This window comes from Pseudomonas sp. AF32 (assembly GCF_022342325.2).
GTDB classification, from domain to species: Bacteria; Pseudomonadota; Gammaproteobacteria; order Pseudomonadales; family Pseudomonadaceae; genus Aquipseudomonas; species Aquipseudomonas uvaldensis.
Genome location: NZ_RQJK02000026.1, coordinates 1 through 50,520, shown reverse-complemented (window position 1 = coordinate 50,520; position 50,520 = coordinate 1). Strand labels below are relative to the sequence as shown.

Sequence of the window (50,520 nt, the reverse complement as noted above, 5' to 3'; positions counted from 1 at the left end):
CTCAAGCCCTCACGGAAGAACTCGACAGCCCAAGAGTTCAGGTCATTGCCAGCGTGGTCGATGTCCTTGCTCATTTCCTTGAGCTGATCCGGCACGTCATCGCCGATCTGCAAAGGCTCAGCGAAAACCCGGGAGGTCATGTTTCCGACCGTCTCCGAGTACGCCGGCAGCAGCGTGGAGAGGCGTAGGCGCTCCTTGTACGATTCGTCAGCCTCGGCAGGATACTGGGGCAAAAGGCTCTTGCCTGCCGCTCTCATCGCCATCGTCCCACCCATGAGCGGAGTAATCACGTCCCAGTACTTGCGCATAGCGTCAACGGCCGGCAGCGTGTCACTTGGGTTATTGCTCATGGTTACATTCTCAGGGGCTGGGTGACTGTCATGTCGGTGTTGATCGGGTAGCGTTTGGCGATGAAGTAGCCGGCGGCGTCGTTCATGTGGTCGTGGCCCTTCTTCGGGTCCTTGTCGGGATCGCCATGCTTGTCATAGGTCTGCCGCTCAAGGCACAGGGTGAGCTGTGGGCACTGGTCAATGTTGACCTTCAGCCTGCGCTCGCCATACGCATTCATGAGCATGGCGTTGACCGAGTTGACGCGGTCTTTGACGCTAGGGTTCTGGCTGTCCACGATCACCGTGAATCCTGCTTTCCGCAGCAGGGATAGGTCCGACTCGCTGGCGTTCTTGCTGCTTGTGTTCTGGCCGCTGGCATCTGGATAGACCGCAATGCCGTGCCCAGGAAATCTGGCCTTGATCTTTTCGATCATCTCCGGCGTATCGCGCACCGAGTGGAACTCATCCAGGGCCAAGGGCAGACCCTCTCGCACCACATAGACCACCGCGGCCATCTTCATGACGTTGAAGTCCATGCCGATGTGCAAGGCTTCGCCTGGCTTGATGCGCTCGCTGGTACGGGACTCGGAGCGGCTGAAGGTGTAATACACGACCCCGGCATAGTTTTCGAAACTCGCCTCGTATTCCTGGCGGAACGTGCGGGGGTCCATCTTGCGCCTGGCCGCCTCCAGCTCATCGGCGGGAACGTTGCCCCCCTGGAGCGAGGTGTAGAGCCAGCTCTTGTGGTCAGGCTCGCCGCCTGGTTGGCCGTCGCGGTAAGTGTCGAAGCAGTGATTGAAGCCCTTTGGGGTTCCGATGCGGAGCGCGTGACCACCCTTGCACTTGCCAACACCTGGAACGACGTACTCACACGTTGACAGCATCGGTCGCAGGACTTCCTCCCACGCAGCCCACTTGCAGTCCGCCCATTCGTCCACCAGGACAAAGAACAGGCCGGAGCCGCGGAGGTCGTCGTAGTTCTCCAGGCCGACGCAGCGGATCAGGTGGCCGCTCTTGAGCGTTATCAGCATGTCCGATTCGTTAGGCTTGCATTCCCGCCACTCTCGGGGGATTGCCTGCTTCAGCCGGCGCCAGAACACTCGACGAGCCTGCTTTTGCGTCGGAGCGGCGTACCAAATCTCATCCTCGACGCTCACGCCCCACTCAGCAGCCAGCCGGGCAGCTCGGCGCATCTCAGCCTTGCCGAGGAACGTCTTGCCGAATCGGCGACCACACACCGCATCACGAAAGCGCGCATTGCGCTGATAACCCCAGACATAGATATTCGCCTGTTTCGGCGTCAGCTTTACTGGAGCTTCATAGGTACGGGGTAGCGGGGACATTCTCGTCTGGCTCCAGGGTGTACTCAGCAACCGCGTGCTGCTGGTCCGCCTGGGAGCCCAGGGGCTTATCGGGTTCGATCTTGCGGCTGACGTACATGTCGCCGCATTCCTTGGCCGCCTGCTCCAGGATCTGCATCGCGAGGCCGATGTTCTTCATCGTCTCGGCCCGCTCGACAAACCGGTTCATGGCGCGGAGTCGATACGCACGGTTGGCAATCGGGATCTCGGCCGTCTCTTCGCGGAACCGCTTTCGGGTGTCGTGGAATAAGGTTTGCCACTTGGCTGCCAGGCCTTTGCCTGACGTTTTGGTTGGGTCGTGTGTCTCCACCTGCTGGCGGGTAACCACAATCCCATATTCCTTTTGGACTGCTTCAACAACCTGCGAAGGCGTGTCAAAGCACGCCAGGGCCTGAACGATAAAGGCCTTCACGTCGTTTTGAAGGGCTGCCATAGATTTTCATCCGTCCAGAGCCTGTCCAGAATCAGGCCGACTTGAGCAGACAGGTTCCGCAGGCCCTCGCAATGTTCAATTTCCCCACCTCAGGCGGCTGTCGCTGCCGAATCAACGGCCGGCAGGTGAGTCCAATTACGGCCATGCACTACGTCTTGGATTGCCGCATGGCTAACCCCGTAGCGGCGCGCAAAAGACGCGCACTGGCCGTATGTTCCGGTGTATTCCGAACGTATGGCTAGCACGTCATCTTCAGTTAGAACGGCCTTGCTGTTTAGCGCCCCCTCCCGTGAAAGGAGCCCGGTACGGAAAGCGTGTCGCATGTTTCCGCTGCGCGTGACGTATTCAAGATTATCAAGCCGCGGGTTCTGCTTGTTTCCGTCGATATGATTGACCTCGCGCCCCTCTGGACATGGCCCAATAAAGACATGGGCGACAAGGCGATGGACATACCAGTTCGTGACATCGCCGTCACAAGCGAGCGCAACGGCTGGATACGCCCCGCCACCCGGAATGCGGGGCTTGAGGATTGCCCCAACGCGGCCTCGACCGCGCTTCGGTTTGACTATGCGTTTGACCTCGCCGTAGTTGCTAACCGCATAATCAGGATGGCTCTGAATAACCTTCCATTGCTCGATCATTACGCAGACCTCATAAGACATGTGCCGCATGCACTGGCGATAGATGCGTGACTTACCGATGGGGGCTTCTTGGCGGCTTCGACCATGCGAGCCACATCGCCGTCGGGATGCCCTACGCCGTATCGCTCAACAATCGAGACGAACTCACTGACGTCATGGCCGCGCAGGTAGAGCTTGGGCAGGCCTTCCTGAGTGAACTTGGGCGCCCCGTACTGATCTGTCGCTTGGGCGATGTGACAGAGCTCATGTTCGACCAGTCGTAAAAAATCCACATCGCTGCACTGGGCGCAGTAGTCGGCAGCCAGAGTGATGATGAAGCTCGGCACATCGCCGAACCAATCGCGCATCTGTTGCTCCATCCGAGCCTTCTGCCAACCACCGGCGCGGAACGCCACCTGCTCGGCTTGGCCCAGGACTGTGCGACCCTGCTTCTGGAATGCTGACGATGCCCACATGACCCGCACGTCAGCGTCGATCAGGTGAGCATGATCTTCGTTGTGGATGCTGCCGGTGTCGGCAAGGATCTCAGCCTGGAGCCATTCCCATACCTCTGGCGCGGGAGCAAGGCGGATACCGAAACTGGACAATTCGGATAGCTCCGCGAGTGCTGTCGGCGGGTACGGGCGATTCATCGAAATTCCTACGATTACTGGGTGATGGACTATGTTTTGATCTCACCTAACGGAGGCCAAATCATGCGCATTACTGAAGATGACATCGTCCAAGCTGCAAAAGAATGGGCTGTCCACTCTCACAAGGATCCTTTCGAAGCTGAATCAACCGCCTTGGAAGCGATTTCAGCACTTCAAGCAACTCTGAATAGCGACGACTACGAGCAAGCACTGAAGAGCCTTTACGAGCAGTACCAGCAGTCGTGAGGAATACTACTGAACCACCATGATGTGTGTTTGAGCGTGAGCGTGTCCGTGCAGCTCAGCAACGATCAGGCCTTGGGGAAGTCCAGCGGCCTTGGCGGCATCTACTGCCTTGGCTATCGCGTTATCCAGCTCGGTCAGAGCCTTGTTAATGTCCTGACTCATTGGGAGGGCGTGCCGAAGGCGGGTGACGTTGCTCACGGCGCTACCTCGTAGCAAAAGCTCTCTTCACTGCTTAGATCGCTCATCACGATCACCGCTTGGTGGCTGTCGTAGTATCCCTCAAAGACGCTTGTTCTGGTGTAGGGCGAGGACGTCTTGCCTTGAAAGACTTCTGAATGCACCAGCTCCTCGCCTGCATAGAAGGCGATCACTGCGCGGCCTTGCAAGTTATTGATCGTGACCTTCATTTTTCACCCCAGTGTCGCGACACAATTTGCTAGTTCGCGAAACGTGTCGCGACTTACGATTTCCGCCGCTCGACGCCACCCGGCGCCTTGTCACAGCCCATGCAGTGCTCGCAGTTCAGGTGCCGGCAGATCCAGGCCTTGACCCGTTGCCAGTAAGTGACCATGAACAGGTGGCGGATGCCGGCCAGGGCCAGGGCAATGTGAAGGGTGAGCGCTGCGACGGTTGGGCCGAAGAGGAAGCTGTTATGCCCAGTCGTAACCACATAGGCACTGATGGCGACCGTCGAATAGATCAGCTTCCCGAGGATGCCGTCCCTCACCTTCCCGCTCACCACGCACCAGAACGCCCACAAGGCGATCATGCCGCAGGCGATGGAGTTGATCAGTTCAAGATTCATGGTGGATTGCCTCCCCCGAACCGCTGGCGGATGAACGCCCAGAGGTCAGCGGCTTTGATGGCCCGGGTGATGGCGGCGATAAGCGATCCGCCGAAGGTCCCCAGGAGGAACCCTACACCGGCAACACTGCGCGGCTCGACCACCCCGAAATAGGAACTGATCAGGCCCGTCAGGTAATGGGCGCAGACAGCGCCCGAGAAAATAAAGATGGCCCAGGCCTTTCGGTCTACCAGGTCATCGCGGTGCCAGAAGCTGGCGGCGATTGCGCCGAGCAGTCCGGCAAAAGCCCAGTCGAGCTTATCGAACAGGCGCTGTAGAAACTCCATGCCTTCGACTCCGACTGTGCATGATGGAAGAAAAAGGCCGGTGTGATCGGCCAAACGCTGGGGAGCAGCGGCGAATAGATCAGCCCCAGCAGCACTCCCAGCTCAGAGCGATGGGCGTGGTGGGGCCGAAAACGAAAGGGCTCAATCATGTCGAGGCCCTGAATAGGGTCTATACATCCGGAAAAGCTGCCACTGGGGAGCGGCTTTCCTCGGAGGTACAAAAAGCCCGGCGCATATGTCCGGGCTTTTCTGTTGCTTCCAGGCGTATTTAGCCGCGCGAAAGGCCGGCACCAACGCCAACGCCTTCAGGTGCCGGATCGGCCGAGGCCATCACGAAGTGATTGCTGGATGCGCGCAGGTTTGATGCCAGGGATTCGTCAGTGGAGTCACCACCCGTTCGCCACACGGCGAGGGTCAGCTCCATGCGTTGGAGTGCAACGCCTTGAGGCTCAGCCATCACGTACGCGACGCGGTAAGCACTGGTCAGGGGTTCGGCGAGTGCCGACATGGAGAAAAAGGACAGGCAGGCGGCAAGCGCCAGGCCCAGACAAGCAGAGAGTCGCTTAACCATTCGGCATTCCTTCTGGTGGGTTTCTTTGGGCAATAAAAAACCCGGCGCAGTGGCCGGGCTTGGTGTTTCTAGAGTAAGTTGCCGGAGGCAAAACTCTAACAGTGGCGAAATCATGCCATGAGCCGCACGGGAACGCAATAGGCCCTCAAGCGGCCTCGCGCATTTCGTAGATCACCGCTGCAATCGGGCTTAATGCGCGCCGGTCCAGATCCTCGCAGCACTCAAAGATCAACTGCAGCATGCCGCCCCAATCCCTCTCCCAGTTGCACGACTCCAGGCGCACTTCGTAGACCTGCCACATCCAGGCCCGGAATTTCTCCGCGTTAGCGAGCGGGTCCTCGTTGGCCGACTGACCGCCTTGGTGCATGTAGCGGTACCGGCGAAGCACCCCCTTCACCACATACTCCAGCTTCTCGCGCTTGGCCGCCGTCATCCGTGGAGACCGGCTTTGCACCAGTAGAAACACCACCTCCTCCGCCGCCTCCCGAATATCGTCGCTCTGGGCGGCGGCGTACATGTAATCCCCGAACACGCGGATCTGTGGGTGAAGCCGGGCGATTGCTGACTGAATGTGACCCGCCAGAGCCCCATGAACGGCATGGTTGGCCGTCGGACCGCGCTCTGTCTTCTGCACTACCACGCCGAGCACTTCGGTATCCGATGCTTGGCCGGGGGCCGGATTGTAATTGCAGTCATGCCACGCCTGGCGCGCTGAGTTGATTTTCATGCTGCGTGCCCCTTCTTCAGTTCGCGGGTCTTGGCCCGGTATTCGGCCTTGATGGCTTTGATTTCTTCCACGGTGTACTTGCGGGGCTCATGAGGCCCTTCCAACCAGGCCACCTTGTCGGCGCCGATGCGCAGCACCAGCCGGATTCGGTACTCAACAGCGTTCCCGGACAGGTTGCGGTTGCACTTCACGCACTGGCGGTGAATGTTCAGCGGCTCGAAGCGCAGCTCCGGGCAGGCGCCGACGGATCGGTAGTGGCCGGCATCCCAGCGACTTCCGGTCATCAGGTCGTTGTCGTTCGGCATCGAGTCGCAACTGATGCAAGGCAGGCGTGCGTCACGCAGGCGGACGTACTCGTTCACCGCAGACTGGGCTTCGCGCAAATGGTCCGCCCTGCTCTTCAGCTTCTCCTTGCGAGCCTTGATCTCCCGGCGCTCGACTTGGGCCAGGGACTTGCGGGCGGTTTCCTTTCCCTTTTCCGACTGGGCGTGAGCGATGGCGCATGCGATCTCCCCGCACACCGCTTGCGATTCTCGGGCGGGCGCGTACATCACGCGGCATTCCGGGCAGCGCTTTCGGCGTGGGCCGCCGGACTTGAGTGGGGTTTTGCGCTGTAGTGGGGTGCGCTTCATGCGGCACCTCTCGCGAAACGACGAAGTCCGTTGTTCCGTATCTGCTCGTTGAGCTCGTTGACCCGCATGGCCAGCCGCTGCTGTTCGGCGTAGGCTGACTTCAGGTTGCGATTCATCTTCTCGACATCGCCAACCCGGCTAAGCAGCTTCACCAGCAAGAATTGCTCGCGGTCGCGATCAGCCTCATGACGCCAGATTTTCGTTTGCTCGCGCATGTCGAGGCCGTTGCCTTCCCGATAGGAGACGGCCAGTCCGGCAATCGCCTTGACGTGTCCTCGCTGATTTACCTCCAGCAACCCCCATCCTTCCGGCAACTCGTCGGCACGTATGAGCCCAGCAGGTGCCATGAAATACCGCCAGTTGCCCAGCCCCCCAGTGGCGCGGTGGGCTTTCTTGCGATCAGCGAGGAAGTCCGCTCGGCTGGTTTTGCACTCGACAACCGTAGAGCCGTCATCGAAGCCCGCGGCGCGGAAGCCGATCGCGTCGGGGATTTCACCAGTCCAACCAGAACGGCACTCGCTTATCGCCACATGGCAGCCGGGACCACCTGCGCTGTTGGCGCGCTGTAGCCATTTCACGGCGACCAGGCATAGGTCGTTATGCGTCATCGGAAATAGACTCACGCAGCCACCTCGCTCAGCAGGTCACTGAAAACCACGCCCTGGCCGGTGAAGTACGCAACCATGCGGTCGGTGTACTGGATGCCCTGGGCGCGATTGAACAGGCTGGTGACCGGGAAGCCGTCCGGGCCGAACAACTTGTGCTCGCCCATCAAGGCCAGCTTCTCCTCGTATGGCAGATGGCGCATCACCCGGTACCAGGCTGCCTGAAACCCCGAATCCTCGTTCAGCAGGATCTGCACGCCGAAGTGAAGCTTGCAGTACCGGCGGGCGTCGGCCGGGTCGCCGATCTGGGTCATTTCGGAAATCCGCTTGTACATTGCAAACCAAAGAGCGTTCTGGTCCAAAGTCCTGTCCTTGCCCGGGCGCAGGGAGACAACCACGAACTTCTTGTCGCGGTACATCGCGCTGAGCTTGGTGATGGCCTCGGAGAGCTTGGCCTGGCAGTTGACGGAGATTTTGTCAGCCATTGGGCACCTCCACGTCCCGACACTCTTCGCAATAGGCAAGCCGCCCGGCGTTAGTCAGGTAGTAACCAGACACGGTGACAATGCCCATACGCTCACTTCCGAACTGCAAATAACCAAACTCTTCCATCTTGGCAGCCAACTTGGATTTGGTCTGATACGGAAGGCGCCCTTCGATCTCAGCGGCGAACACCTTTTCCAGCATGGTGAAAACGCTTTTTGCCATACCGGTCATGGCTGCTCTCCCTTGCCCATGGCGTCGTCGTAGTCGATGCCCAGCGATGCAGCTCGGCGCCGTGCGCTGTTGCCGTTCCCCGGTGTGAAATCCGGTATGTCGTCGAACTCGGGGTACTCAGGGCGAGCCGGCGGATACCCGGGAGCCTTCATCGCCTGATCAATGGCGGCACGCAGGTTCTCGCTGTAGTTCTCGCCAATCACACGCTCGCAGGGCTCAGACAGCCAGCGTCCGACGATTTCGATACCGACACTACTGTCTCCTGCATCGCCATTCGGTTGGCTTGATTGTCGGATATCCCAGAATTCCGCCTCGATAGCGTCCAGGCGCGCCTTGTCCTTGCGCAGCGCCTCGTTCTCGGCCTTGAGCTGGTCATGCTCCACCATGAGGTCAGCAGTTACGACCGCGCCTCGGGATGCGAGCGCACGCAACTGCTCGGCCCGATCGCGAACTTCCGAAACTGACATCCCTTCGCGCCAGCCGATTCGCTCCTTGACTCGTCGAATCTTTCGACTGATGTTTGGTGGCGTGCAGTCGTGCACTTTCGCAAGCTCCATCTGCGAAGTGCCGGTCACGAAGGCCACGAGAAGATCGACATCCCCCTGGTGAATCGCAGGGTAGTCACAGAGATTTAATTTCACACTGGCAGCCAGCCGTTCGTTCTCGGCCAGCAGCTCCAACGCCACTTCCTCCAGCGTCTGCTTGCCCAGGAACTCCTCCAGCGCCTGGGAGTTGTCCAGCCAGTCAGGAGACGATGCGCTCCAGGCAGCCACCTCGGCCCACAGCAGCTTCTGGAGTTTTTGCTTGTCGATGGTCATGTCCGTTGCTCCCTGTTCTTCTTGCCAAACTTCGCCATCAACTGCGCACGGGCAGCCGCCCCGCTGCATGGGATGGCCTGGACTTCCAGCAATCGCGCCTGTTGTTGGCTGGCGTATTCCTCAGCCCGCTCAAGCTCGGTCTTCTGGCTGTCGTGGCTGATGCCGATGGCGATCTTCCCGTCCAGCGGTTTCCCTTCCTGGGCGCGGCGCAGGATCACCTCGTAGTTGCGCTCGAACCGGGCGCGCAGAGATTTGTCCTCCTGCTTTGCAGCCCGCAGATCGAACACGCCAGTCGCTTCAGCGGCCAGCTTCACCGCTTCGTGGCTGTAAACGCCCATCAGTGCCTCAACCCACGCGTCAGCAGCGACCGGCATCCCAAAGTCCTCTGGGCTCGGCGTGCACATGGCGATGAACTCACCGACGCTGGGCGCGAATGGTTTCTTGAGCCGGCGGCACTTCTGGATACCGAACTCGATCTGCTCAAGAGTGCGGATACCCTGGGCCGCGAATTCCTTGATCCACTCCTCCTTGGCAGAAGCCAGGGCCTCGGTAGAAGGCCATGCTTGGCGCCAGGCGGGGAAGATGCCGCGCAGCCGGCGGAACAGTCCATTCACCACTTCCGTGGTGTCTGGTGTCACATGGAGCTGCTGGCGCGCTTCCACGGGCGGGAGGTTTCCCATGCCTGCCATGAGCTGATTGACAGGCTTCATGGGCTCACCATGAGATTCTGCGCCCAGGTCTTGTCGTCGAAGTCGGGCTCGTTCGACTGGCGGCGCGGAGCGAATGGGTGGATGTTGCTCGCGACGTCAGGAATTTCGTCCTCCCAGCGTTTACCGTTCAGCCAGGTCGACGGGTGCGGGATGTACTGGCCCTTGTCCTTCAGCCAGTCCGGGGTCAGCACCTGCTTTGCCAGAGCCGCCACCATCAGGTCGAACAGCTCCTGGGTCACCTTCAGCTTGCTCCAGGCCTTCTCCGCTTTGTCCTTCCCGACCTTGCGCGGATAGAGCTTCCAGAACTTCGGGAAAAGGTCCTCGACCACCACCGGAGCTGGCGACGGAGGAAGGGAATCAGGAATCAGGAATCCGGAATCAAGAGAGAGGGAATCAGCAGGGAAAGAACTGTACTCGCCTGGTGCTTGCACCGTGCTTGCACCAGTCTTTACCGGGCACCGCTCTAAATCAGGCATTGCAGGGATGGTGCTCTTGGCTTCTTTGACGTGAGGGTTCTGGTGTTTCGACCAGTTCACGATCTGGATAGCCTTGAATGATCCAATGGTGTACCGAACAATGAACCCCAAATGATCCAGGTCGGCTAGCATCTTTTCGATGTCGACATTGTCCGCCGGGAACAGGGCCATTTTCAGACGGCGCGGACGGTCTTCCAGGCGCCCTTCCCTGTCGGCCTCGGTCCAAAGTCCAATGAATAGCAATCGGGTGGCGAAATCCACCTCGGCCAAGTGTTCGTTCGAAAAGAACCCCGGCTTTATGTTTCTGGAGCGGGCCATCATGGACGTCCTTTGCCGACAAGCTCGGCAAGCTCAGGAAAGCGATCGACATACCAATGAGGCTGCGTCTCGCGTGGGGATTGGGGGCTGGTGAGGTTCTTGCCGTACTGGAGGCCCTTTTCAGTCACCGACCAGAACGGAACCATTTCGCCCTTGGAGTTCTTGCGCTGGAGCTGCTTGAGGAAGCCATGGGCAGCCAGGGCAGTGTTGAAGGACACAGGCGCGCAACGGATGCCGCAATCCTTCAGTAAGGCCGTGGCAGACTTCGTAGGCATTGAGGAGCCGCCAGCGGCGTCAGGCGCAGCGTCGATCGCGTAGCCGGGCAGGAACTTGGCGTCGAGGCCGTTGTTGGCGGCGATCTTGGCGAGCATCATCATCTTGCTCGATGGTGCCGGCTTGAGCAGACGGTCAAAGCACTCAAGAATCGCAAGCTCGCCGACTACCTTCGCGTTGTTGGTTGGCTGAACAGAAAAGCTGCCTGTCTTGCGAATGCTCGGCAGGACCTGGCCCACGACCCACTCTTCGAATCTCTCGGCGGCAGGAAGCTTCGACTTCATCACCAGACGGTAAAGGTCGCGCTCCGGGATAATGGTCATGAAACCACCACCCTGTTTCGGGGTAGTGGTTGCGGCCTTGCAGTGGCGGGCCACAGCGTTCTCAGGTTTGGAGTAGCCAAGCGCGTCGGCGACGTCGCGGGCGATAAACCAGGGATCGCCGAGCTTGTCGGTGATTACACGGATCGCGGAGCCGTCGAAATCGAACGGAATCACAGAGGAACCGCGCGACACGTTTTCAGATCCGGCAAAACGTGTCGCGACATTGGCCGAGGTATTGATCGTTTTGGTTGATTGGTGCATGATTTGCTCCACAAGTGTTTCAAGAGAGCCGGGCCGCAATCCCGGCTTTTTTTCGTCTCGAATTTGGCAGAGGCCCTCTGGGTTACCCCGAAGAGTCCCTGCCTGAGGCCCTCATTGGGGGCACCAGTTGAAGGACCTGGGCCTTCTTCCTCCCCACTTCGGAAAGCGCGCCACAGGCAATGGCGGTCTCCGTCATTTCGTTGATGGCACGGCTGAAGTTCCAGCCGTTCACGCGCATCAGTTCCTCCACCCGCTTTCGCGTCTGCGGAGGCAGCCTTTCAAGCTCTACGGTCATTTGGCCCTCCAAAGGGGCTTCAGCCCGCGATATCTTCTTGTTTGTCCTGCATCAGTTCCTCGATCACGCCGTTGGCTACGGCCCATTCGATGATTTCGTACAGGTAGGTCGCGTGCTGCATGCGGGTCTTCGTGGCGGCTTTACGCAGAATCCGATCAAGCACTGGTTCGAATCGAACCTTCACCGGGATGGCGCGCTTTTGATTGGGGTCCATGTACATGCTTCGATGCTCCTGGCTGTTGAGGTGGTTTAAGCGGCTGAAAGGGATTGGTTCGGTGCAGCACTGATCTGCGCCCAGGGAAACGACGGACAAAGGTCGGCCTTCTTGATCTGGCCTTCGGTCAAGGCCTCGATTTGCAGGGCACGCTTCGCCGGGACTGCCCGCTCCCCGGAACACCACTGGTTCACGGTCGGCGCAGTTACCCGCAGCAGGCGCGCCATCTCCGCCTGGCTGCCCAGCAAGCGGGATGCTTCTTTGGCTGCTTCTGCTGATTTCATGAGTTCTCTCCTGGAGATTTTGGATGAATATAAGGCATTACCTTATCACATACAAGCCATTGCCTAATCGGCATGCCGATAGGCCTAATTAGGCAATGCTTACCGGACCAGAATTAGGCGCCGCCATCGAGGCCGCGCGGATCGCTAAAGGCGTATCGAAGAAACAGCTCGCAGACGACTTCTCGGTGAAGCCTCCGTCGGTACAGGGCTGGGTAAAATTCGGCCGCATCGACAAATCGAAGCTGATGGGGGTTATCGCCTACTTCGCCGATGTCGTTGGCCCTGAGCACTGGGGCTTGCGGCCAGGCTTCTCCTACGAAAACATCCCCGATGATCTGAGTGCCCGTGGCGACCAAGCCCCTGCCCTTTCTGCGGCCGAGCTGGTTCGCGGCATGCTGTCAACGCAAGGGAAAGGGCTTTCCGAAGAGTCTCGTCGTCGGCTGCTGGCTGCCGCCGAGGCTGACGATGGCGGCGGCGTAATCGAACTGGACTACTACCGCCCAGGTGCGGTCGGTGATGAGGTGTGGATCGCCCACTATGACGTCCGGGCCGCCATGGGCGGAGGGCAGATCCCGCACGACTATCCTGAAATGCTCCAGGACATCCGGGTCAGCCCTCAGCATCTACGCGAGATGGGCGTGGAGTTCAAAGAGCATTTCCACCTCAAGATGGTGACGGGCTGGGGCCAGTCGATGGCGCCGACCATCAAGCACCGTGACCCACTACTGGTGGACGTCAGCATCAGGGAGTTCGTTGGGGATGGGATTTACATGTTCACCTGGGACGGCCACCTGTACATCAAGCGGCTCCAGTGGATAGGGGACGACCAGCTCTCCATGATCTCGGACAACGCTCTGCATCCGGCGCGGACGATCCGCGCAGATGAAACCTATATCCAGGCCCGGGTGCTGCTGGTGTGGAATGCGAATCTCGTATGAGTGATCACGCATGAATAAAAAGGTCAGTGCATGGCGCGGCGCAATTGCCATTACCGTGCTTTCTGTGATGCTCGTCCTTTCGCTTGGGCTGCTCGCTCAGGCTTTCCCAAAAGCGATTCGTTTATGGGTCGTATGGTTGTTTTTTCCGGGGTTCTTCGTGGTGATCTCGCTTAGCCTTCGCATTGCGGAAGGGAAGTTAACGAACTTAAGCGATTTCCGATCTTCCCTTCGTGAAGGAGGTGGGATGTTCGCGGCCTGGGGCGGCGTGATACTTGCGATGGCGGCGGTCACCGGAATCCTCAGCATCTTGTTTTTCCAGTAGCGCAAAAGCTCTCAGATCCAAGAGCCCGCCTAAGAGCGGGCTTTTTCTGCCATTCAAAAAGGTGCTGGCTCCTCCGCTACTTCATCAACCCAAACAGGCTGCTCTTCCTCGGTTCTAGCCTCCCACCTCAGCGTCACCGACCCATCGTCGTTAAACGTCATGTCAATGCCGTCAGTTTCGGATAGCAAGTCCATCACTTCATCCCACTCCCGATCTCCGTCCGTGTCCAGGCGGTGAATCGTCACCCAGCGCTGAATCTGCGCCACGGGGTGGTTGATCATATTCGACACCCTCAAGCCGAGCCTCTCTAGGCCGGTCATTTCCCGCTGGGATGCTTCTTTTTTGTCCGCCTGTTTCGCCATTCCACACCTCCTAGATTGCTGTATATCCATACAGGTTTAGCAAAGCCTATCGCAGCGGAGCGGAAAAGTAACCCCTGCTCGTAGGGCAATTCTTCATGGAGAAAAAACATCAAAAAAATTAGGCATTACCTATTTACATAAATTAGGCATTGGCTTATTGTTCATCCATCGAGACGCCACAGCGACTCGCCAGGGCCTCAACAGACCCGCCGCTCTTTAACAACCCGCGCCATAAACGATTACCCGGCTCACGCTGGGAGGTCAGCCCCGGCCACACCTGTGGGGCGAGAGGAAGTCAGGTGAACAAAATCGCGCTGCCACTACTGGCGACCGGCGATCCGATAGCCCCGAAAGGCTACCAACGCGCAGAACTGCGACGGCGGACGAGGTGTTGACCGAACTGGCGAATGACCCGGTAGGAGGCGCGAGTAACGCCCACAGATTTACTGATGCCGCTTCTATCGAGGCGGCATTGGAAATCAACGGATGAGGCAAAGAGATGCTGACTCTTGAACGAGCGAATGAGCTTCTTCAATACGACTCAATTACCGGAATTCTCACTTGGCGCAAATCGGTGAATAGCCGATCGATACCAGGCGCTGCGGCTGGCAGTCAGTCAAATCGCGGATACCACCGAATCAAAATTGATGGCGAGCGCTACCAGGCCCACCGCGTTGCGTGGCTTCTCTATTACGGAGTTTGGCCGGCAGCACAGATCGACCACATCGACAACAACCGCAGCAATAACGCAATCGCCAACCTTCGTGATTGCAGCGGTTCACAGAATCAGCATAACCAGCCAGTCCGCCGTGCTAATCGCTCCGGAATCAAAGGGGTGAGTTGGTGCAGCACTAAAGAAAAATGGCACGTACAGGCGAGGACTTCCGGAGCGATTCATCAGGGCGGCTACTTTTCGAGCCTTGAAGACGCAGGGCGTGCTGCAACTGAATTGCGAAACCGGCTACACGGAGAGTTCGCCAGACACGTTTAGGCCTTGGCGACAGGGCCAGACGGGAAATCAACCGCCCTGGAGGGCAAGACGATGCCAGCCCCAAACAGCCCCAACGGCTGCTTCCAGCGCCACGGCTATACGGTTGAGCGAACGCCGCGCAAGAGCGGCGCCGGCCACCACCGAGCGATCTATGACCAGAACGATCAGCAAGTGCTGAACCGTGCCGGATACGACGCGGAGCTGCAGTTCTGCATTGAGCGAGGGTTGATGCTGAAAGAGGATCAGGTTCCGCTGCAAACCGAGTAGCTGTCATTCGCAGCGCTTGAAACGGAATGCATGGACCTACTCCGCGACAGCCTGTCGTTAACTGCCCGATCCTCTCTATGAGAGCGCATCGGGGTGTGATCTGTCTGCACCTCAAAACATATGCCCTCAGAATTGGCGGCAGGTGATTTAGCAGGTTTTAACCGGTAATCCGGACAGGCTACCCCGGACGGCAGATCACACCCCGATGCGGATGAGGGCGCACGCTGATGCGCAAACGAAATGCCCAAGCGGTGGAGTAACGCGGGCCAACTTAATAACAGCGACTCGGTCCACCAACCCGGAGATCAGCACCGGGCATCTGCATCACCATCGCAACAAACGGCAGGGGCCCGAATCCTTACCCTACCTGCCGGGGATAAATTGGATTCTGCCCGCACATGCGGAATTCCCCAGGCAGCGCAAACGCTCTAAGCTGACCTGATGTAATCAGAGGGATCAACGATGACAAGCAAAGAGTTGCAGAAGATGGCGCCCGAGCTGCTTGCGGCGCTTGAAAGCCTGTATGAGAAATACGCTGGCTTTATGGAGTCCGAATATAGTTTTCCGGACGACCCATGGACGCCGGAGCGCGATAACGATACACCGGCTCTGGAAGCTAAGCGCCTGATAGACCTCGCCCGGCAGTAACCGGCGACGATTCACAAGAGCCCGCAACACAGCGGGCTTTTTCATGCCTGAAAATCCCCGACCAATCCCGCATGCACATGACACCGCGCCCAACGGCAACCAGCGGAATGATCGTGTGCAGCCGGAATTTGTTGGATCAACCAATGAGGAAACCAGCATGTGCAATTGCGCAACCGAAGTTGAAGCAGCCGCAAAAGAAAAGATCCGCGCGAAGCTGCCAGAAGGCTCCCGCGACTTCTCTGTCGAGCTGCAAGGGTTCGCCTGGCTCATGGGCGGCACCGTCAGCATGAAAAACAAGCTGAACCTGCACATCGAGTACGAGGTGCCCAAGAAGAAAGGCAACGGGTTCCAGCGCAAGAAACAGGACGTGTCGATGCTCGGCAGTTACTGCATGTTCTGCGGCGAGAAGTACGACAAGGACGAGCCGAACGCAGAGTCCAGCGCTGACGCCGCCTAACCCCAAACACTGGAGGTCGCCATGCATAGCTGTACTGAAACTCAAGCGGTGTGCCGAGGGTGCGGCCTCAAGTTGCGCGGATCGCCTTTTTGGAAAGGCGGCCTCGCCTATCACCCTGAGCCGAAAGGTGAAGTCCACCAGTGCTACTACGGCGGCTGGGTGTGCTCGCTCCGCTGTGACATCCGCGCCTGCGTCGAGCTGGAAGGGACCATGCCCGGTTGCGGTGGGGTGAACAGTTACGAGCGGCTGTCCATTTACGCAAAAGAGAGCATCGAACGCCATTGGCCGGAGGCAGCATGAACGCAGCACTGAAGATTTGTCAGGCCATGTACGACGCGCAGTTGCCTCCGATGGTGAGCGAGAGCTCACGGGAGGTTGCTCGGGCTGAGTGGTTATACAACGCGGTCGAGCAGCTTGTCCGGCACCGCATGGACGTGAAGGTCCAGCGCCGCTGGCATCAAGCGAGGGTTGTCACCGTCGCCGACCTGGCCCTGGCCGTGGACGAGCACGCGAACAACCGGCTGGCAGACTGCGAGGTCAACTCACCGGCCTTGGGCTGGCTGCTGGTCACCAGCGACGACAAGCCCGACCAGAATGCCGTGGCTGAGCTACTCGGCCCCAGCGACCACCCCTTCGGCAAGCTCGGCGAAATCGCCCAGGCCCTACTTGAGCCCTTGGCCGATGACGCCCTGATCGCCCAGGCAGAGGACAACGAGCTGTGAAACATCCAATCGCAACATCCCGCCTGGATCTGGAAATCGCAAAGATGGCCCGGTCCTGTACGCCAATCCCTGACCGCACCTTCGTCATGGGCATGATCGAAATGGCCGAGTTCGTCGAGCTCATCCCGCGCCATCAGGCCAATGCCTACCGCGACAAGCTGGACTTGAAATTCTGCGAGCGCAACGACCACCTCAAGAGTGTTTCGGCATGACCACTCCCATCGTGAAATCCCTGATCGACGAGCAAATCGAAGAACTGCCCGCCGACCGTATGATCCTGGCCTTCACCCACGAAAAGTGGCTGGGTGCCCTCTCGCTGGCTCATGACGCCGGCATTCCTAACGTCCATGCCTGGTGTGGCCGGGCTTGCCTGTGCGGTGAATGGACTGTCGCTTACGAGGTGAAGGCATGAATATCGATTGGAGCAAGGCGCCGGAATGGGTGATTGCACACGCGCTTTATGCGTTCGGCGGCGAAATACGTGAGGTATGGGTTGGCGAAGAGCAGTATCAGCGATTGGACCAGTCGAAGCCATTCCCGTATGGCGGCGGCGCATCGAGTTCGTTCCACAATCCTCGCCGGTACCAGTTTCGATATGAAACCTTGCGCCCGTCACCCTGGACCGGCGAAGGCCTGCCGCCTGTTGGGACTGTGTGTGAGTTCGCTGCATATTCAGTCGGCGGACCGCATTGGAAAAAGTGCAAGGTCATCGCCCACGATGAGGGATTTGCTGTCATCAATTACCACGGAAGTTACAGCGGGTATCGAGCAGGAGATCGCCTACGTCCCATCCGCACGCCCGAGGAGGTCGCAGCGGAAGAGCGGGAGGCGGCAATCTGCGCAATGATGGAAGTTTGCAGCGAGCTGCCTTGTCGTCAAAGCTGCGCTGACCTCTATGACGCCGGCTACCGCAAGCAGGTGACGCCATGAAGGTCACGTACTGGATTCTCGGCACCGCGATTCTCCTGGCAATGCTCGAGCACATGACCCAGCAAGAACAGCGCGGTTCGTGCGAGCCGCCTCAATTGTCCCGGGTGTTGAAATGAGCACTTCACGTCAACGCCTGCGCAGGGTCTACACCTGGCGCGGCTCAGCCATCGTTCTCCTCCTCTGCACGGCCTGGATGCTCGCAAGCGCCTACGCCGGTCACATCACCCAATAAACCAACCTTTCAAGTGCTGCGCACGTCGCGGCAAGGATTCGCTCGTGTCCGCAAATACCGAACTGGCCGTAGTGCCGCCCGCAGAAACTGCCCTTGCCGTCTACAGCGCGCCGAATGGCTTGGAGCCGTGGCTTCAACAGATCCGTACCGAGATCGACGGCTTTATACCCGACATCACGACCCGCAAAGGCCGGGATGCAATCGCCTCGATGGCGTACAAGGTAGCCCGTTCCAAGACTGCCCTGGACGACGTCGGCAAGAAGCTCGTCGCCGAGCTGAAAGAGGTGCCGAAGAAAATCGACGCCGAGCGCAAGCGCGTGCGGGACACCCTGGAAGCTTGGCAGGAAGAGGTTCGCCGGCCGCTGAATGAGTGGGAGGCAGCCGAGGACGCCCGGGTCGCCAAGCATAACGAACGCCTGGACTGGCTGAGGTGGCCCGCCAGAAAGCAGCGGCGGACGAAATTATCCGCCAGCAGCAAGCCCGCGAGGCCGACAAGGCACACAAGACCAAGATCAACCGCGCCGCCCTGGAAGCATTCATCGCCGGCGGCATGACCGAGGAATGCGCCAAGCAGGCAATCACCCTGATCGCCCAGCGCAAGATCCCAGCCATTTCAATTCAGTACTGAGGTCGCCATGTCTACCGAAATCATCATGCCGGAACAGCGCCGGCAAGCCGTCGTGCCGATCTCGACGGACAACAGCATCATGGCCGTTATCAGCCGAGCCGCTGCCGACCCAACCTGCGACATTGAGAAGATGGAGCGCCTTCTGGCTATGCATGAACGCATGCAGGCCAAGACCGCTGAGGCCGCCTTCAACGCGGGCATGGCCCAGATGCAGTGCGAAATCCCAACTGTGTTTGAAGCCGCGGTGAACCTGCACACCGGCAACGCCTACGCCACGCTGGACGACATCACCCGCATCATCAAGCCGATCATGCAGCGGCACGGCTTCGCGATCACCTTCAAGGTCGAGAACCTCGACAAGGCAATCAGCGTCACCGGGATCCTGATGCATCGTGACGGGCACCGCGAGCAAACCACGATGACGTTGCCGGCGGACATCGGCAAAGGGCGCAACGAGGTCCAGGCGGTTGGTTCTTCGACTACCTACGGAAAACGCTACGTCATGTGCGCGCTGCTGAACATCACGACCAGCGAAACTCGCGACGATGATGCGCAAACGGCAGACGGTTCGGACACCGACGACATGCGTGCACAGGTCGTCGCGGACATCCTTGAGCGGGTCGAACAAGCGACCTCGCCAGACGAATTGAAGGATGTCTGGCAGGCGGCTCTGAAAGTGTTGCAGGCCAGCGGTGACAGAACCGGCTACGACACAGTGAAGATCGCCGTCACCAAGCATAAAGAGACTCTGGAGGCAAAACCATGATCATCATTAATTGCGCCCAGGGTAGCGAAGCCTGGCTCAAGGAGCGCGCCGGCTGCATCACCGCCAGCATGTTCAGCACCGCCCGTTCTAAGGTGAATGGGCTCACCGCTCAGCAGCGTACCTATGTCGATGCAATCCTGGCGGGCCACAGCGAATCCCGCGCCAGGGACTTGGCTGGCTACAAGACTGGGCCAAAGGCCGAAGTTGTTCAGCGCGCCCTGGATGGTGAGATGGTCGGAGAGCCATCCAACGCAGCATTGAGCTATGCCTTCGAACTGGCAGTCGAGCGGATCGGCGGCGCACCACTGGATGGCGGTTTCGAAACGTGGCAGATGCGCCGCGGGCATGAGCTGGAACCGGACGCTCGAATGGAGCATGAGCTGCAGACGGGCCTGATTGTGACCCAGGTCGGCCTGGTCAAAACCGACGACGGCGTTTTCGGTGCCAGCGCAGACGGTTTTATCGGCGAAGACGGCGGCAGCGAGTACAAGTGCTTCCTCGCTCCGGACAAGCTCCGCGCCTTCCACATCGACAACGATGCCAGCGACGTAATCGACCAGGTGCAAGGCTGCATGTGGATCACTGGCCGCAAGTGGTGGCACATCGGGATGTACTGCCCCCTCCTCAAGCCTGTCGGCCGCCAGCTCTGGCTACGGGAATTCAAGCGCGACGACGACTACATCGAAAAGCTCGAGGAAGACCTGTGGCAGTTCAAGCTGCTGGTTGACGAGTACGAGCAGAAGTTGAGGAGCAAAGCCGCATGATCAGCAACCACCTCAGCCTGGTCGAGGCGCATCGACCACACGCGGACGCCATTGCCGAACAGGTAGCCCAGTTCCTGGCAGCCGGCGGGCGGATCGCCAAACTGAAAAGCCCACCGCGCAACCCCATACCGCCGCCCCGCTCCACTCGGATAGACCCTGAAACGGTCCTCAAGCGCAAACCGCGCAAGCTGACCCTGGCCGAGCGCCGGGCACTTCGTAAGATGGCGGAGGCGTTATGAGCAAGCGCAAGCCTCACAACATCAAGGCCAGGATCGAACGCTCCTGCCGCGCCATCCTCAGCACCAACCACGTCTGCGTGGTCAACATCGACCCCAGCGGCCGGCAGTGGATGTTCAACTGGAAGACCTGCAGGGTGATTCGCAGTCGGCAGGTGTGCGATGCGATCTTCGATGTCGCCCACAACTGGACGATCTACATCAGCGGCATGTGCGTCAGGCAGGACGGCAGCGAATACCTGAAGTCGCTGGAGATCGCACCCAACGGGATGTATCTCGCCAGCCAGCTCACCGAGGCGATCGAGCAGTACTACACGCAGGTGCGCGATAGCTGCAACCCGCAACACCTGGTGGCGCACGGCTGGATTGCCATTCCAAGCTCGGTATCGCTGGACGAGGCCCAGGCCGCGAAAGTGTTTGCCGCCGCCGGCGCCTGGAATCAGGTGAAAGCAGCGTGAGACGTTTTCGCACCCAGCAACGCAAACGACAGACCTGGCTGGACTTGCCGGCCAGCGGAATTGAAGGAGCAGGCCATGGCCGAGGAACAACAGCCGACGGCAGAAGCACTCAAGCAGCGCCGAAAGCGCGAGAAGGCAGCGGCGAAGGCGGCCGCCCTGGGCATCGAGAAGTTCACGGTTGAAGTGGCCGGTGTGTTCAAGCCGGACCTGAAGCAGGTCATGGCCGCCCACGGCTTCAACAACCAGCAGGAGGTGCATCAGAACCTGCTTCGAAACCTGATCGCCGCCGACTTCGAAACGCAGGCCAGGATGCTCAACTGTGTCACGACACCATTTGTAGTTACCGAAAAGGTGTCACGACTGATCAAGGCGGCGGGTATGAAGTCGCTCGCCGTCGATCCGCCAGAGCCGGACGACGAAATCGAAATTCCGCAATAACACCTACCCCACGCTGCGCATCCGGTCCACGGAGGGCGGCGCCATCCTGAGGAATATCCATGAAGCCTGAAATGATTACCCTGAAGCACGGCGACGCCACGATTAAGATGCCGGCGTCCTCCCTTGCCAAGTTGGCACTCGCCAGCACGTTTGCTGTGGTGTTCCCACAAGCAGCGAACGTTGAGCCTGTCGCACCATCGGCGGTCCCTGCCCTGGGCGAATATTGGCCGGGCCAGGGCGGTATCAACGGCGGCTTCGTTGCTGCGCGTGACGGCGTTCCAGCGCACTACCTAATCTTCGCCAAGGACGACGTCGGCGAGCACGCCTGGGGCCGCTACCGCGAAGAGTCGGGAGCCACCAGCAAGTGGGACGGCAAAACCAACACTGACGCCCTGATCGCGGCGGGAGGTCATCCAGCCGCCGAAGCGTGCCGGGCATACACGGCTGACGGCCACTCCGACTTCGACCTGCCAGCGGCAGCCCAGCTCTATCAGGCCTGGGCGCACGATCTGATCACCGAGGGCTACTACTGGTCATCTTCGCAGCGCTCCGCCCACAACGCATTCCTCATGGACTTCGATGCTGGCTTTCAGGACAACTACGCCAAGAGCTACGAGCTCCGCGTCCGCCCCGTCCGCAGATTCTTTATTTAATCCTTCATTCATCCGTTCTTGATCCGGCACCGAGGCGCAGCAGCGCCTTTTTTTGTTGCCTTCGAAAAGAGGAAAGACCATGTCCGCAGTAGCTCAAGCAGTGCCAGCAGTAACCATCCCGGAAATCGGCCAACCCTTCAATGGCGGTTTCTTCTCCGGCATCACCCGTGACCCGGCCACCGGAAAACGCTACCTGAACATCACCGCCGGTGCCGCGCATGAGCTGGTCGGGGCCTGGGGCAAGTACCGCGATAAGATCGAGGGCGCCGACAGCTTCACCGACAGCCGAGCCAACACCGAGGCCATGGCCGCCGCTGGCAGCGAACTGGCGCAGAAGATCCTGGCCCTGGACATCGGCGGCTTCACCGACTGGGCGATCCCGGCTCGTGACGTGCAGGAGCTTCAGTATCGCCACTTCAAGCCGACCACCGAATCGAACTGGGCCGGCCGCCGCGACGGCGATAATCCCAACAGCGAGCCGGTCGGCCTGCTGTACACCGAAGAGTCGCCAACCCAGACCGGTATCGAAGCCTTCAAGGAAGGCGGTCCTGAGGCCTTCCGCGATACCTGGTACTGGTCGAGTTCGCAGCGCTCCGCCTACGTCGCATTCAACATGCACTTCGGTGATGGCAGTCAGGGCTACAGCGTCAAGGGCTACGAGCTCCGCGTCCGCCCCGTCCGCAGTCAATTAATTGATTAATTTGCTTATTTAATCCGGCCGCTTGCGGCCGGCTGCCCAGGGAGGGCGCGCCAATGGCGATGCATACGGATCTGCAAATCTACAAGGTGTCGATGGGCCTGCTGCATATGGCTACGAACCTGACTCGAAACATCCCTCGCGACCTGAAACAGTCGCTCGGCAAGCGGGTGATCGACGAGTGCATAGACGTGCTGATGTTGATTGCCCGGGCCAACTCGACCCGGGACAAGCATCCACACCTGACCTCGCTGGTCGAGAAGGTCCAGGTGATCGAGTTCCTGATGCGGCTTTTCAAGGAAAGCCGGTTCATCAGCGTCCCGCAGCATGCCAAGGCAATCGAGGTCACCACCTCAATTGGCAAACAGGCCAACGCCTGGAAACGCTCCACCCCAACCGCGCCCGCCATCTGAGAGCCAAGGCTTTCAGGTCTGTGCGAATTGAATCTGGTCGTGCCGCTGACCTTTGGGTCACCGCCATGCGCACAAGAGATACCGCCGGTCTAAAGCGTCCGTGTAGGTCTCGCGCAGTTTTCAGGCTGATCGGCTCTGCCTTCGGCTTGGTGACGTAGATAGCACGATAGGTCGCAGCGCTCCGCCAACAACGCATTCAACATGAACTTCGATGATGGCAATCAGAACAACAACGACAAGAACAACGAGCTCCGCGTCCGCCCCGTCCGCAGATTCGAACGTTGGTCCCTACCCGTTCAGCGATCTGGTTCAGGCCTATTACGACTGCCGACGCTCCAAGCGCAACAGCGACAGCGCGCTGGCTTTCGAAATGGACCTGGAGCGGAACCTGATCGAGCTGCACAACGACCTGACCGCCGGCACCTACCGGCCAGGCCGTTCCATCTGTTTCGTGGTTACCCGACCGAAAGCCCGGGAAGTCTGGGCAGCAGCCTTTCGGGACCGCGTCGTCCACCACCTGCTGTACAACCATGTGGCACCGCGCTTCTACGCCAGCTTCATAGCGGACAGTTGCGCGTGCATCCCGGGGCGCGGCACGTTGTACGCCGCCCAGCGCCTTGAATCGAAGATCCGCAGCGCCAGCGAGAACTGGTCCAAGCCGATCTTCTACCTCAAGTGCGACCTGGCGAACTTCTTCGTCGCCATCGACAAAGAGGTCCTTCGCCGACAGTTGGCCGCCAAGATCACCGAATCCTGGTGGCTGGCCCTGGCCGAACAGATCCTGATGCACGACCCTCGAGAGGACTACGAGGTGCGTAGCCCGGCCCATCTGTTCAACCGGGTGCCACAGCACAAGCGCCTCACCGCGCAGCCCGCACGCCTGGGACTGCCCATCGGCAATCTGTCATCGCAGTTCTTCGCCAACGTGTACCTGAACGCCCTGGACCAGTTCGCCAAACACCGCCTGGGCGCCAAGCACTACATCCGCTACGTCGATGACTTCGTGTTCCTGCACGAATCGCCACAGCAGCTCAACGCCTGGCTGGCAGAGGTTGAAGCCTTCCTGCCCAGCCTGGGCGCCAAGCTGAACCCGAAGAAAACGATTCTTCAGCCGGTGGATCGGGGTGTCGACTTCGTCGGGCACGTGATCAAGCCCTGGCGGCGCACGACGCGGAAACGGTCATTGGCCCAGGCGCTGAAGCGAACAGCCTCGGCGCCGGCCGATGACCTTCGCGAAACCGCCAACAGTTACTTCGGCCTGCTCAGCCAGGCCAGCCACAGCGAGAAAGACCGAGCCGCGTTGGCGCGTGTCGTGCTGAAGCGCGGCCATGTCGTCAACGGCGAGCTGACCAAGACCTACCCAAAACGCTGATCCGGCCCCATGCCTGGCCATCAACCAATAGCCCACAAACTCGAATCACGCCAACCGGCGAGGCCTACTCATGGAAATCACTTATGGCTCGGTTTGCTCGGGCATCGAGGCGGCAACGCTTGCATGGAAGCCGCTCGGCATGCGGGCGGCTTGGTTCGCCGAGATCGAAGCATTCCCGTCGGCAGTTCTGGCCCACCACTACCCCAACACGCGGAACCTCGGCGACATGACCCGCCTGGCGGCCCTGGCGCTGGCCGGCAAGATCGCGGCGCCGGAAGTGCTTGTCGGCGGCACCCCGTGCCAGGCCTTCAGCGTGGCGGGCATGCGAGAAGGTCTCACCGATCCCCGCGGCGCCCTCACCATCAAATACGTGGAGCTTGCAGATGCAGTTGACTATGTTCGCGCCGGCCAGCGAAAGCCCGCCTGCGTCATCGTCTGGGAAAACGTCCCCGGTGTCCTCAGTGACAAAGGCAACGCCTTCGGATGCTTTCTTGGCGCGCTTGCTGGGGAAGACTGCGAACTGCAGCCTTCAGGGAAAAAATGGCCGAACGCTGGTTGTGTGTATGGACCCAAAAGAACAATCGCGTGGCGGGTCCTGGACGCCCAATATTTCGGCCTGGCCCAACGACGCCGTCGTGTGTTCGTTGTCGCAAGTGCTCGAGACGGATTCGATCCCACCGAGGTATTTTTTGAGCGCGAAGGCGTGCGTCGGGATACTGCGCCGCGCCGAGGCCATGGGCAAGACGTTACCGGAACAGCTCCTTTCGGCCCTGCGCTCCAGTGCGGATGCGGACACATCTTCAGCGAACAGCTCGGACCGTACGGCTGCATGAACTGTGAGGGTGACGAAGGCCCTGCGGTGAGTATGTTCGGCGGCATCCCGGCGTTCGGCGGCCACAGCCTGGACGGATCGATCGAGCGGGCCGCCACGCTCACAGCGAAGGACAGCCGGCTGGACATCGAAAGCGAGACATTCTTTGTGGTACCGCCTATCGACGCCAGTTACGGGCGCCTCCAGGGTTGCTCAGGCCAGGACGCCAACCATGGGCACAGCCACCTGGTGGTGCATGGTACTCAAGATCCTTGTGTGAGCTACGATCAGGCGCACACGCTGGGCAGGAATACCGGCCGGGAGAACGCGCTGCTCGATGTCCGACCTGTATCGGTAACGCTCCGAGGGAGAGATGGCGTCGGCATCGCAGAGCTCGGCGGCGAAGTGCAGAGCTGCCTCAGAGCTTCAGCCGGCGGTGGCGACAAGGCTCATGCGCTGGTTGATTCAGCCGTGCGCCGCCTGACGCCACGGGAGTGCGAACGCCTCCAGGGCATGCCCGACGACTACACACTCATCCCTTGGCGCGGCAAGCCTGCTGAGGACTGCCCAGACGGACCGCGATACAAGGCCATCGGCAACAGCAAGGCGGTCACCGTCGTTCGCTGGATCGGCCAGCGCATCCTCAAGCAGATCACACCCAGCCCGTACGGATAATCACGTCGGCCAGGCGGATCACAGCGGCAGCAAGGTTTATCCACTCAGTCAGTCGTTTCACAGTTCACAGCCTTAAGTAGGTCCAGTGTGGCGGCAGCACTACGCTGCCTCCTCCTACTCTGGGGGGGCGACTTTTCCCTTTCCTCTTGGGCTTTTTCCAATCCCCCACTCCACCGCCCGGGCATGCCCCGGCAAGGACATAGCCATGCCCGCAGAAAACCGAAACCACCCGGATGACCACGCCGCCATTGAGCGCCTGCACCAGCAGTACGTCGGCAAGATCGAGCGGTTCTCCGATGACCTGATGGTGTTCCAGGACGAGGCCTACGCCATGGGCCTGGATCGTGGGAAGCAGATTGCCAAGGGCGGCGTCACGCTCGCAGCCAGCCGCGCCAACCGCCTGTACCTGGCCGGGCCGATGACTGGCTTCGAAGACTTCAACTTTCCCGCCTTCAACACGATGGCCGCCGAGCTGCGCGCCCGGGGCTACGCGGTCGAGAACCCGGCAGAGCACGGCGTCGTCGACGGTGCGGACTGGGCCGACTACATGGCCTATGACCTGACACGCCTGGGGCTGTGCGGCCAGGTCGCGGTGCTGCCCGGCTGGGAGAATTCAAAGGGCGCCAGGCTCGAAGTGCACATTGCTCGCGAGCTCGGCATGCGGGTTGTGAATGCCCATGATCTGGTATCGATGGAGATTGCAGGATGAGCGAAGTGAAGCGTTGGTACATCGGCGCATACGGTGGAGAGGCTCAGGCCAGGACCGTATTGCACGCTGAGCCCGAAATCATCCGCGAGGGTCAAGGCGAGTATTTCGTCCTTCACAAAGACTTTGCCAGGGTCACCGCAGAGCGTGATGCCCTGCAACTGCTGCTGAACGAGCGCGACGAGCAGGTGCACAGCCTGGAACAGCGCCGCCATGCGGAACAGCAGGCGTGCCAGGCGGCAGAGCGGCGGGTTGGTGAACTTAAGTTGCTGTTGACCGAAGCGATTAAGGCGTGGGAATTGATTCAGTACGGTGATCCGCCCGTAAAGCTCGCCAAGGTAATGGCCCGAGCCAGAGCCGCCCTCAACCCCACCGCCGAGGCTGAAAGCCAGTCGACAGGTCCTGGCTACGCTCCAAGGTCGCAGAGCTTTCAAACAAACTGACTGTCGACCCACCGCTCTCCAACTGCTATTGCTTCGATGAGAGCGTCCAGATAGTTGGACCAGGGCCCATGGAGTTCTCCGACAGTGCTTGCCAATCCTGGCACGTCGCAATTCACCAAGATATGCGCAGCTACCGGAGCCTCGTCGTTGGGTTTCGCCCACTCGAACTTTATGTACAGCTGATGCCCGCGGTAAGTGCGAGTTACGGGCAAATCCAGACCATGTGGCATAGCCCCTCTCCTTGAGCGGCTCCAAGCCGAACGGAGACCTTCCCCCATAACGGCCTCGACCACAATCGAGGCAAAACGCTATCCCCTCCCCCTTTAAAGTCAGCCGCTATAGCGGCAAGGAACCCGGCATGCCTGAAAAAAAGTATCCGCTCGACGTGGAGAGCGTAGGCAGTGACACCTACATAGTCATGAGCAAAGGCCACCACGATTTCACCGAGTTCATGACTGAGGCCGTTACCCAGTACCCCGGGTGGTCTCTTGGCGGTCCGCAGCACGTCTGGATTAAGACAACCCCGGCAAAGGGAGGCTGGAACTACAACATCGTGAAGGAAGGCACACGCGGTGCTTGGCCGGCCACGTATTGCTGGGAGTACGCCGACAACTATAGGGAATGGCAGAAGCTGGCGGTGACTCCATGATCCCCAAGGCCCTGGCCCTCAGCGCAATCCTGTGGGTACCGATAATCCTCTTTGCTGCAAGGGTGATGTCATGAGCGAAAAGATGCGTGAAGAGTTTGAGGCCAGGTTTCCAGTACCTGACGGCGTTGCCTGGAGCCACGATAGCCAACACTACGGCTGGTCCAAGGGCACGAAACAGGCAATTCAGGCAGCCATGACCTACCGAGCACTATGGACCGGCTGGCAGGCCTCCCGCGCCGCCCTTGTGGTGGAGGTGCCGGCACGCGTCGACACCAAGCCATACGCCTGCTACGAGAATGGCTGGAACGATATGCACGACGAAGCCCGAGAAGCCATCGAAGCCGCCGGCGTGAAGGTGACGCCATGAACCTCGACAAGAACGAGCTGAAGCGGCTGGCTGAGGCCATGAAGGGATGGGATCGCCTGACAGAGTGCTGGCCATGCGGAGAGAACGGCCCTGACTGGCAGGTCGGTCAAGTCGATGAAGACGACAACCGCTATCCGGTCATGACGATCGATACAGAGCAGTACGACGCTGAGACGCACGCGCCGACCCTTGCTCAGTTCTACGCCGCCGCTAACCCTGGCGCCATCCTGGCCCTGATCGCCGAGAACGAACGTCTGCGCCAAGCGCTCCAGGCCATCGCGACCCAGCTCAACGGCAACATCCGCCCCACCGTCCGGGATTGCGTGAACGGCCAAAACAACATCCAGGACATCTACGGCTACTGCGATCAGATCGAAGCGATTGCAGCGGCAGCGATGAAGGAGTCAAAGCCATGATCCTCCCCCTGCTCTACATGGCCTGGCTGGTGTATCGAGGGCCTAAGCCATGATCACCCTGGATCAGATGCGCGCCGAGTTGGCGGACCGTAAGGCCGAAGATCATCACACCAAATGCCGAGACTGCGGCCACTTCGTGCCGAAAGAGCGCTGGGTGCCAAAAGCATCAACGCACGCTGCACGCGGACAGCGCCCGCTGTGTGGTCCTTGCTTCGACGAATACGAAGGCCCGTTCTACTAACCCCAATCCCCCTACAGCCTGCCGGTGAACGGCGGGCGAGGTATCACCATGAGCGAATTCCAGCTCTATCTTGGCGATTGTCTGGAGGTCATGAAGCAGTTACCAGACGCCAGCGTCGACATGGTGCTGGCTGACCTGCCGTACGGCACAACGCAATGCGCCTGGGACACCATCATCCCGCTCGAGCCGCTATGGCGTGAGTACTTGCGGATAGCCAAGCCAGAGGCGGCCATTGTGCTGTGCGCGGCCCAGCCTTTCGCCTCGATGCTGGTGGCGAGCAACCCGAAGCACTACAAGTACGAATGGATCTGGGAGAAAGGCGCGGCCACGGGTTTCCTCAACGCCAAGAAGCAACCTCTGCGGGCCCATGAAAGCGCCCAGGTGTTCTATCGAAAGCAGCCCGTGTACAACCCGCGCATGACAACCGGTCACGAACGCAAGACGTCAAAGCGCAAGTCAGTAGAGTCGGAGTGCTACGGCAAGGCGTTGAACCTTACCGAGTACGACTCGACAGAGCGGTACCCACGGTCGGTACAGTTCTTTTCCAGCGACAAGCAGACCGCCAGCTACCACCCTACACAAAAGCCCGTGGCCTGGATGGAGTTCCTGGTCAGCACCTACTCCAATCAGGGGGGCGTGGTGCTGGACAATACCATGGGCAGCGGCACCACGGGCGTCGCCTGTATGAACCTGCGCCGGCAGTTCGTCGGCATTGAGCAGGACCCTGGTTACTTCAAGACCGCCCAACAACGCATCGCCGACGCTATCACCATCCGCGATACCCCGGTACCGCAAATCGATTTATTCGCAACAGCCTGAACCTCCTAACCCACCTTCTGCCGCCAAGCGCGGCATGGAGCACACCCATGGCGAATGCCACAGCAGCAAAGGCAACGAGCATCCCGCCGCGGTTCATCCGGTTCATGGATGCCCCCGGCTATCTCGGCATGTGCCGGGACGAATTCAACAAAACGGTCCGGCCAAACGTGCGTGAGTTCCCGATCGGGAAACAGGGCGTGGCCTTCGACCGGATCGAGCTTGACGAGTGGGCCGACGCCTACGTCGAGCGCAAGTCGATTGAAAAGGCAGCGAATCAGGACAACAATCGCCCCCGCAGCGAGCGCCGTGGCGAACCAACAGGAGGTAAACCATGGCGAGAAAAGCGATCTCCGGCCTCTACCAGAAAGGTGGAGTCTGGCAAATCGACAAAGTTTTCCGAGGTGAGCGACTTCGAGAAAGCACTGGCACTAGTGACCGGCAAGAAGCCGAGCAGTACCTGATTCACCGCCTGGAGCAGCTTCGGCAGCAAAAGGTATATGGCGTGCGTCGGATGCGCACCTGGGATGAGGCGGCAACGAAGTTCCTGATCGACAACAAGGACCAGCCGTCGATCAAGTTGACCGCGCATCACCTGAAGCAATTGCACCCCTACCTCAAGGATCTGCCATTGACGCACATCGATGACCAGGCGCTTGAGCCGTTCGTGAGAGATCGCTTGAAAGGGATGGTCCTGCCGTGTGGCAAGCAACTGAAGCCGGTAGCGCCCAGGACGATCAACATATCAATCGAACGGGTTATACGGGTTCTTTCGCTTTGCGTGAGGAAATGGAGAGATGAGGAGCGCAGGCCCTGGCTGGACTCGGTTCCGATGCTGACCAGGTTGGACCTGAAGAAAAAGGTTCGCGAGCCCTACCCCATGACATGGGAAGAGCAGTCGATCCTTTTCGGGGAGTTGCCGGCACACCTGCAAACGATGGCCCTGTTCAAGGTGAACACCGGTTGCCGCGAGCAGGAGGTATGCAAGTTGAGGTGGGACTGGGAGATTCCGGTGCCGGAGCTTGGCACCAGCGTGTTCCTGATACCGTCCGACTTCGGCGGGAGGAACGAGCGGTCAGGTGTGAAGAATGGCGACGAGCGGTTGGTTGTGCTCAACAACGTGGCGAAGTCGATCATTGATAAGCAGCGCGGCCTGAGCAAGGAATGGGTTTTCCCGTACAACGGCACGGCCATGCATCGCATGAACGACTCGGCCTGGAAGAAAGCACGGGTGAGAGCGGCGAAACTCTGGCAGGAGGAAAACCTTCGCCCCGCTCACCCCGGGTATGCATCCATCAGGGTGCACGACTTGAAACACACGTTTGGCCGTCGCCTTCGGGCGGCAGGTGTCACACAGGAAGACCGGAAGGCTTTGCTGGGACATAAGAACGGCAGCATCACCAGTCACTACTCGGGCGCCGAGCTCGGGCATCTGATCGAAGCTGCGAATATGGTATCAGCAACCGACTCGAGGGGACCGGTGCTGACAATCTTGAAGAGGAAAACAGGATGAAGTCCCGAAAAACTCCCCACCAATGAAAAAGCCCAACTGGCTAGAGTTGGGCTAAGTCATTGAAAAATATGGTCGGGACGGAGTGATTCGAACACTCGACCCCTAGCACCCCATGCTAGTGCGCTACCGGACTGCGCTACGCCCCGACTAGGCGTGAATCTTGTTTCGCTTCTCAGCGGAACGCTCAGGAATATAACGCAAGCTTTTGAAAACTGGAAGTATTTAAAGCAGAATTTTATTTCTTGAGCACCACCAGCACATCTTCAAGCTCGGCGATCATCTGGCGGATCATCTGTTTGTACTGGGTTGTGTCGTCCTTGGCCTCGTCACCGGAGAGGCGCAGGCGTGCGCCACCGATGGTGAACCCCTGGTCATACAGCAGCGCGCGGATCTGCCGGATCATCAGCACGTCCTGGCGCTGATAATACCGGCGGTTTCCGCGGCGCTTGACCGGGTTGAGCTGAGGAAACTCCTGCTCCCAATAGCGCAGCACGTGCGGCTTGACCGCACACAGCTCGCTGACTTCACCAATGGTGAAGTAGCGTTTGCCCGGGATGACGGGTAGCTCGTCGTTATGACTTGGTTCCAGCATAAGCCTCAACTCGGGCCTTCAACTTCTGCCCTGGACGAAAGGTGACCACGCGGCGAGCGGTGATCGGGATTTCTTCACCCGTTTTCGGATTGCGGCCAGGCCGCTGGCGTTTGTCCCGAAGGTCAAAATTGCCGAATCCGGACAATTTGACCTGCTCGTTGTCTTCGAGAGCGTGGCGGATTTCCTCGAAAAACAGTTCCACCAATTCTTTGGCTTCCCGTTTATTCAGGCCCAGCTCTTCATACAGACGTTCCGCCATCTCAGCTTTCGTCAGAGCCCCCATACGTCACTTCCTTAACGTGGCGTTCAACCTGGTTTCTAGCGAGGTGAGGATGTTCTGCGTTGCGGTATTCACCTCATCGTCATTAAGAGTGCGCGATGGATGCTGCCAGGTCAAGCCGACTGCAAGGCTTTTTCTATGCGGATCAATACCTTTACCCTGATACACGTCAAATAGCCTGAGGTCCGTCAGCCACTCGCCTGCATTTTCACGGATTACGTCCAGCACGGCACTGGCTGCAACCTCGCGATCAGCCAGCAACGCCAGGTCACGACGCACTTCAGGAAAGCGCGATAACTCCTGGAATTTCGGCATTTTCCCTTGGGCCACTTCGCTCAGGACCAGCTCGAAGACGAAGACCGGACGATCCAGCCCCAGTGCTTTGGCCAGTTCCGGGTGAATCGCACCGACATAACCCACTTCACGCCCGTCTCGTTCGATGCGCGCGGTTTGCCCCGGGTGCAGGGCAGGATGCTTGCCCGGCACGAAGGTGAACGCATCGAGCGCACCGGCGAAGCCCAGCACTGCCTCCACGTCAGCCTTGACGTCGAAGAAGTCCACGCCATCGCGACCTTGCGCCCACCCTTCCGGAAGACGGCTGCCGCAGACGACGCCGGCCAGCATTGGCTCCTGCTTCAGGCCTTCCAGTTGACCGACAAAACGCAGGCCACTTTCGAACAGACGCACGCGATCCTGCTGGCGGTTCAGGTTGTGCTGGAGCACCTTGACCAACCCTGGCCACAGGGACGAGCGCATGGCCGCCATGTCGTTGGAAATCGGGTTGGCAAGCAGCAGCGGCTCGACGCCCGGATTGAACAGCTCGAACTGACGCGGATCGATGAAGCTATAGGTGATCGCTTCCTGATAGCCACGAGCCACCAGCAAGCGACGCAGCTCCGGCAGGTCGCTGCGGGCTTCGGCCTTGGCTTGCGGGGCCAGGCGGGCTTGTGGGTAGCGAACCGGCAGGCGGTTGTAGCCGTACAGACGGGCCAGCTCTTCGATCAGGTCGACTTCCAGGCTGATATCGAAGCGATGACTTGGCACTTCGACACGCCACTGCCCTGCCCCATCGGCGCTGATGTTCAGGCCCAGGGCGGCCAGCAGGCGCTCGACTTCGGCAGCGTCCATGTCCATGCCGAGCATCTGGGAAATACGTTGGGCACGCAGGGTGATCGGCGCCACCTTGGGCAGATGCTGCTCGCTGACGGTTTCGATGATCGGGCCGGCTTCGCCACCGGTGATGTCCAGCAGCAGGCCAGTGGCGCGCTCCATGGCTTCACGGGCCAGTTGCCAGTCCACGCCGCGCTCGTAGCGGTGCGAAGCGTCGGTGTGCAGACCATAGGAACGGGCCTTGCCCGCTACCGCGATCTGGTCGAAGAACGCGCTTTCCAGGAACACGTCGCGGGTCGTCGAGGAGACGCCGCTGTGCTCGCCGCCCATTACGCCGGCAATCGCCAGGGCGCGGGAATGGTCGGCAATCACCAGCGTATCGCTGCGCAGGGTGACTTCCTGGCCGTCGAGCAGGACCAGCTTCTCGCCCTCTTCGGCCATGCGTACGCGGATACCGCCGTTGATTTCGGCAAGATCGAACGCGTGCAGCGGTTGACCCAACTCCAGCATGACGTAGTTGGTGATGTCGACGGCGGCATCGATGCTGCGCACGTCGGCGCGACGCAGGCGCTCGACCATCCACAGCGGCGTCGGCTTCGACAGATCGACATTACGGATCACCCGACCCAGATATCGCGGGCATGCTGCTGGCGCCAACACTTCGACCGACCGCACTTCATCGTGCACGGCCGGGACCGGCGCGACCACAGGACGGCTTACCGGGGCGTCATACAGGGCACCGACCTCACGGGCCAGACCGGCCAGGGACAGGCAGTCGCCACGGTTCGGCGTCAGGTCGACCTCGATGCTGGCGTCATCCAGGTTCAGGTACTCACGAATGTCCTGGCCAACCGGCGCATCAGCCGGAAGCTCCATCAGGCCGTCGTTGCCTTCGCCGATCTGCAGTTCGGCCTGGGAGCACAACATACCGTTGGACTCGACGCCACGCAGCTTGGCTTTCTTGATCTTGAAGTCGCCCGGCAGCTCGGCGCCGATCATGGCGAACGGGATCTTCAGGCCCGGGCGCACGTTTGGTGCGCCGCATACCACCTGGAAGGTTTCCGTGCCATTGCTGACCTGGCAGACCCGCAGTTTATCGGCGTCCGGATGCTGCTCGGTGCTCAGCACCTCGCCCACCACCACGCCGCTGAATTCACCGGCGGCCGGCGTTACGCTATCGACCTCGAGACCGGCCATCGACAGGCGAGCAACCAGCTCGTCCTGGCTTACCTGCGGGCTTACCCAGCCGCGCAGCCATTGTTCACTGAATTTCATCCTGTTCTCCTAAAAAGTTCGTGACGGCTAGCGAAATTGCGCAAGGAACCGCAAGTCGTTGTCGAAGAACAGGCGCAAGTCATTCACACCGTAACGCAGCATCGCCAGGCGCTCGACGCCCATGCCGAAGGCAAAGCCCGAGAACTCTTCCGGATCGATCCCGGACATGCGCAGCACGTTCGGATGAACCATGCCGCAGCCCATGACTTCCAGCCAGCCGGTCTGCTTGCAGACGCGGCAGCCCTTGCCGCTGCACATCACACATTCCATGTCGACTTCGGCCGATGGCTCGGTGAACGGAAAGTATGAAGGACGGAAACGCACCGCCAGCTCTTTCTCGAAGAACACTCGCAGGAACTCTTCGATGGTGCCTTTCAGGTCGGCGAAATTGATGTCGCGATCCACCAGCAGGCCTTCGACCTGGTGGAACATCGGCGAGTGAGTGATATCCGAGTCGCTACGGTACACACGGCCAGGGCAGACAATGCGTATCGGTGGCCGCTTCGACTCCATGGTGCGGACCTGTACCGGCGAGGTATGGGTGCGCAACAGCATGTTGGCGTTGAAATAGAAGGTGTCGTGCATCGACCGGGCCGGGTGGTGGCCAGGGATGTTGAGCGCCTCGAAGTTGTGGTAGTCGTCTTCGACCTCAGGGCCCTCGGCGATGCCGTAGCCAATGTGGGTGAAGAATTGCTCGATGCGTTCCAGGGTCCGGGTAACCGGATGCAGGCCGCCGGAAGTCTGGCCACGGCCAGGCAGGGTCACGTCAATGGACTCGGCGGCGAGCTTGGCGGCCAGATCCGCCTCCTCGAACAACGCCTTGCGCGCATTAAGGACCTCTGTGACACGCTCCTTGGCAACGTTGATCAGCGCACCGACCTGCGGACGCTCTTCGGCCGGCAGGTTCCCCAGGGTCTTCATCACCTGAGTCAACTCGCCTTTCTTGCCAAGGTAGTGAACCCGGATTTGCTCCAGGGCATTGATATCTTCAGCGCTTTGCACAGCCTCTAGTGCTTGAGAGACCAGCGCATCCAGGTTTTCCATGTACAGACTCCAGATACAAAATAGGGGAAGAGCTTTAAGGCTCTTCCCCTATTTAAGACGTTTGGCACCAGGGCCCACAGAGGTGGACCCAGGTGACTGTCGGGGGTACTTAAGCCAGGATGGCTTTAGCTTTCTCGACAATCGCAGCAAACGCCGCTTTTTCGTTCACTGCCAGATCAGCCAGAACCTTACGGTCGATCTCGATCGACGCTTTTTTCAGGCCAGCGATCAGACGGCTGTAGGACAGACCGTTGGTACGCGCACCAGCGTTGATACGAGCGATCCACAGAGCGCGGAACTGACGTTTTTTCTGACGACGGTCACGGTAGGCGTATTGGCCTGCCTTGATTACGGCTTGCTTGGCAACACGGAATACGCGGGAACGCGCACCGTAGTAGCCTTTAGCAAGTTTCATAATTTTCTTGTGACGCTTACGGGCAATGACGCCACGCTTTACACGAGCCATGAGTTACTTCCTCTATTCTTGATCCAAAAATTAACGAAGGCGCAGCATGCGCTCGACTTTTGCCACGTCAGACGGATGCAGCAAGCTGCTACCGCGCAGTTGACGCTTACGCTTGGTCGACATTTTGGTCAGGATGTGGCTCTTGAAAGCGTGCTTGTGCTTGATGCCGTTAGCAGTTTTCAGAAACCGCTTGGCAGCACCACTTTTGGTTTTCATCTTTGGCATGTTCGGATACTCCGCATTCAGTTGATAAACATAATCGCAAGGCCTGCCGTGCCCTGGTGATTACTTCTTCTTTTTCGGGGCGATGACCATGATCAGCTGGCGTCCTTCCATCTTAGGATGCTGTTCGACCGAACCGTACTCGAGCAGGTCTTGTTCAACCCGCTTGAGGAGTTCCATCCCCAGCTCCTGGTGGGCCATCTCACGGCCGCGGAATCGCAAGGATACCTTGGCCCTGTCCCCGTCACTCAGGAAACGTACCAGGTTGCGCAGTTTTACCTGGTAATCCCCTTCCTCCGTCCCTGGACGAAACTTGATTTCTTTTACCTGAATCTGCTTCTGGTTTTTCTTCGCCGCGGCAATCTGCTTCTTCTTCTCGAAGATCGATTTGCCGTAGTCCATCACCCGGCAAACCGGTGGGACTGCGTCTGCGGAAATTTCTACCAGATCAAGCTTGGCTTCTTCAGCAATTCGAAGCGCTTCATCAATCGAGACGATGCCAATCTGCTCGCCGTCAGCGCCAATTAACCGAACCTCGCGTGCCGAGATATTCTCGTTGATCGGGGCTTTCGGTGCAGCTCGTTTATCTTGTCTCATATCACGCTTAATAATAATTACTCCGAATCTGGGCGACCACGCCGGGAAACCGCTTGCGCGAGAAACTCGGCGAATTGGGCGACAGGCATCGAGCCCAGGTCAGCACCTTCACGAGTACGCACAGCGACAGTCTGCATCTCGACTTCCCGATCTCCAATAACCAGAAGATAGGGAACCTTGAGCAAGGTATGCTCGCGGATTTTAAAGCCGATCTTTTCATTTCTCAAGTCGGACTTGGCACGAAATCCGCTTTGGTTGAGAGTTTTTTCGACCTCGGCGGCAAAATCTGCCTGTTTATCAGTGATATTCATGATCACTGCCTGGGTCGGCGCCAGCCATGCGGGGAACGCGCCCTCGTAATGCTCGATCAGAATTCCGACGAAACGCTCGAAGGAACCGAGGATCGCACGGTGAAGCATGACCGGATGCTTGCGGCTGTTGTCTTCGGACACGTATTCGGCGCCCAGACGGATCGGCAGGTTGAAATCGAGCTGCAAGGTACCACACTGCCAGACCCGACCGAGACAATCTTTCAAGGAGAACTCGATCTTCGGACCGTAGAAAGCCCCTTCACCTGGCTGCAGGTCGTACGCAAGGCCCGCGCTGTCGAGGGCGGCCGCCAATGCCGCTTCGGCGCGATCCCACAGTTCGTCGGAACCGACGCGTTTTTCCGGACGAGTGGACAGCTTCATCTCGACTTCGGTGAAGCCGAAATCGCGATAGACGTCCATGGTCAGCTTGATGAACGCAGCGGATTCGGCCTGCATCTGCTCTTCGGTGCAGAAGATATGCGCGTCGTCCTGGGTGAACGCACGCACCCGCATGATGCCGTGCAAGGCCCCCGACGGCTCGTTACGGTGGCAGGCACCGAACTCGGCCAGACGCATTGGCAGCTCGCGGTAGCTTTTCAGACCCTGGTTGAACACCTGCACGTGGCAAGGGCAGTTCATGGGCTTGATGGCGTAGTCGCGGTTTTCCGACTGGGTGGTGAACATGTTGTCAGCGTAGTTGGCCCAGTGCCCGGATTTCTCCCACAGGCTGCGGTCCACCACTTGCGGCGTCTTGATTTCCAGGTAGCCGTTCTCACGCTGGACCTGGCGCATGTACTGCTCGAGCACCTGGTACATCGTCCAGCCGTTCGGGTGCCAGAACACCATGCCCGGTGACTCTTCCTGGGTGTGGAACAGGCCCAGGCGCTTGCCGATCTTGCGGTGGTCGCGCTTCTCGGCTTCCTCGATGCGCTGGATGTAGGCCGCCAGTTGCTTCTTGTCGGCCCAGGCGGTGCCGTAGACCCGCTGAAGCTGCTCGTTCTTCGCATCGCCGCGCCAGTAGGCGCCGGACAGCTTGGTCAGTTTGAAGGACTTCAGGAAGCGAGTGTTCGGCACGTGCGGACCGCGGCACATGTCGACGTATTCTTCGTGGTAGTACAGGCCCATGGCCTGCTCGTCCGGCATGTCTTCCACCAGACGCAGTTTGTAATCTTCGCCACGGGCCTTGAAAACTTCGATGACTTCGGCGCGCGGGGTCACTTTCTTGATGACGTCGTAGTCTTTATCGATCAACTGCTGCATGCGCTGCTCGATGGCAGCCATGTCGTCCGGTGTGAAAGGACGCTCGAAGGCGATATCGTAATAGAAACCTTCATCGATGACCGGCCCGATGACCATTTTCGCGCTCGGGTACAACTGCTTGACCGCGTGGCCGACCAGGTGCGCGCAAGAGTGGCGAATGATTTCCAGCCCCTCTTCGTCCTTGGGCGTGATGATTTGCAGCGTAGCGTCGCTGTCGATGACATCGCTGGCATCAACCAGCTTGCCGTTGACCTTGCCGGCCAGTGTGGCCTTTGCCAGGCCTGCGCCGATAGAGGCTGCGACCTCGGCGACGGAGACCGGATGATCGAATGAGCGTTGACTGCCGTCGGGAAGAGTAATAGTTGGCATGGCGCCTCCTCTCCTAGTGGTGACCCCTACCAAAGGTCACGTGGGTTGGGATGAGCCAGTACAAGATCCAGTCCAGGCCATTCAACGATGAACGCCTGCCTTACAGCGGCAGGAGCCTTTCGGCCAACCGGGAAACCGAACCAGAGTGACTGGGATTCAAATCAGGGTTATTCGAACATTTGCCGCCACCGGAGCTGCTGCTATCCGGCGCCTGAAAATACCCGAGCCCGGCATGCTAGCACAGATGAACGGTCGCCGCCGCGCCGGATTGCGGCGGGCGTAAATTCGACGTTTTTATGCCAGAGTTGCTGAACTGAAGCGCTCAAAAACGCCTCAGATAACACGTTATCGTCCGTAAAGGAGCATCCCAGCATGCGTCTGAATACTTTATTCGCAGTAGTCGCCCCCCTCGCCCTTCTGCTTCCGTTGACCGCCCATGCCGACTGGCCCAAGGGTGAGCGTGAGAAATACATGGCCCAGTGCACCCAGGCCGCATCGCCACAGATCGGCGCGGCGGCAGCCAAATCCCACTGCGCCTGCGGCGCCGACGCTATCAAATCCTATCCAGCGGCCGATATCCAGGCGCTGATGGACAACAAGGCGACCCCGCAACTGCAACAGAAAGCCCTTGGCCAGATCGCCAAGTGCAAGGCCAATACGCCGGCAAAAAAATGACTGAACGAGGCCTTTGAAGCGCCCCGGCGTCGTCAAGAAAGCTGAAAAACTCCCTTTTCCCGAGGTTTTTTTCAGGTTTTACAGCTTTTTTTGTCGCCTTTACTTTCAGCTGAAAGCCTTTAAAACCGGGGCTTCCAGTCGACTCAAGGGATAGCGAAAACGCGACTGATTGGCAAACCGTACGTCCGGGGGGCTCCCAAACCGAACATTTCGACTATGATACTCCGGTGTGCCCAGTTGGCCTGAGCAGCACAGTACTACTGAAAATATATGTTTCTTGGAGATACACCATGTCTAATCGCCAAACCGGCACCGTTAAATGGTTCAACGATGAAAAAGGCTTCGGCTTCATCACTCCTCAAGGTGGCGGTGACGACCTGTTCGTACACTTCAAAGCTATCGAAGCTGACGGTTTCAAAAGCCTGAAAGAAGGCCAGTCCGTTTCCTTCGTGGCTGAGAAAGGCCAAAAGGGTATGCAAGCTGCACAGGTTCGCCCAGAGTAATTTCTCGGCGCGCTAAAAAACCCCGTCCATGTGACGGGGTTTTTTATGGTCAGTCGAAACCTGCCGCTCAGCCGCAATTCACCCGATTGACCACCAGATTGGCATCGGTATTGAGATTCAGCCGATCAGAGCGGTACTCGAGCGTTACCATGTCGTTGGGCTTGAGGATCCGGGCAATCTGCGCGCCGGAACGGGTGCGAGCCTGTTCCAGCAACTGCGGCGAGGCCTGTTTGCCAATGGCGAACTCGGCAGCCTTCGCTTCGCAGCGCCCATCCCCCGCCTCGCTTGCCACCGGTCCTGAGGTCGTTTCAGCGGTGCTGCTGCAACCACTCAACAATATGGCAGCCAGTACAGTGCACAATGAAGCGAGCTTCCAAGGCATGAAGCCTCCTTTTTTGATGTTGAAGAGAGAGCGTGCGACAACCCAAACGAAACTTGGTTTCGCACGAGGGAGTTATCAGCATGCCTTCATCCGGGAACCGCAGTTTGCCTGAGCCGAAGGCCGCTGTTCAGAGATCAATCGTGACTGAATATGAACGAGTTCAGTCAACGCCAATAGAGTCGAAGGGTGCCTGGGGAAGTGTGGCACAGCCTTACCCTGATGCCTAAGTCGCAGTGCAAAACCTGACGTAAAAGTGGTTAACTCAGTCTACCTGTCTCCCACCTCGCGGGCCCCATCATGAGCATCGTCAGCATCGAAGCCACCATCAATGCCAAATGGCTGGAGGGCCATAGCTCCTATAGCCCCGGCAGTCCCGAGGAACTGGCAATCATCGGCATCGAGTTGTTGGTACGGGAACTGGGGACAGAGGTCGCCCGGAACTTCATCCAGCAGGCATTCGAGCGCTATCCGAATCTCGTCGACGCTGCTGATTGAGGTAACGCAAAAATCTTGTGGGAACCAAGCTTGGCTCCCACAAGATGCAGGGTTATTTGAGACGTGCCAGGCGCTCGGTCAGCAGATCGAAGAAGCCCTGAGCATCGCCATTTTCCACCCAGAATGCATTTTTGGGTGCTTTCAGGCCGTCATACCAGTCGACGATGGTCTGCCCGAACGTCGGGCCTTCGCGACTGTCCACCACGACATTGACCGAGCGACCGGTAAATAACTGCGGCTTGAGCAGGTAGGCAATCACCGTGGCGTCATGCACCGGCCCACCTGTCATGCCGTAGTGCTCCATGTCGCCCTTGACGTACTCATTGAGAATATCGCCCACCAGCTTGCTGGCATTGTTGTTCACAGCGGCGATCTGCTTGAGGCGTGCTTCGCTGGTGAGGATCTTGTGGGTGACGTCCAGCGGCAGGTAAGTCAGCTTCACACCGCTTTTGGCCACTACCTCGGCCGCTTGCGGATCGGCGAACAGGTTGAATTCGGCCACCGGTGTGATGTTGCCGCCGTTGAAGTGCGCGCCGCCCATGATCACCACTTCCTTGATGCCCTGGACGATATCGGGCTCCTGGATCAGCGCCAGGGCCAGGTTGGTCTGCGGGCCCAGCATGGCGATGGTAATGCTGTGGGGTTTGGCGGCCTTGAGGGTATCGATCAGGTAGTTGACCGCATTGCCCTTGGCCAGCCCTTTCTTCGGCTCATGCACGGTGACACCCGACAGGCCTTCCTTGCCATGGATGTTTTCCGCATAGATGGGCGTGCGCATCATTGGCTTGGGCGCACCGGCGTAAACCGGCACGTCCTCGCGCCCTGCCCACTCCCGGGCCAGGCGAGCGTTGCGGGAGGTCTTGTCCAGGCGCACATTGCCCGCCACGGTGGTCAAAGCGCGGATGTTCAGCTCATCGGGGGACGCCAGGGCGAACAACAGGGCAACCACATCGTCGGCCCCCGGATCGGTGTCGATGATCAGATCGATCTTTTCCGCCGCCTGGGCGCTCGTAGCAGTGATCAGTGACAACAGCAGCAGACTCCGAAGCAGTTGATGCATTTTTTGAGCATAGCGGTGCATGGCGCACTCCTTGTGCAGGGTTGACAGGTTAGAAGGTGACTCCAGCAATAAGCACAATGTTGCAGTACGGAGAACATTCTCCTGTGCGAATGATCGCCCGAGCTTGTCGGCTGAGGACTTTGAACTGTTCATGGCTGACCAATTCCCGCGCCCCCAGCGCATTCCGGGCATGAAGCGTCTCAAGGCTCGTCAGGGCCGACGGCTGTTTATCAAATATCTCCTCGGCCAGTACATGGCTTTCTACCTGCATTTCACTGAGCACTGCGTTGAGCGTGCTGACGAAATCGGGAATGCCAGGGGTCAGGGCCAGGTCGATCAGTTCGACCTGTGGCGGTACGGGCAACCCGGCATCGCCGATGACCACCTTGTCGCCATGACCAAGGGAGGCGATCAGTCGCGACAGGGCGATATTCAACAGCGGAGTCTTCTTCATGATTTGAACGCCTGTACTTCAAGCAAAGTGGGAATGGACGGCTGCGCCCCGACACGGGTGACCGACAACGCGGCAGCCACCTGACCGAAACGAATTGCCTCGGCCTCGCTTTTTCCATTGGCCAGGGCCGCGGCAAACCCGCCGACGAAGGTGTCCCCTGCCGCCGTGGTATCCACGGCCTTGACTTTGGGCGCCGGGAAATGCTCGAAGCTCGCTCCGTTGGCGAACATCAACCCTTGGCTGCCCAACGTCACGATCACCTTGCCAGCGCCCGCAGCCATCAACTGTGCCGCAGCCGCTTCGGCGGTTTCCAGGGAGTCGACCGCCAGCCCGCTCAGCATCGCCGCTTCGCTTTCGTTGGGGATCAGGTAGTCGACGCTGGCGTACCAATCGGCCGGCAAGGCATGGGAAGCCGGCGCCGGGTTGAGAATGACGGTTTTGCCCAGCTCGCGACCACGCTTGAGCGCATGGCCGACGGTGGCATCCGGGACTTCAAGCTGGCAGATGATGACATCGGCGCTCTGCAGCACCTCGTCGACTCCGTCCAGGACATCAGGTGTAAGCACGCCATTGGCACCGGCCACGATAACGATCGCATTCTGGCTGTTGTCGTCAACCACGATCAGGGCCACGCCGCTGGAGCCTTCCACGACGCTGACGGCCCGGCAATCGATGCCTTCGGCAAGCAGCGCGCCTCGCAACTGTTGACCATAGGCATCATTGCCCACGCACCCGACCATGGACACCTGCGCCCCGAGGCGCGCGGCGGCCACGGCCTGGTTGGCCCCCTTGCCGCCCGGAATGGTGGAAAACGACTCACCGATCAGCGTTTCACCACCCCGGGGCAGGCGCGGCGCGCGAGTCACCAGGTCCATGTTCAGGCTGCCTATTACCACTACTTTTGCAGACATACGTCACTACTCATTCCATTCGGTTCAGCGGTATTGGGCGAAGGCACCGGACAACGGCGCAGTCGACTCTCGCAGGACAATGCTCGGCGTGACGATCCGCTGGTCGGTGGTCAGCGTGGGCGTGGCGATCCGCCGCAACAACACCTCGGCCGCCATTTCACCAAGCTGCAGGATCGACTGCCCCACCGTGGTCAACGCCGGATAGACATACCGACTCATCTGGATATCGTCGAAGCCGATCACCGACAGCTCGCCGGGTACTCGCACATTGCGCTCGGCGGCGGCCCGCAGTACGCCGATGCCGATCATATCGTTGGCCGCGAAGATCGCACTGGGTGGCTGATGCTCAAGCAGCGTGGCCGCCGCACGATAGCCACCGGTGCTGGTGAAATCGCTTTCGAGCATGCGCTCCACCGGCAGCTCGACACCCGCCTCCTTCAGCGCCCGGCAATAACCAGCCAGGCGCATCTGGGCCACACTGGTCTCTGCCGGACCACCGATGAACGCGATGTCCCGATGCCCCAGCTCCAACAGGTGTTGTGTCGCCAGATAAGCGCCGTATTCGTGATCGATGCGCACCAGGTCCGCATCGACGCCGTCCAGGCCACGGTCGACGATGACCATGGGCGTACGCACGCCAGCCAACCCCTCGACCAGGCCGACATCACCGCCGGCAGAAGCAACGATCAATCCATCGATGCGTTTTTCCAGCAACACTCGCAGGTAGCTGCGCTGCTTGTCAGGGTTGTCGTCGGAGTTGCACAGGATCACGCAATAACCATTGCGCTCACAGTAATCCTCGATCCCCCGGGCCAACTCGGCGAAGTACGGGTTGAGGCTGTTGGGCACCAGCAGGCCGATGGTGGCCGTGGTCTTGGCCTTGAGCGAACGGGCCACGGCGCTGGGCACGTAGTCGAGGCGTTCGATGGCTGCCTCGACCTTGCGCCGCACCTCTTCGCTGACCGGCCGGGTCTTGTTCACGACATGGGACACAGTGGTGTAGGAAATCCCCGCGAGCGCCGCGACATCTTTGATCGTCGCCATGGATCAGGTCCGCCGGCTGGCGCGCTGGCTGCGATAGGTATCCAGCACCACCGCAATCACGATCACCGCGCCGGTAATGATCCGCTTGGTCGGCTCGGTGGCGCCGATCTGCGCCAGGCCGGCGGCCAGCACGGAGATGATCAGCACGCCGAAGAACGTACTGATGACCGAACCGCGTCCGCCCATCAGGCTGGTGCCGCCGATCACCACGGCGGCAATGACCTGCAATTCGAGGCCGGAGCCGGCGTTCGGGTCGGCTGCTTCCAGGCGGGAAATCTGGAACAGCGCCGCCACACCGGCCAGCAACCCCATCAGGCTGAACACCAGGATCTTGTAGGGTTTCGGATTGATCCCCGCCAGGCGCACGGCTTCCTCATTGGTGCCGATGCCGATCAGGTAACGACCGAACACGGTGCGGGTCAGCACGGCCTGGGCAATGAAGATCACCAGCAAGGCAATGATGAACGACGGTGAGATACCGAAGGCAATCGGATTGGACAACCAGGCGAAGGAGTCGCCGATATAGGCCGTCCGGGAACCAGTCATCTGGTACGCCAGGCCACGGGCCATTTCCAGCACGCCCAGGGAGACGATGAACGATGGAATCCGCCACGCCACGGTAATCGAGCCCGTCACGGTCCCAGCCAGCGCCGCCACGGCCATGCCCAGCAATGCCGATGGCCAGACGCTCCAGCCCCACCCAAGCACTGCCACGCTCACCGTCGACGCCGCCAGTGCCAGCACCGAGCCGACGGACAGGTCGATGCCGCCGATGATCAGGATGAACGTCATGCCGACCGCCAGCACCATGAGGTCCGGAATCTGGTTCGCCAGGGTGCTGAAGGTGTCGTAGGAAAGAAAATGGCTGCTCAGGACGGAGAACAGCGCGACCATGGCCAGCAGCGCGCCAGCCAAGCCCAGGTAGGTGCCGAGACCGAAGAAGTGTCCACTCGGTTTACCAACGGCAGATGCGGTTTTCATGAAAATTCCCTAGGCGCCGCTTCGTTGAGCAACGCATCACGTTTTTGATAGCCGGCAAATGCGGCAGCCAGCAAGTCATCCTGGGTCCAGCTGTCGCGCTCGAATGTGTCGATCAGGCGCCCGGCGGACAACACACCGATCCGGTCACAGATCAGCATCAATTCCCGCAGATCGCTGGAAACCACCACCAGCGCTTTGCCCTGGCGGGTCAGCTCGCCAAGCAGCGCATAGATGTCGAACTTGGCGCCCACGTCGATGCCGCGGGTCGGCTCATCGAACAACAACACCGAACAATCGCGTTCGAGCCAGCGCCCGATCACGACTTTCTGCTGATTGCCGCCCGAAAGCTCGGACACCAACTGCGTCGGGCTGGAGCTACGAATTCGCATGGCGTCGATTTGTCGACGGGCCAGCGCAAGTTCCTCTTTGCCATTGACGATGCCGGCGCTGGAAATCTCCGGCATGTTGCCCAAGGCAATGTTGGCGGCGATCGACTGGGTCAGCAGCAGGCCTTCGCCCTTGCGGTCCTCGGTGATCAGCGCAATGCCATGGGCCACTGCATCGGCGGGTGAACGGATGTGAGCGACCTTGGCCGGCGACCCCAGCGCCACGGTGCCGCTGTCGGGCGTATCGGCGCCGAAGATCAAGCGCATCAGCTCGGTGCGCCCTGCCCCGATCAGGCCGGAGATACCGAATATCTCACCAGCGCGCACTTCAAAGGAAACGTCGCGAACCTTGTCGGAACGGGTCAGGCCCTTGACCGTCAACGCCGGCGCGCCGATCTGGCGCGGTCCCAGGTCGATGTGCTCGCCCAGCTCCCGGCCGACCATCAACGTCACCAGCTGGTCGCTGTTGTAATTGACCATCGGCTCGACGCAGACCAGATTGCCGTCGCGCAGTACCGCAATGCGCTGGGCCACCCGCGCCAGTTCTTCGAGGCGATGGGAAATGTAAATGATCGACACGCCTCGAGCCTGCAAGCGGGTGATCTGTTCGAAAAGCATCTCGACTTCGCGGGCCGTCAGCATGGCGGTCGGCTCATCGAGGATCAGTACATGGCAATCGCCGATCAGGTTGCGGGCGATCTCGACCATCTGCTGGTGACCGATGCCCAGCTCGCCCACCAACGTGTCGGGATCAATCGCATCGAGCCCCACCTGGGCCATGGCTTCGATCGCCGCTTTGCGCAGTTGCTTGCGGTCGATCCAGCCGCAGCGGCTGGGCAGGTTGTCGAGAAACAGGTTCTCGGCCACGGACAGGGTCGGCAACAGGTTGAGTTCCTGCATCACCATGCGCACGCCAAGCTCTTCGGCCTGGGTACGGCTGCCGGGGCGATAATCCTGCCCTTGGAACTGCATCTGCCCGGTGGTGGGCGTCACCAGCCCACCGATGATCTTGGACAGGGTGCTCTTACCGGCACCATTCTCACCGGTCAGCGCCAACACTTCGCCGCGCATCAGCGTCAGGTCGATGCCAGTCAGCACCGGCTGGGCATAAGTCTTGCCGATACCGCTGACGGAAAGGACAGCGTTCGGGTCGAAAACGGACATAAAAAACTCTCCATGCGCCCGCCCGGATGGGCGAGCGCCGTTGTGTCGCCAGGATTACTACTTGGTCACCAGCTCGACTGGAGTTTCGATAACGCCGTTGTCGCCGATCTCGACTTTTTCCTTCTTGAGGATCTTCAACGCAGTCTCGATGCCGAAGACCGCCTGCTTGGCCGCAAACTGGTCAGCGGTAGCCAGGACACGGCCGTCCTTGAGCATCGGTTTGATGGCATTGATGTTGTCGTAGCCGACGACCTGCACCTTGCCTGCCTTACCGGCCGCACGCACCGCCGACACCGCGCCGACCGCCATGCTGTCGTTGCCGGCCAGCAGCGCCTTGATGTTCGGGTATTCGCTGAGCATCGACGCGGCAACCTGGTTGCCCTTGTTGATTTCCCAATCACCGGACTGCAGGGACACCACCTTGATCTGCGCCGCCTCCATGGCATCCTTGAAACCGGCTGTGCGGGCCTGGGCGTTGGTGGTGGTGGACACGCCTTCGATGATGCCGACTTCGTCACCGGCCTTGAGCTGCTTGGCCAGGTATTCACCCACCAGTCGTGCGCCCTTGCGGTTGTCGGGACCTACGAACGGTACGTTGATGTTCTTGCTCTTGACCACGGCCGGATCGAGCTGGTTGTCGATGTTGACCACGGTGATGCCGGCATCGACGGCCTTCTTGATCACCGGCACCATGGCCTTGGAGTCGGCCGGCGCAATGATGAGGGCATCGACTTTGGAGACGATCATCTGCTCGACGATACGGATCTGGTTGGCGGTGTCGGTTTCATCCTTGATCCCGTTGGAGATCAGGTCGAAATCGGCGGAGTGTTCCTTCTGATAGGCCTTGGCACCGTCTTCCATGGTCAGGAAGAACTCGTTGGCCAGGGATTTCATTACCAGGGCAACCTTGGGTTTTTCGGCAGTCTGGGCAAGTGTCGAGGAGAAAGGCAGCGCAGCAGACGTGGCTGCGAGCATGGCGACAGCGAGAAAGCGTCCAGCAAAGGGCAGCTTCATGGATTCACTCCGATCTTATGATTATTGTGGGCAAATGCATCGCGCGAAGGCCGCGCAAACGTTTGCGTGAAGTGAACTATGGTAAGGCTTCGATGATTTGTCAACGTCCCGAATCGCGGACCACCGCTCTTTTACACGGGTCGACAAAAAAGATCTTTTTTCCTACATCAAATTTGAAAAAGCGCTGTCAGACGATTTTCTTGAATTTTAAGCAGTTGCGTAAATGCCTACGGTTAAATACTGTATGCACGTACAGCTTAATAAGGATAATCCTGTGGCTTCGCCTTCCGCTGCAACCACCCCCTTAGATTCCTATACGCGACTCGGCCTGCGGGTCTCGAAAATCATCAATTCCCCCATCGCCCAAAAAGCCAAGGCAGCGCTGATCTTTCGTCTTCCCGACGAACCCGTGGAGGAATGGGAGCGCCTCCTGGAAGAAATCGACGAGAACGACAACGTTACCCTCGCCTATCGCGACGACGGTGGCGTGCAGGTTTTCTGGGTTGTGCCAAAGGAAGATTGAGCCTGATGATCGTTCGCTGTCTTGCGTTACTGCTTGTATTTATCACCACAGGTGCCCAGGCCGCCGCCCCTCGCACCTTCAACGAAGCCAAGAAAATCGCCTGGAAACTCTACGCTCCGCAATCCACGGAGTTTTATTGCGGCTGCAAGTACACCGGCAATCGTGTGAATCTGTCGGCCTGCGGTTACGTACCTCGCAAGAATGCCCGTCGCGCCGCCCGGATCGAGTGGGAGCACATCGTTCCAGCGTGGCAGATCGGTCATCAACGCCAATGCTGGCAACAAGGCGGTCGCAAGAACTGCACCCGCTATGACCCGGTCTATCAGCGCGCCGAGGCCGACCTCCACAACCTGGTGCCCAGCATCGGGGAAGTGAACGGTGATCGCAGCAACTTCAGCTTCGGCTGGCTGCCCGTGCAGAAGGGCCAGTACGGCTCATGCCTGACCCAGGTGGACTTCCAGGCCAAGAAAGTCATGCCCCGTCCATCCATCCGAGGGATGATCGCCCGGACGTATTTCTACATGAGCAAACAATACGGCCTGCGCCTTTCGAAACAGGATCGCCGCCTGTTCGAGGCCTGGGACAAGACCTACCCCGTAGAGAACTGGGAACGCCAGCGAAACCAGAGCGTGGCCTGCGTCATGGGGCGTGGCAACGAGTTCGTGGGGCCGGTGGATCTGAAAGCCTGCGGCTGACCTCGCATTTGTGAACAGCATCAACTGTGGGAGTGAGCCCGCACGCTCCCACAGGTTTTGCCCTGCCGATCATTGAGCCGTTGGAAAATCCACCACCTGCGTCTCGATGTTGCGTTTTTTTGCACGGACCAGGGCGGCGGTGATTTTTTCCTGCCCGGCTTCGGCGTCGGCCTTGGAGCTGAAAGGTCCCACCAGGACCCGCTCCTTGCCACCCTCCTTGATCACCGTGGACATGAAGCTGTGCTCGATGAGCCAGCCAGTCAGGTCGCTGACAGCCTGCGGCGTCTCACCTCGAACCTCCACACCCCACTGCGGCGCGGTGGCTGCTGCCGGTACGGAGGCCGCGGGCGGCTTTGGCTTCGGCGCTTGTGCGTCACGTCCCTCACCGCATCCTGCCAGCATCAATACCGCAATAACCCAAGCCAATTTGCGCACAACGTTTCCTCTGGAAGACATGAGGAGCGGATTTTAGCACCCGTGCGCACCAAGAACCCCGCAAACAGCACTCAAAACACGAGAATCCTGCCCGGCGTCTCTGTATAGTCGCACCCTGGGAATTAATGCAGCGTCTGCACGTCAGAAAGAGGCACCCACATTGTGACACTTAGCACTAATCTATAAGCAGTACCGACATCTGCACTGTCAATCAGGTGCCCTATAAAGCAATCAAGGAGAACACCATGCTGATACTCACCCGCAAAGTCGGTGAAAGCATAAACATTGGTGACGACATCACGATCACCATTCTGGGCGTTAGCGGCCAACAGGTCCGGATCGGCATCAATGCCCCGAAAAACGTTGCGGTGCATCGCGAAGAGATTTACCAGCGCATTCAGGCTGGCCTCACCGCCCCTGACAAACCGCAAAATCCCTGAGCCTTGCAGCAGTCCGCAGCCAGCCCGTTTGCATCGCCGCAGTGGCTGGCTAAAGATTCACGCCCCCCTGCTCCACCCCGCTTCTGATTTCCGTCCCGCCCCTGAAAACCGATATTAATGCCATGACTCGTCGCATGGCTGTCGGACATTTCGTTTTAATGGCGACGAAGCGGGTGTTCGTGCCGGTCAGCTCCAGCTCAGCCCACGGGCCATGCCTGTGGCAGCGATCACCATCAACATCAGCAACAAGGCTTCGATGTGGCTGATCCGGGCGAACCGGCCGGCTTTGGAAGGATCGATCGCAACCCCTTTGCCCAGTGCCATTCGCCATTTGATCAAGGTGATCATGGGCGCGAGCTCAAGCAACAGGATCAGCAGAAACAACGTCATCTTGAGATGAAACAGAGGCTGGTGCAGGTAATAGTCCGAGCCTTTTTCGAACCCGCCGAAAGCCCGCACCCCACCAGTCACCAGCAGGACCAGGGCCGACAGCCCCCAAACGTTATCCGCCACCAATACGTTTCGAACGGCATCCGCACCGCCGGCCAGCCGTCGCAGGGCCGTGCCGCGCGTGAGTACCGCCCAAAGCCCGAGGGCGAACGCCAGTAGGTGAATTGCCGCGAGGGACCAATGAGCCAACATGGAAGATACCTGCCAGAGAGAACGTCGAATTGACCTGACAGTACTAGCTCATAAAAGAAGGATCGGCAGGATTGGAGTGTAAAAAACTGTGGGAGCGGGCTTGCCCGCAAAAGCGTCGGCACATCCGAAAGAGATGCAAGCTGAACCACCGTCATCGCGAGCAGGCTCGCTCCCACATCTATGGTCCTCTCAGTTTCTGCAATACTGAACTTGGGTGCGTGATTGGCTTGCCGCAATCTATTCGGCGTCGAAAAGTGAGATT

79 protein-coding genes and 1 tRNA gene (1 of these 80 only partly in view) are annotated in these 50,520 nt (G+C 59.5%); 37 read left to right on the top strand and 43 right to left on the bottom strand.

Translation table 11 applies throughout. The annotated features are described in order from the left end of the window. The 5 genes from EGM97_RS22075 to EGM97_RS22055 form a co-directional block, all read right to left on the bottom strand. Positions 1-350: the beginning of a DUF4055 domain-containing protein gene (locus tag EGM97_RS22075; protein WP_238962201.1), read on the bottom strand. 1,030 nt of this gene lie to the left of the window's left edge; the window shows 350 of its 1,380 coding nt (coding positions 1-350); the start codon lies at positions 348-350; its stop codon lies beyond the left edge, outside the window. Between the two features lie 2 nt (positions 351-352). Further along, positions 353-1,672 (bottom strand): phage terminase large subunit family protein, encoded by a 1,320-nt coding sequence (locus tag EGM97_RS22070; protein WP_238962202.1) that lies wholly within the window; start codon positions 1,670-1,672, stop codon positions 353-355. Next, the gene (locus tag EGM97_RS22065) at positions 1,647-2,123 is read right to left on the bottom strand and encodes a DUF2280 domain-containing protein (RefSeq protein WP_238962203.1); all 477 of its coding nucleotides are present in this window, start codon (positions 2,121-2,123) and stop codon (positions 1,647-1,649) included. Before EGM97_RS22065 ends, EGM97_RS22070 begins: the two co-directional genes overlap by 26 nt. An 89-nt stretch (positions 2,124-2,212) precedes the next feature. Further along, positions 2,213-2,764, bottom strand: coding sequence for an NUMOD4 motif-containing HNH endonuclease (locus tag EGM97_RS22060; protein WP_477788852.1), 552 nt, complete (start codon positions 2,762-2,764; stop codon positions 2,213-2,215). Further along, the gene (locus EGM97_RS22055) at positions 2,764-3,396 is read right to left on the bottom strand and encodes a putative metallopeptidase (RefSeq protein WP_238962204.1); all 633 of its coding nucleotides are present in this window, start codon (positions 3,394-3,396) and stop codon (positions 2,764-2,766) included. The genes EGM97_RS22060 and EGM97_RS22055 overlap by 1 nt, the downstream gene beginning before the upstream one ends. 63 nt (positions 3,397-3,459) lie before the next feature. Between EGM97_RS22055 and EGM97_RS22050 the strand changes: the two genes are divergently transcribed. Then, positions 3,460-3,642 (top strand): hypothetical protein, encoded by a 183-nt coding sequence (locus tag EGM97_RS22050; protein WP_238962205.1) that lies wholly within the window; start codon positions 3,460-3,462, stop codon positions 3,640-3,642. A gap of 6 nt (positions 3,643-3,648) precedes the next feature. Here EGM97_RS22050 and EGM97_RS22045 read toward each other — a convergent pair whose 3' ends face one another. The 17 genes from EGM97_RS22045 to EGM97_RS21965 all read right to left on the bottom strand — a co-directional run bounded on the left by EGM97_RS22045 (position 3,649) and on the right by EGM97_RS21965 (position 11,997). After that, positions 3,649-3,840 carry a hypothetical protein gene (locus tag EGM97_RS22045; protein WP_238962206.1) on the bottom strand — a complete coding sequence of 64 codons (192 nt, stop codon included), beginning with the start codon at positions 3,838-3,840 and terminating at the stop codon, positions 3,649-3,651. Next, positions 3,837-4,049 (bottom strand): hypothetical protein, encoded by a 213-nt coding sequence (locus EGM97_RS22040; protein WP_238962207.1) that lies wholly within the window; start codon positions 4,047-4,049, stop codon positions 3,837-3,839. The genes EGM97_RS22045 and EGM97_RS22040 overlap by 4 nt, the downstream gene beginning before the upstream one ends. 53 nt (positions 4,050-4,102) lie before the next feature. Next, entirely contained in the window at positions 4,103-4,447 is a 345-nt protein-coding gene (locus EGM97_RS22035; RefSeq protein ID WP_238962208.1) for a hypothetical protein, read from the bottom strand. Beyond that, positions 4,444-4,773, bottom strand: coding sequence for a hypothetical protein (locus EGM97_RS22030; RefSeq protein WP_028236772.1), 330 nt, complete (start codon positions 4,771-4,773; stop codon positions 4,444-4,446). Before EGM97_RS22030 ends, EGM97_RS22035 begins: the two co-directional genes overlap by 4 nt. Positions 4,774-5,041: 268 nt before the next feature. Continuing rightward, positions 5,042-5,344, bottom strand: coding sequence for a hypothetical protein (locus EGM97_RS22025; protein ID WP_238962209.1), 303 nt, complete (start codon positions 5,342-5,344; stop codon positions 5,042-5,044). A 145-nt stretch (positions 5,345-5,489) separates the two neighbouring features. Further along, positions 5,490-6,071, bottom strand: a complete 582-nt coding sequence (locus tag EGM97_RS22020) for a hypothetical protein (protein ID WP_238962210.1) — start codon at positions 6,069-6,071, stop codon at positions 5,490-5,492. Continuing rightward, positions 6,068-6,703 carry a recombination protein NinG gene (locus EGM97_RS22015; RefSeq protein WP_238962211.1) on the bottom strand — a complete coding sequence of 212 codons (636 nt, stop codon included), beginning with the start codon at positions 6,701-6,703 and terminating at the stop codon, positions 6,068-6,070. Before EGM97_RS22015 ends, EGM97_RS22020 begins: the two co-directional genes overlap by 4 nt. Further along, entirely contained in the window at positions 6,700-7,326 is a 627-nt protein-coding gene (locus tag EGM97_RS22010) for an adenylosuccinate synthase (RefSeq protein ID WP_238962212.1), read from the bottom strand. Before EGM97_RS22010 ends, EGM97_RS22015 begins: the two co-directional genes overlap by 4 nt. Continuing rightward, a complete protein-coding gene (locus tag EGM97_RS22005; RefSeq protein ID WP_238962213.1) occupies positions 7,323-7,793 on the bottom strand; it encodes a NinB/YbcN family protein in 471 nt (156 codons plus the stop codon). The genes EGM97_RS22010 and EGM97_RS22005 overlap by 4 nt, the downstream gene beginning before the upstream one ends. Further along, complete coding sequence (locus EGM97_RS22000; protein WP_238962214.1) at positions 7,786-8,025, bottom strand: hypothetical protein; 240 nt, start codon at positions 8,023-8,025, stop codon at positions 7,786-7,788. The genes EGM97_RS22005 and EGM97_RS22000 overlap by 8 nt, the downstream gene beginning before the upstream one ends. After that, entirely contained in the window at positions 8,022-8,843 is an 822-nt protein-coding gene (locus tag EGM97_RS21995; RefSeq protein ID WP_238962215.1) for a hypothetical protein, read from the bottom strand. The genes EGM97_RS22000 and EGM97_RS21995 overlap by 4 nt, the downstream gene beginning before the upstream one ends. Next, positions 8,840-9,553, bottom strand: coding sequence for a replication protein P (locus EGM97_RS21990; protein WP_238962216.1), 714 nt, complete (start codon positions 9,551-9,553; stop codon positions 8,840-8,842). Before EGM97_RS21990 ends, EGM97_RS21995 begins: the two co-directional genes overlap by 4 nt. After that, positions 9,550-10,347, bottom strand: a complete 798-nt coding sequence (locus tag EGM97_RS21985) for a hypothetical protein (protein ID WP_238962268.1) — start codon at positions 10,345-10,347, stop codon at positions 9,550-9,552. The genes EGM97_RS21990 and EGM97_RS21985 overlap by 4 nt, the downstream gene beginning before the upstream one ends. Beyond that, positions 10,347-11,204 carry a BRO-N domain-containing protein gene (locus EGM97_RS21980; RefSeq protein WP_238962217.1) on the bottom strand — a complete coding sequence of 286 codons (858 nt, stop codon included), beginning with the start codon at positions 11,202-11,204 and terminating at the stop codon, positions 10,347-10,349. The genes EGM97_RS21985 and EGM97_RS21980 overlap by 1 nt, the downstream gene beginning before the upstream one ends. An 82-nt stretch (positions 11,205-11,286) precedes the next feature. Next, complete coding sequence (locus EGM97_RS21975; RefSeq protein WP_477788851.1) at positions 11,287-11,499, bottom strand: hypothetical protein; 213 nt, start codon at positions 11,497-11,499, stop codon at positions 11,287-11,289. A 19-nt stretch (positions 11,500-11,518) separates the two neighbouring features. Continuing rightward, positions 11,519-11,719: a hypothetical protein gene (locus tag EGM97_RS21970; protein ID WP_039012569.1), complete on the bottom strand. Its 201-nt coding sequence runs from the start codon at positions 11,717-11,719 to the stop codon at positions 11,519-11,521. Positions 11,720-11,748: 29 nt separating this feature from the next. Further along, positions 11,749-11,997 (bottom strand): transcriptional regulator, encoded by a 249-nt coding sequence (locus EGM97_RS21965; protein WP_238962218.1) that lies wholly within the window; start codon positions 11,995-11,997, stop codon positions 11,749-11,751. A gap of 245 nt (positions 11,998-12,242) precedes the next feature. Here EGM97_RS21965 and EGM97_RS21960 point away from each other — a divergent pair, with 245 nt between their 5' ends. Then, positions 12,243-12,935, top strand: a complete 693-nt coding sequence (locus EGM97_RS21960; protein ID WP_477788855.1) for a S24 family peptidase — start codon at positions 12,243-12,245, stop codon at positions 12,933-12,935. 10 nt (positions 12,936-12,945) lie between these two features. Further along, the gene (locus EGM97_RS21955) at positions 12,946-13,257 is read left to right on the top strand and encodes a hypothetical protein (protein ID WP_238962220.1); all 312 of its coding nucleotides are present in this window, start codon (positions 12,946-12,948) and stop codon (positions 13,255-13,257) included. A 53-nt stretch (positions 13,258-13,310) separates the two neighbouring features. Here EGM97_RS21955 and EGM97_RS21950 read toward each other — a convergent pair whose 3' ends face one another. Beyond that, on the bottom strand, positions 13,311-13,619 hold the full coding sequence (locus EGM97_RS21950) for a DUF1654 domain-containing protein (RefSeq protein WP_238962221.1): 309 nt from the start codon (positions 13,617-13,619) through the stop codon (positions 13,311-13,313). Positions 13,620-14,118: 499 nt separating this feature from the next. Between EGM97_RS21950 and EGM97_RS21945 the strand changes: the two genes are divergently transcribed. From EGM97_RS21945 to EGM97_RS21910, 8 genes are all read left to right on the top strand, one after another. After that, positions 14,119-14,610, top strand: coding sequence for an HNH endonuclease (locus EGM97_RS21945; protein ID WP_238962222.1), 492 nt, complete (start codon positions 14,119-14,121; stop codon positions 14,608-14,610). A gap of 51 nt (positions 14,611-14,661) precedes the next feature. Further along, positions 14,662-14,877: a hypothetical protein gene (locus EGM97_RS21940; RefSeq protein ID WP_238962223.1), complete on the top strand. Its 216-nt coding sequence runs from the start codon at positions 14,662-14,664 to the stop codon at positions 14,875-14,877. Positions 14,878-15,339: 462 nt separating this feature from the next. Continuing rightward, positions 15,340-15,525 carry a hypothetical protein gene (locus EGM97_RS21935; RefSeq protein ID WP_238962224.1) on the top strand — a complete coding sequence of 62 codons (186 nt, stop codon included), beginning with the start codon at positions 15,340-15,342 and terminating at the stop codon, positions 15,523-15,525. Between the two features lie 43 nt (positions 15,526-15,568). Then, positions 15,569-15,982, top strand: coding sequence for a hypothetical protein (locus EGM97_RS21930; RefSeq protein ID WP_238962225.1), 414 nt, complete (start codon positions 15,569-15,571; stop codon positions 15,980-15,982). 296 nt (positions 15,983-16,278) lie between these two features. Beyond that, positions 16,279-16,704: a hypothetical protein gene (locus EGM97_RS21925; protein WP_238962226.1), complete on the top strand. Its 426-nt coding sequence runs from the start codon at positions 16,279-16,281 to the stop codon at positions 16,702-16,704. Positions 16,705-16,748: 44 nt separating this feature from the next. Continuing rightward, entirely contained in the window at positions 16,749-16,916 is a 168-nt protein-coding gene (locus tag EGM97_RS21920; protein ID WP_238962227.1) for a hypothetical protein, read from the top strand. After that, positions 16,913-17,116: a hypothetical protein gene (locus EGM97_RS21915; RefSeq protein ID WP_238962228.1), complete on the top strand. Its 204-nt coding sequence runs from the start codon at positions 16,913-16,915 to the stop codon at positions 17,114-17,116. The genes EGM97_RS21920 and EGM97_RS21915 overlap by 4 nt, the downstream gene beginning before the upstream one ends. Next, positions 17,113-17,634 carry a hypothetical protein gene (locus EGM97_RS21910; RefSeq protein WP_238962229.1) on the top strand — a complete coding sequence of 174 codons (522 nt, stop codon included), beginning with the start codon at positions 17,113-17,115 and terminating at the stop codon, positions 17,632-17,634. Before EGM97_RS21915 ends, EGM97_RS21910 begins: the two co-directional genes overlap by 4 nt. A gap of 216 nt (positions 17,635-17,850) precedes the next feature. Here EGM97_RS21910 and EGM97_RS21905 read toward each other — a convergent pair whose 3' ends face one another. Next, complete coding sequence (locus EGM97_RS21905) at positions 17,851-18,273, bottom strand: hypothetical protein (protein ID WP_343075402.1); 423 nt, start codon at positions 18,271-18,273, stop codon at positions 17,851-17,853. 23 nt (positions 18,274-18,296) lie between these two features. Between EGM97_RS21905 and EGM97_RS21900 the strand changes: the two genes are divergently transcribed. The 20 genes from EGM97_RS21900 to EGM97_RS21805 all read left to right on the top strand — a co-directional run bounded on the left by EGM97_RS21900 (position 18,297) and on the right by EGM97_RS21805 (position 30,928). Then, complete coding sequence (locus EGM97_RS21900; RefSeq protein ID WP_343075403.1) at positions 18,297-18,494, top strand: hypothetical protein; 198 nt, start codon at positions 18,297-18,299, stop codon at positions 18,492-18,494. Positions 18,495-18,501: 7 nt separating this feature from the next. Continuing rightward, positions 18,502-19,260, top strand: coding sequence for an ERF family protein (locus EGM97_RS21895; protein ID WP_238962230.1), 759 nt, complete (start codon positions 18,502-18,504; stop codon positions 19,258-19,260). Beyond that, positions 19,257-20,024 carry a lambda exonuclease family protein gene (locus tag EGM97_RS21890; protein ID WP_238962231.1) on the top strand — a complete coding sequence of 256 codons (768 nt, stop codon included), beginning with the start codon at positions 19,257-19,259 and terminating at the stop codon, positions 20,022-20,024. Before EGM97_RS21895 ends, EGM97_RS21890 begins: the two co-directional genes overlap by 4 nt. Then, positions 20,021-20,263 (top strand): hypothetical protein, encoded by a 243-nt coding sequence (locus tag EGM97_RS21885; protein WP_238962232.1) that lies wholly within the window; start codon positions 20,021-20,023, stop codon positions 20,261-20,263. The genes EGM97_RS21890 and EGM97_RS21885 overlap by 4 nt, the downstream gene beginning before the upstream one ends. Then, positions 20,260-20,718 carry a hypothetical protein gene (locus EGM97_RS21880; protein ID WP_238962233.1) on the top strand — a complete coding sequence of 153 codons (459 nt, stop codon included), beginning with the start codon at positions 20,260-20,262 and terminating at the stop codon, positions 20,716-20,718. Before EGM97_RS21885 ends, EGM97_RS21880 begins: the two co-directional genes overlap by 4 nt. 75 nt (positions 20,719-20,793) lie before the next feature. Further along, positions 20,794-21,156: a hypothetical protein gene (locus EGM97_RS21875; RefSeq protein ID WP_238962234.1), complete on the top strand. Its 363-nt coding sequence runs from the start codon at positions 20,794-20,796 to the stop codon at positions 21,154-21,156. Positions 21,157-21,215: 59 nt separating this feature from the next. Further along, the gene (locus tag EGM97_RS21870; protein WP_238962235.1) at positions 21,216-21,809 is read left to right on the top strand and encodes an Lcl C-terminal domain-containing protein; all 594 of its coding nucleotides are present in this window, start codon (positions 21,216-21,218) and stop codon (positions 21,807-21,809) included. 79 nt (positions 21,810-21,888) lie between these two features. Next, positions 21,889-22,509: an Lcl C-terminal domain-containing protein gene (locus EGM97_RS21865; RefSeq protein ID WP_238962236.1), complete on the top strand. Its 621-nt coding sequence runs from the start codon at positions 21,889-21,891 to the stop codon at positions 22,507-22,509. Positions 22,510-22,562: 53 nt separating this feature from the next. Continuing rightward, positions 22,563-22,919 carry a four helix bundle protein gene (locus EGM97_RS21860; protein ID WP_238962237.1) on the top strand — a complete coding sequence of 119 codons (357 nt, stop codon included), beginning with the start codon at positions 22,563-22,565 and terminating at the stop codon, positions 22,917-22,919. Between the two features lie 211 nt (positions 22,920-23,130). Then, on the top strand, positions 23,131-24,291 hold the full coding sequence (locus EGM97_RS21855) for an RNA-directed DNA polymerase (protein ID WP_477788850.1): 1,161 nt from the start codon (positions 23,131-23,133) through the stop codon (positions 24,289-24,291). Positions 24,292-24,361: 70 nt separating this feature from the next. Continuing rightward, positions 24,362-25,777 (top strand): DNA cytosine methyltransferase, encoded by a 1,416-nt coding sequence (locus tag EGM97_RS21850; protein ID WP_238962239.1) that lies wholly within the window; start codon positions 24,362-24,364, stop codon positions 25,775-25,777. 205 nt (positions 25,778-25,982) lie between these two features. Further along, a complete protein-coding gene (locus EGM97_RS21845) occupies positions 25,983-26,486 on the top strand; it encodes a DUF4406 domain-containing protein (protein ID WP_238962240.1) in 504 nt (167 codons plus the stop codon). Next, complete coding sequence (locus tag EGM97_RS21840; protein WP_238962241.1) at positions 26,483-26,926, top strand: hypothetical protein; 444 nt, start codon at positions 26,483-26,485, stop codon at positions 26,924-26,926. Before EGM97_RS21845 ends, EGM97_RS21840 begins: the two co-directional genes overlap by 4 nt. A 358-nt stretch (positions 26,927-27,284) precedes the next feature. Next, a complete protein-coding gene (locus EGM97_RS21835; RefSeq protein WP_238962242.1) occupies positions 27,285-27,575 on the top strand; it encodes a hypothetical protein in 291 nt (96 codons plus the stop codon). Between the two features lie 70 nt (positions 27,576-27,645). Continuing rightward, positions 27,646-27,942 carry a phiTE_015 family protein gene (locus EGM97_RS21830; protein WP_238962243.1) on the top strand — a complete coding sequence of 99 codons (297 nt, stop codon included), beginning with the start codon at positions 27,646-27,648 and terminating at the stop codon, positions 27,940-27,942. Further along, positions 27,939-28,358: a hypothetical protein gene (locus EGM97_RS21825; RefSeq protein WP_238962244.1), complete on the top strand. Its 420-nt coding sequence runs from the start codon at positions 27,939-27,941 to the stop codon at positions 28,356-28,358. Before EGM97_RS21830 ends, EGM97_RS21825 begins: the two co-directional genes overlap by 4 nt. 49 nt (positions 28,359-28,407) lie before the next feature. Beyond that, the gene (locus tag EGM97_RS21820) at positions 28,408-28,599 is read left to right on the top strand and encodes a hypothetical protein (protein WP_238962245.1); all 192 of its coding nucleotides are present in this window, start codon (positions 28,408-28,410) and stop codon (positions 28,597-28,599) included. A gap of 48 nt (positions 28,600-28,647) precedes the next feature. Continuing rightward, positions 28,648-29,418: a DNA-methyltransferase gene (locus tag EGM97_RS21815; RefSeq protein WP_238962246.1), complete on the top strand. Its 771-nt coding sequence runs from the start codon at positions 28,648-28,650 to the stop codon at positions 29,416-29,418. A 47-nt stretch (positions 29,419-29,465) separates the two neighbouring features. Beyond that, entirely contained in the window at positions 29,466-29,879 is a 414-nt protein-coding gene (locus EGM97_RS21810) for a hypothetical protein (RefSeq protein WP_238962247.1), read from the top strand. After that, on the top strand, positions 29,765-30,928 hold the full coding sequence (locus tag EGM97_RS21805) for a tyrosine-type recombinase/integrase (protein ID WP_477788854.1): 1,164 nt from the start codon (positions 29,765-29,767) through the stop codon (positions 30,926-30,928). Before EGM97_RS21810 ends, EGM97_RS21805 begins: the two co-directional genes overlap by 115 nt. Positions 30,929-30,997: 69 nt before the next feature. Here the strand turns inward: EGM97_RS21805 and EGM97_RS21800 are convergent. From EGM97_RS21800 to thrS, 9 genes are all read right to left on the bottom strand, one after another. Next, positions 30,998-31,074: transfer RNA gene (locus tag EGM97_RS21800), tRNA-Pro, on the bottom strand. Positions 31,075-31,163: 89 nt separating this feature from the next. After that, a complete protein-coding gene (locus EGM97_RS21795; protein WP_003179985.1) occupies positions 31,164-31,520 on the bottom strand; it encodes a MerR family transcriptional regulator in 357 nt (118 codons plus the stop codon). Further along, positions 31,501-31,803 (bottom strand): integration host factor subunit alpha, encoded by a 303-nt coding sequence (gene ihfA, locus EGM97_RS21790; RefSeq protein WP_002553164.1) that lies wholly within the window; start codon positions 31,801-31,803, stop codon positions 31,501-31,503. Before ihfA ends, EGM97_RS21795 begins: the two co-directional genes overlap by 20 nt. Before the next feature lie 3 nt (positions 31,804-31,806). Next, a complete protein-coding gene (gene pheT, locus EGM97_RS21785) occupies positions 31,807-34,185 on the bottom strand; it encodes a phenylalanine--tRNA ligase subunit beta (RefSeq protein ID WP_238962248.1) in 2,379 nt (792 codons plus the stop codon). Positions 34,186-34,212: 27 nt separating this feature from the next. Next, the gene (pheS, locus tag EGM97_RS21780) at positions 34,213-35,229 is read right to left on the bottom strand and encodes a phenylalanine--tRNA ligase subunit alpha (protein WP_053158261.1); all 1,017 of its coding nucleotides are present in this window, start codon (positions 35,227-35,229) and stop codon (positions 34,213-34,215) included. Positions 35,230-35,338: 109 nt separating this feature from the next. Continuing rightward, entirely contained in the window at positions 35,339-35,695 is a 357-nt protein-coding gene (rplT, locus tag EGM97_RS21775; RefSeq protein ID WP_053158263.1) for a 50S ribosomal protein L20, read from the bottom strand. A gap of 30 nt (positions 35,696-35,725) precedes the next feature. Further along, positions 35,726-35,920 (bottom strand): 50S ribosomal protein L35, encoded by a 195-nt coding sequence (gene rpmI / locus EGM97_RS21770; RefSeq protein WP_002553160.1) that lies wholly within the window; start codon positions 35,918-35,920, stop codon positions 35,726-35,728. A gap of 60 nt (positions 35,921-35,980) precedes the next feature. Then, complete coding sequence (infC, locus tag EGM97_RS21765; protein ID WP_172679675.1) at positions 35,981-36,532, bottom strand: translation initiation factor IF-3; 552 nt, start codon at positions 36,530-36,532, stop codon at positions 35,981-35,983. Beyond that, positions 36,532-38,454, bottom strand: coding sequence for a threonine--tRNA ligase (gene thrS / locus EGM97_RS21760; RefSeq protein ID WP_238962249.1), 1,923 nt, complete (start codon positions 38,452-38,454; stop codon positions 36,532-36,534). Before thrS ends, infC begins: the two co-directional genes overlap by 1 nt. 372 nt (positions 38,455-38,826) lie before the next feature. Between thrS and EGM97_RS21755 the strand changes: the two genes are divergently transcribed. Beyond that, positions 38,827-39,129, top strand: coding sequence for a hypothetical protein (locus EGM97_RS21755; protein ID WP_238962250.1), 303 nt, complete (start codon positions 38,827-38,829; stop codon positions 39,127-39,129). A gap of 290 nt (positions 39,130-39,419) precedes the next feature. Continuing rightward, the gene (locus tag EGM97_RS21750) at positions 39,420-39,632 is read left to right on the top strand and encodes a cold-shock protein (RefSeq protein ID WP_053158271.1); all 213 of its coding nucleotides are present in this window, start codon (positions 39,420-39,422) and stop codon (positions 39,630-39,632) included. Positions 39,633-39,699: 67 nt separating this feature from the next. Here the strand turns inward: EGM97_RS21750 and EGM97_RS21745 are convergent, their stop codons facing one another. Next, on the bottom strand, positions 39,700-40,014 hold the full coding sequence (locus EGM97_RS21745) for an I78 family peptidase inhibitor (protein WP_238962251.1): 315 nt from the start codon (positions 40,012-40,014) through the stop codon (positions 39,700-39,702). A 297-nt stretch (positions 40,015-40,311) separates the two neighbouring features. Here EGM97_RS21745 and EGM97_RS21740 point away from each other — a divergent pair, with 297 nt between their 5' ends. Beyond that, complete coding sequence (locus tag EGM97_RS21740; protein WP_238962252.1) at positions 40,312-40,509, top strand: hypothetical protein; 198 nt, start codon at positions 40,312-40,314, stop codon at positions 40,507-40,509. A gap of 52 nt (positions 40,510-40,561) precedes the next feature. On the opposite strand, the gene EGM97_RS21735 is transcribed toward EGM97_RS21740, so the two are convergent. The 7 genes from EGM97_RS21735 to EGM97_RS21705 are packed head-to-tail and all read right to left on the bottom strand — an operon-like array spanning position 40,562 to position 47,523. Then, entirely contained in the window at positions 40,562-41,590 is a 1,029-nt protein-coding gene (locus EGM97_RS21735; RefSeq protein ID WP_053158279.1) for a nucleoside hydrolase, read from the bottom strand. 28 nt (positions 41,591-41,618) lie between these two features. Further along, complete coding sequence (rbsD, locus tag EGM97_RS21730) at positions 41,619-42,023, bottom strand: D-ribose pyranase (protein ID WP_053158282.1); 405 nt, start codon at positions 42,021-42,023, stop codon at positions 41,619-41,621. Further along, entirely contained in the window at positions 42,020-42,934 is a 915-nt protein-coding gene (gene rbsK, locus EGM97_RS21725) for a ribokinase (protein ID WP_238962253.1), read from the bottom strand. Before rbsK ends, rbsD begins: the two co-directional genes overlap by 4 nt. A 24-nt stretch (positions 42,935-42,958) precedes the next feature. Then, positions 42,959-43,978 carry a LacI family DNA-binding transcriptional regulator gene (locus tag EGM97_RS21720; RefSeq protein ID WP_238962254.1) on the bottom strand — a complete coding sequence of 340 codons (1,020 nt, stop codon included), beginning with the start codon at positions 43,976-43,978 and terminating at the stop codon, positions 42,959-42,961. 3 nt (positions 43,979-43,981) lie between these two features. Next, positions 43,982-44,959, bottom strand: coding sequence for an ABC transporter permease (locus EGM97_RS21715; protein ID WP_238962255.1), 978 nt, complete (start codon positions 44,957-44,959; stop codon positions 43,982-43,984). Further along, complete coding sequence (locus EGM97_RS21710) at positions 44,956-46,509, bottom strand: sugar ABC transporter ATP-binding protein (RefSeq protein WP_238962256.1); 1,554 nt, start codon at positions 46,507-46,509, stop codon at positions 44,956-44,958. Before EGM97_RS21710 ends, EGM97_RS21715 begins: the two co-directional genes overlap by 4 nt. A gap of 57 nt (positions 46,510-46,566) precedes the next feature. Further along, positions 46,567-47,523, bottom strand: coding sequence for a sugar ABC transporter substrate-binding protein (locus tag EGM97_RS21705; RefSeq protein ID WP_238962257.1), 957 nt, complete (start codon positions 47,521-47,523; stop codon positions 46,567-46,569). Positions 47,524-47,746: 223 nt separating this feature from the next. Here EGM97_RS21705 and EGM97_RS21700 point away from each other — a divergent pair, with 223 nt between their 5' ends. Then, positions 47,747-48,046, top strand: coding sequence for a DUF1654 domain-containing protein (locus EGM97_RS21700; RefSeq protein WP_238962258.1), 300 nt, complete (start codon positions 47,747-47,749; stop codon positions 48,044-48,046). Between the two features lie 5 nt (positions 48,047-48,051). Further along, positions 48,052-48,741, top strand: coding sequence for an endonuclease (locus tag EGM97_RS21695; protein WP_238962259.1), 690 nt, complete (start codon positions 48,052-48,054; stop codon positions 48,739-48,741). 69 nt (positions 48,742-48,810) lie between these two features. Here EGM97_RS21695 and EGM97_RS21690 read toward each other — a convergent pair whose 3' ends face one another. Beyond that, positions 48,811-49,176: an SPOR domain-containing protein gene (locus EGM97_RS21690; protein ID WP_238962260.1), complete on the bottom strand. Its 366-nt coding sequence runs from the start codon at positions 49,174-49,176 to the stop codon at positions 48,811-48,813. Between the two features lie 245 nt (positions 49,177-49,421). On the opposite strand from EGM97_RS21690, the gene csrA reads away from it, so the two are divergent. Further along, positions 49,422-49,616: a carbon storage regulator CsrA gene (csrA, locus tag EGM97_RS21685; RefSeq protein ID WP_238962261.1), complete on the top strand. Its 195-nt coding sequence runs from the start codon at positions 49,422-49,424 to the stop codon at positions 49,614-49,616. Between the two features lie 186 nt (positions 49,617-49,802). Here the strand turns inward: csrA and EGM97_RS21680 are convergent, their stop codons facing one another. Continuing rightward, positions 49,803-50,258 carry a DUF2214 family protein gene (locus EGM97_RS21680; RefSeq protein ID WP_238962262.1) on the bottom strand — a complete coding sequence of 152 codons (456 nt, stop codon included), beginning with the start codon at positions 50,256-50,258 and terminating at the stop codon, positions 49,803-49,805. Positions 50,259-50,520 lie beyond the last annotated feature (262 nt).

Excerpts from the sequence above, each read along its gene's own strand:
- EGM97_RS22070 (WP_238962202.1), bottom strand. The coding sequence starts at position 1,672 with ATGTCCCCGCTACCCCGTACCTATGAAGCTCCAGTAAAGCTGACGCCG.
- EGM97_RS22065 (WP_238962203.1), bottom strand. The coding sequence starts at position 2,123 with ATGGCAGCCCTTCAAAACGACGTGAAGGCCTTTATCGTTCAGGCCCTG.
- EGM97_RS22060 (WP_477788852.1), bottom strand. The coding sequence starts at position 2,764 with ATGATCGAGCAATGGAAGGTTATTCAGAGCCATCCTGATTATGCGGTT.
- EGM97_RS22055 (WP_238962204.1), bottom strand. The coding sequence starts at position 3,396 with ATGAATCGCCCGTACCCGCCGACAGCACTCGCGGAGCTATCCGAATTG.
- EGM97_RS22050 (WP_238962205.1), top strand. The coding sequence starts at position 3,460 with ATGCGCATTACTGAAGATGACATCGTCCAAGCTGCAAAAGAATGGGCT.
- EGM97_RS22040 (WP_238962207.1), bottom strand. The coding sequence starts at position 4,049 with ATGAAGGTCACGATCAATAACTTGCAAGGCCGCGCAGTGATCGCCTTC.
- EGM97_RS22035 (WP_238962208.1), bottom strand. The coding sequence starts at position 4,447 with ATGAATCTTGAACTGATCAACTCCATCGCCTGCGGCATGATCGCCTTG.
- EGM97_RS22030 (WP_028236772.1), bottom strand. The coding sequence starts at position 4,773 with ATGGAGTTTCTACAGCGCCTGTTCGATAAGCTCGACTGGGCTTTTGCC.
- EGM97_RS22025 (WP_238962209.1), bottom strand. The coding sequence starts at position 5,344 with ATGGTTAAGCGACTCTCTGCTTGTCTGGGCCTGGCGCTTGCCGCCTGC.
- EGM97_RS22020 (WP_238962210.1), bottom strand. The coding sequence starts at position 6,071 with ATGAAAATCAACTCAGCGCGCCAGGCGTGGCATGACTGCAATTACAAT.
- EGM97_RS22015 (WP_238962211.1), bottom strand. The coding sequence starts at position 6,703 with ATGAAGCGCACCCCACTACAGCGCAAAACCCCACTCAAGTCCGGCGGC.
- EGM97_RS22005 (WP_238962213.1), bottom strand. The coding sequence starts at position 7,793 with ATGGCTGACAAAATCTCCGTCAACTGCCAGGCCAAGCTCTCCGAGGCC.
- EGM97_RS22000 (WP_238962214.1), bottom strand. The coding sequence starts at position 8,025 with ATGACCGGTATGGCAAAAAGCGTTTTCACCATGCTGGAAAAGGTGTTC.
- EGM97_RS21995 (WP_238962215.1), bottom strand. The coding sequence starts at position 8,843 with ATGACCATCGACAAGCAAAAACTCCAGAAGCTGCTGTGGGCCGAGGTG.
- EGM97_RS21990 (WP_238962216.1), bottom strand. The coding sequence starts at position 9,553 with ATGAAGCCTGTCAATCAGCTCATGGCAGGCATGGGAAACCTCCCGCCC.
- EGM97_RS21985 (WP_238962268.1), bottom strand. The coding sequence starts at position 10,347 with ATGGCCCGCTCCAGAAACATAAAGCCGGGGTTCTTTTCGAACGAACAC.
- EGM97_RS21980 (WP_238962217.1), bottom strand. The coding sequence starts at position 11,204 with ATGCACCAATCAACCAAAACGATCAATACCTCGGCCAATGTCGCGACA.
- EGM97_RS21975 (WP_477788851.1), bottom strand. The coding sequence starts at position 11,499 with ATGACCGTAGAGCTTGAAAGGCTGCCTCCGCAGACGCGAAAGCGGGTG.
- EGM97_RS21970 (WP_039012569.1), bottom strand. The coding sequence starts at position 11,719 with ATGTACATGGACCCCAATCAAAAGCGCGCCATCCCGGTGAAGGTTCGA.
- EGM97_RS21965 (WP_238962218.1), bottom strand. The coding sequence starts at position 11,997 with ATGAAATCAGCAGAAGCAGCCAAAGAAGCATCCCGCTTGCTGGGCAGC.
- EGM97_RS21960 (WP_477788855.1), top strand. The coding sequence starts at position 12,243 with ATGGGGGTTATCGCCTACTTCGCCGATGTCGTTGGCCCTGAGCACTGG.
- EGM97_RS21955 (WP_238962220.1), top strand. The coding sequence starts at position 12,946 with ATGAATAAAAAGGTCAGTGCATGGCGCGGCGCAATTGCCATTACCGTG.
- EGM97_RS21950 (WP_238962221.1), bottom strand. The coding sequence starts at position 13,619 with ATGGCGAAACAGGCGGACAAAAAAGAAGCATCCCAGCGGGAAATGACC.
- EGM97_RS21945 (WP_238962222.1), top strand. The coding sequence starts at position 14,119 with ATGCTGACTCTTGAACGAGCGAATGAGCTTCTTCAATACGACTCAATT.
- EGM97_RS21940 (WP_238962223.1), top strand. The coding sequence starts at position 14,662 with ATGCCAGCCCCAAACAGCCCCAACGGCTGCTTCCAGCGCCACGGCTAT.
- EGM97_RS21935 (WP_238962224.1), top strand. The coding sequence starts at position 15,340 with ATGACAAGCAAAGAGTTGCAGAAGATGGCGCCCGAGCTGCTTGCGGCG.
- EGM97_RS21930 (WP_238962225.1), top strand. The coding sequence starts at position 15,569 with ATGCCTGAAAATCCCCGACCAATCCCGCATGCACATGACACCGCGCCC.
- EGM97_RS21925 (WP_238962226.1), top strand. The coding sequence starts at position 16,279 with ATGAACGCAGCACTGAAGATTTGTCAGGCCATGTACGACGCGCAGTTG.
- EGM97_RS21920 (WP_238962227.1), top strand. The coding sequence starts at position 16,749 with ATGGCCCGGTCCTGTACGCCAATCCCTGACCGCACCTTCGTCATGGGC.
- EGM97_RS21915 (WP_238962228.1), top strand. The coding sequence starts at position 16,913 with ATGACCACTCCCATCGTGAAATCCCTGATCGACGAGCAAATCGAAGAA.
- EGM97_RS21910 (WP_238962229.1), top strand. The coding sequence starts at position 17,113 with ATGAATATCGATTGGAGCAAGGCGCCGGAATGGGTGATTGCACACGCG.
- EGM97_RS21905 (WP_343075402.1), bottom strand. The coding sequence starts at position 18,273 with ATGCTTGGCGACCCGGGCGTCCTCGGCTGCCTCCCACTCATTCAGCGG.
- EGM97_RS21895 (WP_238962230.1), top strand. The coding sequence starts at position 18,502 with ATGTCTACCGAAATCATCATGCCGGAACAGCGCCGGCAAGCCGTCGTG.
- EGM97_RS21890 (WP_238962231.1), top strand. The coding sequence starts at position 19,257 with ATGATCATCATTAATTGCGCCCAGGGTAGCGAAGCCTGGCTCAAGGAG.
- EGM97_RS21885 (WP_238962232.1), top strand. The coding sequence starts at position 20,021 with ATGATCAGCAACCACCTCAGCCTGGTCGAGGCGCATCGACCACACGCG.
- EGM97_RS21880 (WP_238962233.1), top strand. The coding sequence starts at position 20,260 with ATGAGCAAGCGCAAGCCTCACAACATCAAGGCCAGGATCGAACGCTCC.
- EGM97_RS21875 (WP_238962234.1), top strand. The coding sequence starts at position 20,794 with ATGGCCGAGGAACAACAGCCGACGGCAGAAGCACTCAAGCAGCGCCGA.
- EGM97_RS21870 (WP_238962235.1), top strand. The coding sequence starts at position 21,216 with ATGAAGCCTGAAATGATTACCCTGAAGCACGGCGACGCCACGATTAAG.
- EGM97_RS21865 (WP_238962236.1), top strand. The coding sequence starts at position 21,889 with ATGTCCGCAGTAGCTCAAGCAGTGCCAGCAGTAACCATCCCGGAAATC.
- EGM97_RS21860 (WP_238962237.1), top strand. The coding sequence starts at position 22,563 with ATGGCGATGCATACGGATCTGCAAATCTACAAGGTGTCGATGGGCCTG.
- EGM97_RS21855 (WP_477788850.1), top strand. The coding sequence starts at position 23,131 with ATGATGGCAATCAGAACAACAACGACAAGAACAACGAGCTCCGCGTCC.
- EGM97_RS21850 (WP_238962239.1), top strand. The coding sequence starts at position 24,362 with ATGGAAATCACTTATGGCTCGGTTTGCTCGGGCATCGAGGCGGCAACG.
- EGM97_RS21845 (WP_238962240.1), top strand. The coding sequence starts at position 25,983 with ATGCCCGCAGAAAACCGAAACCACCCGGATGACCACGCCGCCATTGAG.
- EGM97_RS21840 (WP_238962241.1), top strand. The coding sequence starts at position 26,483 with ATGAGCGAAGTGAAGCGTTGGTACATCGGCGCATACGGTGGAGAGGCT.
- EGM97_RS21835 (WP_238962242.1), top strand. The coding sequence starts at position 27,285 with ATGCCTGAAAAAAAGTATCCGCTCGACGTGGAGAGCGTAGGCAGTGAC.
- EGM97_RS21830 (WP_238962243.1), top strand. The coding sequence starts at position 27,646 with ATGAGCGAAAAGATGCGTGAAGAGTTTGAGGCCAGGTTTCCAGTACCT.
- EGM97_RS21825 (WP_238962244.1), top strand. The coding sequence starts at position 27,939 with ATGAACCTCGACAAGAACGAGCTGAAGCGGCTGGCTGAGGCCATGAAG.
- EGM97_RS21820 (WP_238962245.1), top strand. The coding sequence starts at position 28,408 with ATGATCACCCTGGATCAGATGCGCGCCGAGTTGGCGGACCGTAAGGCC.
- EGM97_RS21815 (WP_238962246.1), top strand. The coding sequence starts at position 28,648 with ATGAGCGAATTCCAGCTCTATCTTGGCGATTGTCTGGAGGTCATGAAG.
- EGM97_RS21810 (WP_238962247.1), top strand. The coding sequence starts at position 29,466 with ATGGCGAATGCCACAGCAGCAAAGGCAACGAGCATCCCGCCGCGGTTC.
- EGM97_RS21795 (WP_003179985.1), bottom strand. The coding sequence starts at position 31,520 with ATGCTGGAACCAAGTCATAACGACGAGCTACCCGTCATCCCGGGCAAA.
- ihfA (WP_002553164.1), bottom strand. The coding sequence starts at position 31,803 with ATGGGGGCTCTGACGAAAGCTGAGATGGCGGAACGTCTGTATGAAGAG.
- pheT (WP_238962248.1), bottom strand. The coding sequence starts at position 34,185 with ATGAAATTCAGTGAACAATGGCTGCGCGGCTGGGTAAGCCCGCAGGTA.
- pheS (WP_053158261.1), bottom strand. The coding sequence starts at position 35,229 with ATGGAAAACCTGGATGCGCTGGTCTCTCAAGCACTAGAGGCTGTGCAA.
- rplT (WP_053158263.1), bottom strand. The coding sequence starts at position 35,695 with ATGGCTCGTGTAAAGCGTGGCGTCATTGCCCGTAAGCGTCACAAGAAA.
- rpmI (WP_002553160.1), bottom strand. The coding sequence starts at position 35,920 with ATGCCAAAGATGAAAACCAAAAGTGGTGCTGCCAAGCGGTTTCTGAAA.
- thrS (WP_238962249.1), bottom strand. The coding sequence starts at position 38,454 with ATGCCAACTATTACTCTTCCCGACGGCAGTCAACGCTCATTCGATCAT.
- EGM97_RS21755 (WP_238962250.1), top strand. The coding sequence starts at position 38,827 with ATGCGTCTGAATACTTTATTCGCAGTAGTCGCCCCCCTCGCCCTTCTG.
- EGM97_RS21750 (WP_053158271.1), top strand. The coding sequence starts at position 39,420 with ATGTCTAATCGCCAAACCGGCACCGTTAAATGGTTCAACGATGAAAAA.
- EGM97_RS21745 (WP_238962251.1), bottom strand. The coding sequence starts at position 40,014 with ATGCCTTGGAAGCTCGCTTCATTGTGCACTGTACTGGCTGCCATATTG.
- EGM97_RS21740 (WP_238962252.1), top strand. The coding sequence starts at position 40,312 with ATGAGCATCGTCAGCATCGAAGCCACCATCAATGCCAAATGGCTGGAG.
- EGM97_RS21735 (WP_053158279.1), bottom strand. The coding sequence starts at position 41,590 with ATGCACCGCTATGCTCAAAAAATGCATCAACTGCTTCGGAGTCTGCTG.
- rbsD (WP_053158282.1), bottom strand. The coding sequence starts at position 42,023 with ATGAAGAAGACTCCGCTGTTGAATATCGCCCTGTCGCGACTGATCGCC.
- rbsK (WP_238962253.1), bottom strand. The coding sequence starts at position 42,934 with ATGTCTGCAAAAGTAGTGGTAATAGGCAGCCTGAACATGGACCTGGTG.
- EGM97_RS21720 (WP_238962254.1), bottom strand. The coding sequence starts at position 43,978 with ATGGCGACGATCAAAGATGTCGCGGCGCTCGCGGGGATTTCCTACACC.
- EGM97_RS21715 (WP_238962255.1), bottom strand. The coding sequence starts at position 44,959 with ATGAAAACCGCATCTGCCGTTGGTAAACCGAGTGGACACTTCTTCGGT.
- EGM97_RS21710 (WP_238962256.1), bottom strand. The coding sequence starts at position 46,509 with ATGTCCGTTTTCGACCCGAACGCTGTCCTTTCCGTCAGCGGTATCGGC.
- EGM97_RS21705 (WP_238962257.1), bottom strand. The coding sequence starts at position 47,523 with ATGAAGCTGCCCTTTGCTGGACGCTTTCTCGCTGTCGCCATGCTCGCA.
- EGM97_RS21700 (WP_238962258.1), top strand. The coding sequence starts at position 47,747 with ATGCCTACGGTTAAATACTGTATGCACGTACAGCTTAATAAGGATAAT.
- EGM97_RS21695 (WP_238962259.1), top strand. The coding sequence starts at position 48,052 with ATGATCGTTCGCTGTCTTGCGTTACTGCTTGTATTTATCACCACAGGT.
- csrA (WP_238962261.1), top strand. The coding sequence starts at position 49,422 with ATGCTGATACTCACCCGCAAAGTCGGTGAAAGCATAAACATTGGTGAC.
- EGM97_RS21680 (WP_238962262.1), bottom strand. The coding sequence starts at position 50,258 with ATGTTGGCTCATTGGTCCCTCGCGGCAATTCACCTACTGGCGTTCGCC.